The 57,671-nt window shown below is 42.1% G+C and carries 42 protein-coding genes and 1 pseudogene (2 of these 43 cut by a window edge); 33 read left to right on the plus strand and 10 right to left on the minus strand.

What is annotated here, in order from left to right:
- From WA407_RS02925 to WA407_RS02935, 3 genes are all read left to right on the plus strand, one after another.
- On the plus strand, positions 1-195 hold the 3' portion of the coding sequence (locus WA407_RS02925; protein WP_023990615.1) for a hypothetical protein. 189 nt of this gene lie to the left of the window's left edge; only the last 195 of its 384 coding nucleotides appear in the window; its start codon lies off the left edge, out of view; it ends in the stop codon at positions 193-195.
- Between the two features lie 302 nt (positions 196-497).
- The gene (locus WA407_RS02930) at positions 498-4,562 is read left to right on the plus strand and encodes a glycosyl hydrolase (RefSeq protein ID WP_336076739.1); all 4,065 of its coding nucleotides are present in this window, start codon (positions 498-500) and stop codon (positions 4,560-4,562) included.
- A gap of 279 nt (positions 4,563-4,841) precedes the next feature.
- On the plus strand, positions 4,842-5,201 hold the full coding sequence (locus tag WA407_RS02935) for a hypothetical protein (RefSeq protein ID WP_069290510.1): 360 nt from the start codon (positions 4,842-4,844) through the stop codon (positions 5,199-5,201).
- Positions 5,202-5,273: 72 nt separating this feature from the next.
- Here the strand turns inward: WA407_RS02935 and WA407_RS02940 are convergent, their stop codons facing one another.
- Together WA407_RS02940 and WA407_RS02945 are read right to left on the minus strand one after the other, a co-directional pair.
- Complete coding sequence (locus tag WA407_RS02940; protein WP_069290509.1) at positions 5,274-6,410, minus strand: DUF4179 domain-containing protein; 1,137 nt, start codon at positions 6,408-6,410, stop codon at positions 5,274-5,276.
- Positions 6,382-6,957 (minus strand): RNA polymerase sigma factor, encoded by a 576-nt coding sequence (locus tag WA407_RS02945; RefSeq protein ID WP_061829961.1) that lies wholly within the window; start codon positions 6,955-6,957, stop codon positions 6,382-6,384. The genes WA407_RS02940 and WA407_RS02945 overlap by 29 nt, the downstream gene beginning before the upstream one ends.
- Positions 6,958-7,253: 296 nt before the next feature.
- Between WA407_RS02945 and WA407_RS02950 the strand changes: the two genes are divergently transcribed.
- Positions 7,254-8,651 carry a helix-turn-helix domain-containing protein gene (locus tag WA407_RS02950; protein WP_336076740.1) on the plus strand — a complete coding sequence of 466 codons (1,398 nt, stop codon included), beginning with the start codon at positions 7,254-7,256 and terminating at the stop codon, positions 8,649-8,651.
- A 98-nt stretch (positions 8,652-8,749) separates the two neighbouring features.
- On the opposite strand, the gene WA407_RS02955 is transcribed toward WA407_RS02950, so the two are convergent.
- Positions 8,750-9,121: a helix-turn-helix domain-containing protein gene (locus WA407_RS02955; protein ID WP_336076741.1), complete on the minus strand. Its 372-nt coding sequence runs from the start codon at positions 9,119-9,121 to the stop codon at positions 8,750-8,752.
- A 257-nt stretch (positions 9,122-9,378) separates the two neighbouring features.
- On the opposite strand from WA407_RS02955, the gene WA407_RS02960 reads away from it, so the two are divergent.
- Positions 9,379-10,782: a DNA-binding protein gene (locus WA407_RS02960; RefSeq protein WP_254350471.1), complete on the plus strand. Its 1,404-nt coding sequence runs from the start codon at positions 9,379-9,381 to the stop codon at positions 10,780-10,782.
- 292 nt (positions 10,783-11,074) lie between these two features.
- Positions 11,075-11,302: an aspartyl-phosphate phosphatase Spo0E family protein gene (locus WA407_RS02965; protein WP_023990607.1), complete on the plus strand. Its 228-nt coding sequence runs from the start codon at positions 11,075-11,077 to the stop codon at positions 11,300-11,302.
- A gap of 235 nt (positions 11,303-11,537) precedes the next feature.
- On the opposite strand, the gene WA407_RS02970 is transcribed toward WA407_RS02965, so the two are convergent.
- Positions 11,538-12,353, minus strand: a complete 816-nt coding sequence (locus tag WA407_RS02970; RefSeq protein WP_013312222.1) for a flagellar motor protein MotB — start codon at positions 12,351-12,353, stop codon at positions 11,538-11,540.
- A complete protein-coding gene (locus WA407_RS02975; RefSeq protein ID WP_235306457.1) occupies positions 12,337-13,164 on the minus strand; it encodes a flagellar motor protein in 828 nt (275 codons plus the stop codon). The genes WA407_RS02970 and WA407_RS02975 overlap by 17 nt, the downstream gene beginning before the upstream one ends.
- 208 nt (positions 13,165-13,372) lie before the next feature.
- Here WA407_RS02975 and uvrB point away from each other — a divergent pair, with 208 nt between their 5' ends.
- The 3 genes from uvrB (at position 13,373) to WA407_RS02990 (ending at position 20,020) form a co-directional block, all read left to right on the plus strand.
- Complete coding sequence (uvrB, locus tag WA407_RS02980; RefSeq protein WP_061829965.1) at positions 13,373-15,364, plus strand: excinuclease ABC subunit UvrB; 1,992 nt, start codon at positions 13,373-13,375, stop codon at positions 15,362-15,364.
- A gap of 172 nt (positions 15,365-15,536) precedes the next feature.
- Positions 15,537-18,398 (plus strand): excinuclease ABC subunit UvrA, encoded by a 2,862-nt coding sequence (gene uvrA / locus WA407_RS02985; protein ID WP_235306455.1) that lies wholly within the window; start codon positions 15,537-15,539, stop codon positions 18,396-18,398.
- 410 nt (positions 18,399-18,808) lie between these two features.
- Positions 18,809-20,020 (plus strand): hypothetical protein, encoded by a 1,212-nt coding sequence (locus WA407_RS02990; RefSeq protein ID WP_336076742.1) that lies wholly within the window; start codon positions 18,809-18,811, stop codon positions 20,018-20,020.
- A gap of 111 nt (positions 20,021-20,131) precedes the next feature.
- Here the strand turns inward: WA407_RS02990 and WA407_RS02995 are convergent, their stop codons facing one another.
- Entirely contained in the window at positions 20,132-21,757 is a 1,626-nt protein-coding gene (locus WA407_RS02995; protein WP_336076744.1) for a nitrite/sulfite reductase, read from the minus strand.
- A gap of 358 nt (positions 21,758-22,115) precedes the next feature.
- Between WA407_RS02995 and WA407_RS03000 the strand changes: the two genes are divergently transcribed.
- The 4 genes from WA407_RS03000 (at position 22,116) to WA407_RS03015 (ending at position 28,891) form a co-directional block, all read left to right on the plus strand.
- Entirely contained in the window at positions 22,116-23,360 is a 1,245-nt protein-coding gene (locus tag WA407_RS03000; RefSeq protein WP_322172732.1) for a S1C family serine protease, read from the plus strand.
- A gap of 49 nt (positions 23,361-23,409) precedes the next feature.
- The gene (locus WA407_RS03005; protein ID WP_336076745.1) at positions 23,410-25,323 is read left to right on the plus strand and encodes a stalk domain-containing protein; all 1,914 of its coding nucleotides are present in this window, start codon (positions 23,410-23,412) and stop codon (positions 25,321-25,323) included.
- A gap of 193 nt (positions 25,324-25,516) precedes the next feature.
- A complete protein-coding gene (locus WA407_RS03010; RefSeq protein ID WP_061829971.1) occupies positions 25,517-25,957 on the plus strand; it encodes a GNAT family N-acetyltransferase in 441 nt (146 codons plus the stop codon).
- A gap of 423 nt (positions 25,958-26,380) precedes the next feature.
- Entirely contained in the window at positions 26,381-28,891 is a 2,511-nt protein-coding gene (locus WA407_RS03015) for a U32 family peptidase (RefSeq protein ID WP_322163144.1), read from the plus strand.
- A gap of 136 nt (positions 28,892-29,027) precedes the next feature.
- Here WA407_RS03015 and WA407_RS03020 read toward each other — a convergent pair whose 3' ends face one another.
- Positions 29,028-29,465 (minus strand): GtrA family protein, encoded by a 438-nt coding sequence (locus tag WA407_RS03020; RefSeq protein WP_257785374.1) that lies wholly within the window; start codon positions 29,463-29,465, stop codon positions 29,028-29,030.
- Between the two features lie 14 nt (positions 29,466-29,479).
- Entirely contained in the window at positions 29,480-30,511 is a 1,032-nt protein-coding gene (locus tag WA407_RS03025) for a glycosyltransferase family 2 protein (protein WP_235306450.1), read from the minus strand.
- A 188-nt stretch (positions 30,512-30,699) separates the two neighbouring features.
- Here WA407_RS03025 and galU point away from each other — a divergent pair, with 188 nt between their 5' ends.
- Positions 30,700-31,581, plus strand: a complete 882-nt coding sequence (gene galU, locus WA407_RS03030; protein WP_013312210.1) for a UTP--glucose-1-phosphate uridylyltransferase GalU — start codon at positions 30,700-30,702, stop codon at positions 31,579-31,581.
- An 83-nt stretch (positions 31,582-31,664) separates the two neighbouring features.
- On the opposite strand, the gene WA407_RS03035 is transcribed toward galU, so the two are convergent.
- On the minus strand, positions 31,665-34,121 hold the full coding sequence (locus WA407_RS03035) for an O-antigen ligase family protein (protein ID WP_235306449.1): 2,457 nt from the start codon (positions 34,119-34,121) through the stop codon (positions 31,665-31,667).
- A 150-nt stretch (positions 34,122-34,271) separates the two neighbouring features.
- Here WA407_RS03035 and WA407_RS03040 point away from each other — a divergent pair, with 150 nt between their 5' ends.
- From WA407_RS03040 to WA407_RS03075, 8 genes are all read left to right on the plus strand, one after another.
- On the plus strand, positions 34,272-35,060 hold the full coding sequence (locus tag WA407_RS03040) for an ABC transporter permease (RefSeq protein WP_235306448.1): 789 nt from the start codon (positions 34,272-34,274) through the stop codon (positions 35,058-35,060).
- Between the two features lie 10 nt (positions 35,061-35,070).
- Positions 35,071-36,378, plus strand: a complete 1,308-nt coding sequence (locus tag WA407_RS03045; protein WP_028542103.1) for an ABC transporter ATP-binding protein — start codon at positions 35,071-35,073, stop codon at positions 36,376-36,378.
- A 25-nt stretch (positions 36,379-36,403) separates the two neighbouring features.
- The gene (gene asnB / locus WA407_RS03050) at positions 36,404-37,930 is read left to right on the plus strand and encodes an asparagine synthase (glutamine-hydrolyzing) (protein WP_235306447.1); all 1,527 of its coding nucleotides are present in this window, start codon (positions 36,404-36,406) and stop codon (positions 37,928-37,930) included.
- The gene (locus WA407_RS03055; protein ID WP_013312205.1) at positions 37,927-38,340 is read left to right on the plus strand and encodes an adenylyltransferase/cytidyltransferase family protein; all 414 of its coding nucleotides are present in this window, start codon (positions 37,927-37,929) and stop codon (positions 38,338-38,340) included. The genes asnB and WA407_RS03055 overlap by 4 nt, the downstream gene beginning before the upstream one ends.
- Positions 38,341-38,382: 42 nt before the next feature.
- Complete coding sequence (locus tag WA407_RS03060; protein WP_336076769.1) at positions 38,383-42,219, plus strand: glycosyltransferase; 3,837 nt, start codon at positions 38,383-38,385, stop codon at positions 42,217-42,219.
- 70 nt (positions 42,220-42,289) lie between these two features.
- Positions 42,290-43,426, plus strand: coding sequence for a hypothetical protein (locus WA407_RS03065; protein ID WP_235306446.1), 1,137 nt, complete (start codon positions 42,290-42,292; stop codon positions 43,424-43,426).
- A 13-nt stretch (positions 43,427-43,439) separates the two neighbouring features.
- A complete protein-coding gene (locus tag WA407_RS03070; RefSeq protein WP_061831721.1) occupies positions 43,440-44,168 on the plus strand; it encodes a sugar phosphate nucleotidyltransferase in 729 nt (242 codons plus the stop codon).
- 59 nt (positions 44,169-44,227) lie between these two features.
- A complete protein-coding gene (locus WA407_RS03075) occupies positions 44,228-45,331 on the plus strand; it encodes an acyltransferase family protein (protein ID WP_235306445.1) in 1,104 nt (367 codons plus the stop codon).
- Positions 45,332-45,399: 68 nt separating this feature from the next.
- Here the strand turns inward: WA407_RS03075 and WA407_RS03080 are convergent, their stop codons facing one another.
- Positions 45,400-47,274, minus strand: a complete 1,875-nt coding sequence (locus WA407_RS03080; protein WP_336076746.1) for a hypothetical protein — start codon at positions 47,272-47,274, stop codon at positions 45,400-45,402.
- 83 nt (positions 47,275-47,357) lie between these two features.
- Here WA407_RS03080 and rfbC point away from each other — a divergent pair, with 83 nt between their 5' ends.
- The 11 genes and pseudogenes from rfbC to pcrA form a co-directional block, all read left to right on the plus strand.
- Complete coding sequence (gene rfbC, locus WA407_RS03085; RefSeq protein ID WP_336076747.1) at positions 47,358-47,903, plus strand: dTDP-4-dehydrorhamnose 3,5-epimerase; 546 nt, start codon at positions 47,358-47,360, stop codon at positions 47,901-47,903.
- 27 nt (positions 47,904-47,930) lie between these two features.
- Positions 47,931-48,950 carry a dTDP-glucose 4,6-dehydratase gene (rfbB, locus tag WA407_RS03090; protein ID WP_165177570.1) on the plus strand — a complete coding sequence of 340 codons (1,020 nt, stop codon included), beginning with the start codon at positions 47,931-47,933 and terminating at the stop codon, positions 48,948-48,950.
- A 1-nt stretch (position 48,951) separates the two neighbouring features.
- Positions 48,952-49,824 (plus strand): dTDP-4-dehydrorhamnose reductase, encoded by an 873-nt coding sequence (gene rfbD, locus WA407_RS03095; protein ID WP_336076770.1) that lies wholly within the window; start codon positions 48,952-48,954, stop codon positions 49,822-49,824.
- A 242-nt stretch (positions 49,825-50,066) separates the two neighbouring features.
- Positions 50,067-50,270 (plus strand): annotated as a pseudogene (locus WA407_RS03100) (glycosyltransferase); the annotation flags it as partial.
- 15 nt (positions 50,271-50,285) lie between these two features.
- Positions 50,286-50,927, plus strand: coding sequence for a glycosyltransferase family 2 protein (locus WA407_RS03105; RefSeq protein WP_254328322.1), 642 nt, complete (start codon positions 50,286-50,288; stop codon positions 50,925-50,927).
- Positions 50,928-51,127: 200 nt separating this feature from the next.
- On the plus strand, positions 51,128-51,205 hold the full coding sequence (locus tag WA407_RS26700) for a putative holin-like toxin (protein WP_354005523.1): 78 nt from the start codon (positions 51,128-51,130) through the stop codon (positions 51,203-51,205).
- A 371-nt stretch (positions 51,206-51,576) separates the two neighbouring features.
- Positions 51,577-52,485, plus strand: a complete 909-nt coding sequence (locus WA407_RS03110) for a glycosyltransferase family 2 protein (RefSeq protein ID WP_235306440.1) — start codon at positions 51,577-51,579, stop codon at positions 52,483-52,485.
- Positions 52,482-53,882, plus strand: a complete 1,401-nt coding sequence (locus tag WA407_RS03115; RefSeq protein WP_336076748.1) for an undecaprenyl-phosphate glucose phosphotransferase — start codon at positions 52,482-52,484, stop codon at positions 53,880-53,882. Before WA407_RS03110 ends, WA407_RS03115 begins: the two co-directional genes overlap by 4 nt.
- A gap of 106 nt (positions 53,883-53,988) precedes the next feature.
- Positions 53,989-54,861 (plus strand): phosphatidylinositol-specific phospholipase C/glycerophosphodiester phosphodiesterase family protein, encoded by an 873-nt coding sequence (locus WA407_RS03120; protein WP_336076749.1) that lies wholly within the window; start codon positions 53,989-53,991, stop codon positions 54,859-54,861.
- A 126-nt stretch (positions 54,862-54,987) separates the two neighbouring features.
- Positions 54,988-55,698: a heptaprenylglyceryl phosphate synthase gene (locus WA407_RS03125; RefSeq protein WP_336076750.1), complete on the plus strand. Its 711-nt coding sequence runs from the start codon at positions 54,988-54,990 to the stop codon at positions 55,696-55,698.
- A 40-nt stretch (positions 55,699-55,738) separates the two neighbouring features.
- On the plus strand, positions 55,739-57,671 hold the 5' portion of the coding sequence (gene pcrA / locus WA407_RS03130) for a DNA helicase PcrA (protein ID WP_336076751.1). 392 nt of this gene lie beyond the right edge of the window; 1,933 of the gene's 2,325 nt are visible here — the first part of the coding sequence; it begins with the start codon at positions 55,739-55,741; the stop codon falls past the right edge of the window.

Genomic DNA, 57,671 nt, shown 5'->3' on the forward strand with positions numbered 1-57,671 from the left:
GAAGAACTGGATTACTCCAAATTCGAAGGCTTGATGAAGCAAGTGTTAAAAATTCATTTTGACACGGCCGAGCTGCTATACTCCTTTTATCTCCAAAAACTGTGCGCACCTTTGGCAGAATACATTTTATCCACCGGAGAATCAGAGCCTGCACGCATCTATTATAAGCTTATTCAAAAGGATAAAGTGCGCTAGGGAAGACGAGTGTGGATGAGCAAGAGCTATTGGGATACCTCAAGCTATATGGTTATTTAAGAAATTAATACTAGCTAATTAAAACAATAGTTAAAAATGTCAATATACCTTTGTGTTAAGGTAATATTATAAATCCAGTTTCAAAGAAAGAGGGTGTTGTTTTCGGCTGGAACATTTCAAGCACGGATATGACGCTGCAACGGAACGATAAGCTCGTTTGGGGACAGGGAAGGGGCCTTAAAGCCTCAAGGAGGGGCATTCGTATGGGTGCCGCTCTTTTTAAATTGAAGGGAGGAAGCGGCATGAAGGCGAAAAATAGTAGTAGTATTTGGTCCAAACGTTCCAAATGGCTGCCTGTCGTCATGGCATGCACGATTATAGTAGGGGGTGCTCTACCGACTCCAACTGTAGTTCACGGTCAAACGGCAAAGACTGTTACCATTAAAGTCGATACATCCAAGGATCGTAAGCCTATTAGCCCTTATATTTACGGTACGAATCAGGAGTTGTCAGGCGATGAGAATCTGACTGCCAGACGACTTGGTGGCAATCGAATGACCGGATATAACTGGGAAAACAATATGTCCAATGCAGGAAGCGACTGGATGCAGTCCAGCGATAGCTATTTATGCGACAACGCCGGATTGACAAAAGCCGAATGTGAAAAGCCAGGTGCGGTGGCAACCTCGTTTCACGATCAATCGCTGAAGCAGGGCACTTATTCTTTAGTCACACTGCCGATGGCCGGTTATGTGGCCAAGGATGGAAACGGAAGTGTGCAGGAAAGCGAAAAGGCTCCTTCCGCTCGGTGGAATGAGGTCGTAAACGCTAAAAATGCGCCGTTTCAATTGCAGCCTGATCTGAAAGACAATCAGGTTTACGCGGATGAATTCGTCAACTTTTTAGTGAAAAAGTATGGCTCTGCTTCAACAAAAACAGGTGTGAAAGGATACTCGCTCGACAATGAACCCGCTCTCTGGTCGCATACGCATCCGCGCATTCATGGTGAAAAGGTCGGAGCGAAAGAGTTGGTAGAGCGGTCGGTAAGTTTATCCAAAGCCGTTAAGGCGGTTGACGCGAGTGCGGAAATTTTTGGGCCCGTTCTTTACGGTTTTGGCGCCTATAAAGATCTTCAAACTGCACCTGATTGGAACTCTGTAAAAGGCAACTACAGCTGGTTCGTGGACTATTACCTGGATCAAATGCGCCTCAGCTCGCAAGCCGAAGGCAAGAGATTGCTGGATGTCTTCGATGTACACTGGTATCCTGAAGCGATGGGCGGAGGCATACGAATTACAAATGAGGTAGGCAATGACGAAACGAAGAAAGCCAGAATGCAAGCGCCTCGTACTTTGTGGGACCCGACCTACAAGGAAGATAGCTGGATCGCTCAATGGAACAGTGAATTCTTGCCTTTACTGCCTCGATTAAAGCAGTCGGTGGATCAGTATTACCCGGGAACCAAGCTGGCTTTGACTGAGTATAGCTATGGCGGCGAAAATGATATTTCCGGCGGTATCGCTATGACCGATGTGTTGGGCATCTTGGGCAAAAACGATGTTTATATGGCAAACTACTGGAAGTTAAAGGATGGTGCCAACAACTACGTTAGTGCCGCTTACAAGCTTTACCGCAATTATGACGGAAAAAGCTCTACTTTCGGTGATATCAGTGTTCATGCGCAAACGTCGGATATTGTTAATAGCTCGGTGCATGCTTCCGTAACGGATGCATCCTACAAAGAACTGCACCTCGTTGTCATGAATAAAAGCATGGACAGTGCATTCGACGCCCAATTTGATCTTTCCGGTGAGACGACTTACGGTTCCGGTAAAGTATGGGGCTTCGACAAAAATAGCTCGCAAATTAAAGAAGCAGCGCCAATTACGCAAATTTCAGGCAACCGCTTTACCTATACAGTACCGCCTTTGACGGCTTATCACATCGTCTTGACTGCTGGCAATGATACGTCTGTGCCACCTGTGGAAGGTCCTGAAAGCTTTGCGCTGAGGGGTGAGGCTGGCGATGGGAAAGTCGATTTATCCTGGGACGCTTCCAGCGGAGTTGTAAGTTACAGTGTACAGCGGGCAACGTATGAAAACGGTCCTTTTGCTGCTGTAGCATCCAACTTGGTCGAAACGTCTTATACGGATACGAACGTAACGAACGGCACTTCTTATTATTATAAAATAACCGCACAAACAAAGGCGGGAACGAGCGAATCCAATGTTTTGAAAGCGGTTCCGCGAACGCCTGTAGACGGACCGGATCGCTATGAAGCCGAAGATGGCACGCTGAAGGGAACCATTGTGGAATCCAGCGGAACCGGCTTCTCCGGTACTGGTTATGTAACTAATTTCCACAATGCAGGGGATTCCCTGACGATGACGATCCAGGCAGAGGCGGCAGGCTTGTACAATCTTACAATCGGCTACCGTTCGCCTCATGATGACAAACGCACCAACTTCTCTTTAAACGGCAAAGCGTCTGGCGAGCTAGTACTTTGGAAAACGGCTGATTTTAAAGAAACTTCCGGAGGCAAGGTTCTGTTGAATGCAGGGGCAAATACGATCGGTTTTGAAACAGGCTGGGGCTGGTATGATATCGACTACGTCAAGCTGGAGCCAGCTGCTGACCGCCCACCTCATGCGGTAACCAAAACGCTCACCAATCCGAATGCGACAGTAGAAGCAAGAGCATTGATGAACTATCTGGTTGATCAATACGGGAAGAATATGCTTTCCGGTCAAGAGGAAATAACCGAAATTGATTGGCTTCAAGCCAATGTAGGTAAAAAACCGGCTATTGCGGCGCTTGACCTGATCGACTATTCGCCAAGCAGAGCGGAACACGGTCTTAGTTCCACAGAGACGGAAAAGGCGATTGAATGGGATAAGCAAGGGGGAATTGTTACCTTTGTATGGCACTGGAACGCGCCGAAAGGTCTGATCGATACGCAGGGAAAAGAATGGTGGAGAGGCTTCTATGCCGATTCGACTACATTCGATATAGAATATGCGATGAATCATCCAGAGTCCGAAGATTATAAATTGCTTATTCGCGACATCGATGTGATTGCAGGGCAATTGAAGAAGTTGCAGGATGCGAAAGTTCCTGTGCTGTTCCGTCCTTTGCACGAAGCGGAAGGCAAATGGTTCTGGTGGGGAGCTAAAGGTCCTGAGCCTGTTAAAAAATTATATATTTTGATGCACGATCGTTTGACTAATGTGCACAAATTGAACAATCTGATCTGGGTCTGGAACTCTGTTGCTCCCGACTGGTATCCAGGGGATGAGTATGTGGATATTTTGAGCTTCGACTCTTATCCGCAAGCAGGCGACTACAGCCCACAAATTGCAAAATACGAAGACCTTGTTACGTTGGGTAAGGACAAAAAGTTAGTTGCCATGAGCGAAAACGGACCTATCCCGGACCCTGATCTGATGAAGGCGTATCAAGCCCATTGGAGCTGGTTCGCTACATGGTATGGGGATTTCTTGAGAGACGGCAAACAAAACAGTCTTGAGCATCTGAAAAAAGTGTATAATCATCCGAACGTCATTACGCTTGAAAAGCTCCCGACTAACTTAAAAACGTATGGTATTACCGAGCAGCCATCAGTACCGGGCAGCTTCACGCTGAACGCAGCGGGTGAAACGGCGAAAGTAAAGCTGAGCTGGACAGCATCAGCGAATGCAGCAAGCTATGAAGTGAAGCGTTCGACGGCTGAAAATGGCGCTTTCGCCACAGTAGCAAGTGATGTATACGGAAGCAGCTACACCGACAAAGCCGTAACGGCAGACACGATGTACTATTACCAAGTCGTAGCGAAGAACGATGCAGGTCAAACGGTTTCGAACACGGCTAGCGCAGCGCCGAAAGCGGATACTCAGCAGCCGACAACGGGACTGGTGCTCCAGTATCGCACAGCGGATACAAATGTGAACGACAATCACTTGAACCCGCATTTCCAAATTGTAAACAAAGGTACAACCTCCGTACCGATCAACGAGTTGAAAATTCGCTACTACTACACGATCGACGGCGACCGCGCGCAGACATTCAACTGCGACTATGCGACGCTGAGCTGCTCGAAACTGAATGGTAAGCTGGTTAAAATGGATAAAGCTGTAGGAGGCGCTGATTATTATTTGGAAGTCAGCTTCAACTCGGATGCAGGCGTGTTAGCACCTGGAGGAAGCACAGGCGGAATTCAAACCCGTATTCATAAAGCAGACTGGTCGAACTATAACGAAAGTGACGATTACTCGTATAAAGGAACGCAGACTTCATTCGCCGATCATACGAAAGCTACGTTGTATCATAATGGCGTACTTGTTTGGGGAACCGAACCGACAGCTAATTAAAATGATATAAATACTATCGCTGAAATGAGCAGGGGGATTTAGTATCCTACCTGCTCATTTATTTTTACGAGAAAAATCATATATGATTATTCTGTAAAAAATGAAATGATATGTTTATTTTAATCTTTTTTGTAACACATCAAGAATTAGAATGGAATTAGTTAGTAGGGAGGAGATGAAAAAATGAAAAAACTAGTATTTTGGTGATGTCTACTGTCTACAATTGCTTGGAAGTCTAATGTTTAATCAGTAAAAATACTTAAAGAGGAGAAATGACAAATGAAAAGAGCGATCTTAGCACTATCAATTTCTGCGTTAGCTTTATCTTTAGGGGGAGTAGCATCCGCTTCACCAGTAAGTTCAACAATATCTGTTGGAGCTCCTGCCACAGTGAAAGTAACATTTGTGCCTGCTAACGGAGAAAAGGCACCTATTAAACTGCAAGATACAGAAGTACCTCTTGGTATGGGAAGTGACTTCTACATGGAAGGTTCAAACTGGATGCTTTTGTATGGAAGTAACGTTATTAAGCTCACTGGCAATAAAGCTACAGTTATTGGATATGGTACAGCCCAAGTGGCGGCATATAAATCTAATGGTGACAAGTTAGGCGTTTATACATTTATAGTTAAAAGATAAGCTAGTGAAGAAAGAGAAATATACTTTCACTTTCTTCACTGAGGCTGTCGAGATTCCTCTCGACAGCTATTTTTATGAGTTTATTGGTAAGCTGATCTCTAGATCAGGGAAATACTCCTTTATTGGGTTGCCGTCCTTATCCAATTCAAACTGACTTTTATTCCCTTCTTTAAAAATGTATTTATAAACTTTAATAGTAATAACTTTTGGAGGGGATATAAAGGGTTCAAACTGAGAATCAGTCATTAGAACATTACCGTCTGTTGCACTCCAACCTTTGCCCCCGATTTGTTTTATTTCATTTCCCTTATCATCATAAAGTTCATAACTTATTAAAGGTAAAGTAGAGATTTTTAGGGGTTTGGGTAATTCAATACGTGTAGTTATATTAGTTGTAATTGGGGTCAGCTCAATCTTTTCCAATGTATAATGAATTTTCTCATACTGGCGCTTGAGGCCAGGTGTCTGTACTATGTTGTTTTTGGTATTCTTCTCGACAGGGATATGAATTTTGAACGGTTGCTGAACCCCTGCCACGGGCATGGAAAGTGTTAAATCAAACTTATCTGGAAAGGATTTTCCCCCCTGGTTACGTAAATCTGAGAACTGTATAATTACTGAGTTGGAGCTTTTTCCAGGAATCATATAAGGATCAATGGAGTTGCTTGTATTAGCAGGTGCATAAGAGTTTATTTCTTTCCCATTAATAGTAAGTATTATATCGTTGATCAGTGATGATACTGTTTCTTTTGTAAATCTTTTGTCAGTGGTTTGTCGTTCTAAGGCAATGGATACACGTGTTCCGTCAAACATGACCTCTGGTACGCTGAGAGTCAGGCCATCGTGAGTATCGCTAAGATTGGGCTTTGATACTAGCCCTTTTTCGTCTGCTGTTTGTAAACCAAGATCACCAGCAAGCTGGAATATAGAATCAATACCTGGAATTTGTTTTAAGGATGCAGCCATTGTTGGTGAAATAAAACCAGTACTAACTACAAGTGCAAACGCTACTACAAGTGCAGCGGAGGTTCCGAAAAAAGTATTGCGAACCCTTTTTGAACGAGAGTTAGAGCGCTCATAGCGTCTTGTTTTCATATTACCATAGCGTTCCATAGTTCTATCAATTAAATCCACTTGGAATGGGGTATTCCGAATAAGCTTTTGTAAGTGCTCAATTTCTTTATCTTCCGGGTTTAAATGAGTGCTCAATTTGTTTTCCTCCCTTTTCATTGTAGTTGATTAGCTTTTTACGGAGTCGCTCATATCTTTTTCGGATCGTGGATGATTTCAGCCCCATAATTGTAGCAATCTCTTCGTAGTTGTAATCCTCAAGCGAACGTAATAATAAAATTTGACGATCTTTTAATGATAGCTGATCCAGTAACTCGTGAATTAAATTTGTATATTCGTGTATCGGCTGTTGCTTTAGATTCAGTTTGTACTGAATGAAGGATTTGAATGTTCTAGCGTTTCTTTTTAATAAGTCAGTACAGTGGTTTTGAGCGATTTTGTAAAGCCAAGCTGAAAAAGAGACGGTAGGTACAAAATGATGTATATGTTCTAGCCCTCTAATGAATATTTCTTGAGCAGCATCTTCCGCTTCTTCCCGATTTTTAAGTAAATAGTAGCAGTATAAAAAAATCTGTTGTTGATAACGCCGTATGATATGTGTGTATGCTTGTTTGTCGCCTGCTTGGACCTGCTCTATGACAAGATTGATATCTGCGTTTTGATTATTTGTATTTAGCTTTTCCATTAACGTCCCTCCCTTCTGCCTATATAACTGAAAAAGATATGCATTTGTGACATTCAACTAAAAAAACTTGAAGTTTGCTTTTAATGCTTCTCCAGATGTACCTCATTTAACTTTTCAATTATCACGGGATTCATTAAAAAAAGACTTCCTTCTAAGGCATCATAAAATAAAATGACTTTATAGACCATATATTTCACTATTTTAGTTATTTTGTAATGTAATGAAGTTCTTATGGTCGAAATCACATGTTAAGTATGACCTACGATATATCTGTAACTATATTGAGGGGGATTGAAATGGAACATACACCTACGATCCGCTCGACGATAGAGACCGAACTCAAGCAGAGAGGCTATACATTTAGCAGCTTTAGCAAAATATCCGGTATTAACCGTGGTACATTCAGTACCATGCTGAACAGTAACCCACCCAAGCCGATCTCCGTTCGGCAGATGGACTTGATTACTAAGGCATTAGGGTATCCCGAAGGCTGGTTGTATGAGTTATACATAGATGAATGCTTTCACGAGGGGAAAGGGCACTGGAAACGGATCAAACCTTTTTTATTGCGTTGTGTGGAATTGGGGAGGAAGGAGTGTATTCAAAAGGTGTTGTCGAGACTAACGGAGGACTTGTCCTATGTGTCGACGGTATTTGAGTTTGCAGAAGAGTTACATTTTGAAGGCAGAGAAAAGGAAGCGATCCCTTTTTACGAGTGTGTGATAGAAAACGAAAGATATTACCACTCGGAGCGGCTGGCTGTCAGCCAATATAGGCTATTTTCTTGCTCTTTAAACAAAGATCTGGAGAATAATCGTCAACAAGCTATAAAATTTGCTCCATATCGCAAAAATTTGCCTGAATCTCATCAATTGGATGCTTTATTAAAGCTGGCAAATGTGTACTACCAAGTTGATGATTGTGAGACAACTATACGATATACAAGAGAACTTGAGGTAATTGCTACAAATATTTATCAGCAACAGGTTCAGGCTAGATTAAGAAAACGTGAAGTTAAGCCTCTAAATACAGAAAGACATCTAATCGTCTATTATGGTCAAGCCTATTTAACGCAGGGGAATGCCTACGAGAAACAGGGGTTATACAAAAAAGCTATGGAGTTCATCCCCTACTATGCAAATTTAACTGATTTTGAAGGTCTAGATGAGGTTGGTATGTTAGAGGCACGGAAATTTGAAATGTGGGCGGAAGCAAACCGCTTGAATTTAGAAATTCTGATGGGAGATATGACTAATTTACCTGCCTATGTAGAACTTATTAGGAATAATCCTCAGGAAATATTACTTGGGTTACTAACCATATTAGAGTCTGCCAATACTTATAATTATATGATAGACGAAATTTTAATTCTTTTTGGAGAGAGTATTAATGAGTTTAGAGACTTACGTACAAATATTTCTTATTACAAGACGAATTATAATCTAGCAAACTATTCCCGTTTTTTTCTTGAGCTTAGTCGCTACTATTTTAATAAAGCGAACTATTCTGAGGCAATAGACTGTATGCTGAATAGTTTAAAAGCAACTTCACAGTTAAACGATAAGGCTTACTATATCAAGTCTATCACGTTGTTGTTTGAGAAATATAAGGGTCATTCGACACATGAACAACGGACAGAATATGAAAAAGTGATTAAAGCAGTGGAGAACAATATCAAGGAAATGACTTCTTAGAATACAAAAGGGCTATATAATCTACTACTCTAAGTAAATTATATAGTCCTTTCGACATATTACGTGTATGACTACTTGGGAAAAAGTTAATTTTTTAGTTAGTTGCCTGAATCATCGAAGTTATTTTCAGAAAGCTCACGCTCTGAAGAGGTAAACAGTTCTTTTAAAATACGATAAGCTTTATTTTGCCCTGCTTCATTCTGCTGGGAAAGTATACGAATGCATTCCCAAATCCAGGGCTGGCTTTTGAGTTCTTCATATGGATTATAGTCAAAAAATGCAAATACATTCGTGTTCAGCGCCTCTGCTATTTTCTCCAGTGTTTTGATCTGCACATTGACCTCACCGCGCTCCAACTTGCCGATATAGGAACCTGTTGAATCGGATGCTTCTGCTAACTGTTCTTGTGTAATACCACGCAATTTTCGAAATTGACGGATTTTCGTTCCTAATAGTTTCGTTGTTTCCATAGACACCCACACTCCTATAGTATGAGTGTAGACAAAGGTAGATTAAGCGTGGATGTAATTAAATTGCCTTAATTATTCGATATTTAGTTCTTGTAAGAACTATTTTAATAAACATCAAATTCCATAATATAATAAAACAGTGTAGAAAAGGGGTTGACCGTCATCCAATTTATTCATATAATTTCTAGTATATTGTAATTGATTGTCGAGGAGGGTGATTTTTTAAAATCATCTGAATACGCCGGGGGGTGTTTTTATTGGAAAATGCAACCACGATTCGTTCGGAAATTGAGAAAGAACTAAAACTTGGTGGCTACACTTTTAATAGTTTTGGACAAGCTACGGGTCTTAACCGGGGCATATTTAGTGCTATGCTTAACGGGAATCCGCCTAAACCTATCTCCGTAAGACAAATGGACTTGATTACCAAAGCATTTAATTATCCAGAAGGCTGGTTGTATGACCTGTATGTGGATGAATGTTTTTATGATGGAAGACCTCATTGGAAAAGAGTTAAGCCGTTCCTTATACGCTGTGTTGAAGTAGGAAATCTGAGGTGTGTGGAGAAAGTGCTCTCACGCTTAATGGAAGATCTTAACCACATTCCAACAATCTTTGCTTTGGCAGAGGAGTTATACGAAGGGGGGAAGCTGCAAGAGGCAATTCCATTCTATGAATGTGTCATTGAAAATGAAAAATATCAGCATTCTGAGAGATTGGCGATAAGCCATTATAAATTGTTTCGTGCAAAAATTGGAGAGAATACTGAATTAAATCTAAAGGCGGCTATACGATTTGAACCTTTTCGTTTTCGGTTGCCAGAGTGCCATCAATTAGACGGATTGTTGCATCTAACAAATATATATTCTTCACTACATAAATGGCAAGAAACAATTACACACAGCGATGAGCTTTGGGAACAATCTAAAATTATATATGAAGAAGAAAGTAAAAGAAGGGCTCGGAAAAACAGGAATTATGTACCGATAAAGACCGAGCGACATTTAGTAGTATATTATGGGCAAGGATTACTTATGAAAGCTTATGCCTTACAAAAAATTGGCGACTATGAGAATGCAAAAAAAATCGTTGCTGAGTATGCCGATCTAAGTTGGTTTGAGGGTTTAAACACCGTTGGGAAAAGAGAAGTGGAAAAGTTTAAGGTATGGTCTATGGGTAACTCTTATACACTTGATTTACTATTAGGAGATACGTCTGTGCTCCCTCAATATGTAAACTTATTAGAGAACAATAATGATGAGATATTACCAGGTCTTGTGAATATTTTAGAATCGGCTAATAGAAATTTCTTCTCAGTTGACAGTATCTTGGATCGATTTATTCAATATATTGATATTTTTAGAAATACTCAGGATGTAATATTTATGGATGATTATTATAATTTTAATTTCCAACTAGCCATTTATTATAGACGAAATAAGAGATATAAGGATGCAGTAAATGCTAATTTACAATGTATACAGATATCATTCTTTCTTAAAAATGTAGAGAGTTTCGCCCAAAGTATGGTTTTATTCGAAAATAATAGAGCTTTATGTGACGAAGAACAAATTGAGATTTATAAATCTATTATTAAGGAGGTGTGCAAAGATGAGGAAGGTTTTACTTTCACTTTTGCTTTCTCTAATAGTAGTCAGTAATATCGGGGTTCTGTCTTCTTTCCATGATATTATAGTTAGTAATAATTCTCATATTTCAGTTTCTAGTCATGGTAGAGGTGGGTGAAATCCAATAGTGCTGTTTACTTCCAAGTGAGTTTCAAGGGAATTTTCCAAGTAAATAGATGAATCAAAAAACCAGCCTTACTGAGGCTGGTTTTTTGATTCATCCCGTTAAAGGAATGAACTGGGTTTTATTATATTTTTAACCTGTAGGGAAGGTATCAGCTTGTAAACTAATGTAAATACCACACCGAACAGGAGGTTTATTGATGTGAAATGGAAACAATTGGAGGAATGCATCGAAGAAAAGCGGAAGGAACTAAATGATTTGGCGAATGAGGTGGGATTGAAGGATCGACGGGTGTTAATCAAGTCCATGGAGTTGGATCGACTCCTTAATAAATACAGTGACTGGAAATATAGCTATCGCAGACAACAGAGTATACCCCAAAGTTCACAAATACAAGAGAAGCAACACGAGCTTGTCCTATCTTATTAATTATCAAGTATTATGACAAGATAAAACCTAACTTCAACAGGGCTTCTAATACATAGTGGGATATAGAATAAACAAAATAATCTCTATTGCATCTCGTACGCCGCTCTTATACACGTTGTTCGTACAGTTTATTGTTCTGCGTCTACATCAGAGCGGAAGCCATGTATTAATGTAAATAGGCATCAAAAAAACCTCCCGATTCACGTTACTGCGTGACTCAGGAGGTTTTTGGGTTTTACTGTTGAAGCTGGCGTAATACGGTGATTTCGACACGGCGGTTTTTTTGTCGTCCAGCTTCGGTACTATTGTCACCAACCGGTCGGGTATCTGCATAACCCGCATACTGAAATCCTGAGGGTGAAAGTTGCTCTCTGTCGAGAAAGAATCGGAGTACAGACAGTGCCCGTGCGCCGGAAAGCTCCCAGTTGTCCTTATACGTCGATGAGTTCGAGGAGCGCGTGAACGGAATGTTGTCCGTATGGCCCTCAATGCTAATCGGTGTTTTCAAATCTCGAAACAGACTGGCCAACTTGGATAGCGTGTTGGCAGAGCCTTGCTTGAGTGCAGCTCTACCTTGATCGAATAAAAAGCGGTCATTCAGTGTAATGACAATACCACGCGGCTGATCTGACACGAAAATCTGGTTTTCCAGTTTGTTGTCCGTAATATATTCTTGAATGACACCCATTAAATTTTGCAGCTCTTTTTCCTGCGTGCGGAATGCTTGTTCACGTTCGGTGAGCTTTGTCGATCCAGCTTCCTTTTTATCGGCTGCTGGTTGCTTGGTCGTGGGTGGATTCTTGCTGGTGTAACGATCGGCAGTACCTGTAATGCCCGAGCCTTGCTCCAAAATAGAATCTCCCTTGTGGAACGTATCCTGGAGGGATTGAACAACGACATCGTATTTTTTAGCATCCAGACTACTCATGGCATACATCACAACGAAAAATATGAGCAGCAGGGTGATCAGATCGGCATAGGTAATCATCCAGCGGTCACGATGGTCTCCGCCGCCTCCTTGACCCCCACGGCGCTTACCGCGCGCTCTCATGGAAGTCCTCCTTTGGAGAAGCGTCATCTGTGCGTGAGCGACGAGGCGGTTTGTGATCTATATTTTGCTCTGAGCGGATAAAGAACTCCAACTTTTTGCGTACAAGCTTTGGATTCTCTCCGTTTTGGATAGCCAAAATACCTTGCAGCAGCAAATCCATAGTGATAATTTCACTCTCACTGGCAGCTCTTATTTTGGATGCGATGGGCAGGAAGATCAGATTAGCGCTAGCAACGCCATATAGTGTTGCGATAAAAGCAACAGCAATGGACGGACCAAGCGCAGTAGGCTCGGTCAGGCTGCCCAGTACATGGATCAGGCCCATGACAGTACCGATAATCCCCATCGTAGGGGCATAACCGCCTGCGGATTCAAATATTTTGGCGTATCCTTCATGTTTGTGTTCAATGGCATCTAACTCAAGCTCTAAAATCTGTTTGATCTGCTCCTGCTCGGTGCCGTCGATGACCAACTGAAGACCTTCACGCAAAAATGCATTCGGATGCTCTGATGAAGTACGCTCTAGCGCAAGCACACCGGATCGGCGTGAGGTGGTAGCCATGGAAACCAAATCTTCTATATATTGCTTCGTAGGATTGTCCTCACGGCTAAATGCCATCCGTAGGGCGGTGGGGATCGTCTTCAGCTTGGAAGCTGGGTAGCTGATCACAACTGCGGCGAAAGTTCCCCCAAATACAATGAGAGCCGATGTACCTTGAAGCAGCCCTGTAAATTCGCCGCCTTCCCATAAGAAGCCACCGATTAATGCTATGATTCCGGCGATGATGCCCAATACGATGGTGATATCCAAAATTTAATTCACTCCTATTCAAGACTTATCGTTTGCATCCATGGTAAGAAAGAGGTATAATACGGGAACAAACATTCTTATCTAACCATATTTCCCAAGTATCATTGCTCGGGAAATATCGACATAGAGTTACAGGTAAAGACGTTAAAGCTCGACTGGTGTAAAATCATGATGTTTCCATTTTAGACGATAAGGGTGATGCAGGGCAATGAGTGATATCGTTGTTAGCGATAAGACTTTTGAAATTCAGTCGGAATTCCAACCTCAAGGCGATCAGCCTCAGGCCATTTTTGAATTGGTAGAGGGAATTGCAGAAGGAAAGAAGCATCAAACGCTATTGGGTGCTACGGGAACAGGTAAGACGTTTACCATCGCACAGACCATTGCCAAGTTGAATCGGCCTACGCTGGTTATTGCACATAATAAGACTTTGGCTGCTCAACTGGCGAGTGAGTTTAAAGAATTTTTTCCGAATAACTCAGTCGATTATTTTGTCAGCTACTATGATTACTATCAACCGGAAGCATACATCCCGTCTTCCGATACGTATATTGAGAAGGATTCCAGCATTAATGAGGAGATTGATAAACTTCGCCACTCAGCGACAAGCTCTCTGTTTGAGCGTCGTGACGTTATTATTGTAGCGAGTGTCTCCTGCATTTATGGTTTGGGTTCCCCGAAAGAATATTCAAGCCTGCTGCTTTCGCTTAGAGTCGGCATGGAGAAACCCCGCAATCAGATTTTGTCCCGCTTGGTCGATATTCAATATCAGCGGAACGATATCAACTTCGTGCGGGGTACTTTCCGTGTACGGGGGGATGTTGTGGAGATATTCCCGGCTTCCCATGGGGAACACGCTATACGTGTAGAACTGTTCGGGGATGAAATTGAACGAATTACCGAGATTAATGTGCTTACGGGTGAATTGATCGGTGAACGTGATCATATTGCCATTTTCCCGGCATCTCACTTCGTTACTCATGAGGATACGATGAAGGTAGCATTGGTCAACATTGAACGTGAGCTTGAAGAGCGATTAGCGGAGTTGAAGGAGCAAGGGAAGCTGTTAGAGGCGCAACGTTTGGAGCAACGTACCCGCTATGATATCGAGATGATGAAAGAGGTTGGCTTTTGTTCCGGCGTCGAGAATTATTCAGGTCCACTGACATTCCGCGAGCGAGGTGCGACACCATATACACTGATGGATTATTTCCCGGATGATATGCTGATCGTCATTGACGAGTCCCATGTTACGTTGCCGCAGATTCGTGCCATGTATAATGGTGACCAAGCACGTAAGAATGTACTGGTGGAACATGGTTTCCGTTTGCCATCCGCATTGGATAATCGCCCGTTGAAGTTTGAAGAGTTCGAGGACAAGGTAAGTCAGATCATCTATGTATCGGCTACTCCAGGACCCTATGAGATGGAGAAATGCGAAACGATGGTACAGCAGATTATTCGTCCTACCGGGCTTCTTGATCCGATTATTGAGGTGCGTCCGAGCAAGGGGCAGATTGACGATCTCATTAGTGAGATACGGCTTCGCATAGAACGTGAAGAACGGGTACTGGTGACCACACTTACGAAGAAGATGTCTGAAGATTTGACTGACTATTTAAAAGAAGTAGGCATCAAGGTTCGGTATATGCACTCCGAAATTAAGACGTTGGAGCGGATGGCTATTTTGCGGGATCTTCGTCTAGGGACCTTCGACGTGCTAATCGGGATCAACTTGTTGCGGGAAGGCCTCGATTTGCCGGAAGTATCGCTGGTCGCGATTTTGGATGCGGACAAAGAAGGCTTCCTGCGTTCTGAGCGCTCTCTGATTCAGACGATCGGACGGGCAGCACGGAACAGTGACGGTCGTGTTATTATGTACGGCGATAAGATTACCGATTCTATGGATAAAGCGATAAAGGAAACGGAACGTCGTCGTGCGATCCAAATTCAGTATAATGAAGAACATGGGATTACCCCGCAAACCATCCGTAAAAAGATTCGTGATGTTATTGAAGCAACCAAGGTGGCAGAGTCTAAGAATGATTACCTTCCTAATGAGACGGGTAAACTTTCCAAGAAGGAGCGTCAATCACTCATTCAGCGTCTGGAAGCAGAGATGAAAGACGCCGCCAAGAACCTACAGTTCGAGCGGGCAGCCGAGCTGCGTGACGCTTTGCTGGAGTTACGAGCTGATTAAAGATTGAGAATAAGCTAGAAGCAAAACATATGAAAATAAAATGTTTGATTGCTTTGCTTTTAAAAATAGTGAGGGCGGCCTATGTGGTCGTTCTCTTTGCGATATATCACTTCCATGGGATAATCCAATGCGATATAGCATGACGTGAACTACGGCTAAGGAGATGAAACATTTGGCGAATGAAAGCATCATCATCAAAGGCGCACGCGCGCATAATCTCAAAAATATTGACGTGACAATTCCACGGGACAAGTTCGTCGTCCTGACAGGGCTTAGCGGCTCAGGTAAATCGTCACTGGCTTTCGATACGATCTATGCAGAAGGGCAGCGGCGGTATGTGGAATCTTTATCTGCGTATGCCCGTCAATTCCTCGGACAAATGGAGAAACCAGACGTTGATTCGATTGACGGTCTGTCTCCTGCCATTTCCATTGACCAGAAAACAACAAGTCGGAATCCGCGTTCTACTGTCGGAACGGTTACCGAAATCTATGACTACCTGCGGTTGCTGTTTGCTCGGGTGGGTCATCCTCATTGTCCTGAACATGGCATTGAAATTACTTCGCAGACCGTTGAACAGATGGTAGACCGCATTTTGCAATATCCTGAAAAGACAAGACTTCAGATTCTGGCTCCATTGGTCTCCGGCCGCAAAGGTGAACATAAAACACTGTTTACGGATATAGCCAAGCAGGGCTTTGTACGGGTACGTGTGAATGGAGAACTACGTGAATTATCTGAGAAGATTGAGCTGGAAAAGAACAAGAAGCACTCGATTGAAGTGGTCGTAGACCGCATCGTAGTTAAAGAAGATGTGCGTGCGCGTCTGTCTGACTCTATTGAGACGGCACTGAATCTTTCAGGTGGGCAGTTGCTTGTAGACATTATGGGGCAAGAGGAGTTGCGTTTCAGCTCCAACTTTGCATGTCCTATTTGTGGATTCAGCATAGATGAACTGTCTCCAAGAATGTTTTCCTTTAATAGTCCGTTTGGTGCTTGTCCAGATTGTGATGGGTTAGGAGTTAAAATGGTAGTTGATCCTGATCTGCTCATTCCCGATCCTGAAAAAAGTGTGGAAGATGGGGCGTTTCAGGCTTGGAGTGGTGGAACTTCCACTTATTATCCTCAATTTTTACAGTCAGTATGCGAGCACTACGGTATTCCGCAGGACATTCCTGTTAGTCAATTGACGACAGAACAAATGAACCTCATTTTACATGGAACGGGTGAGCAGAAGATCCGTTTCCGCTATGAGAATGATTTTGGTCAACGTAAGGAAGCCTATGTGACCTTTGAGGGAATTATCCCCAATCTGGAGCGTCGTTATCGTGATACGGCTTCTGAAGGTATACGTGAATTTATTGAAGGCTTTATGAGTGCAAAGCCATGTAACACCTGTAAGGGACACCGACTGAAAAAAGAAAGTCTGTCGGTAACCATTCAAGAGCGTAATATAGCTTTTGTGACAGCTTTGTCTATCGGTGAAGCTTCAAACTTTTTCCATACACTGGAGCTGAGTGAGAAGGAGAAGTCGATTGCCAATCTCATTTTAAAAGAAATTAACAGCCGATTGGGATTCCTTGTTAACGTTGGTTTGGAATACCTGACTTTAAGCCGTGCTGCAGGCACGTTGTCAGGCGGTGAAGCACAGCGTATCCGATTGGCGACACAGATCGGGTCCAGTCTGATGGGTGTGCTTTATATTTTGGACGAGCCTAGTATCGGTCTGCATCAGCGAGATAATGACCGTCTAATTAGTGCTTTGGAGCATATGCGGAATCTCGGCAATACGTTGATTGTGGTGGAGCATGACGAAGATACGATGATGGCGGCGGACTATATCATTGATATTGGGCCAGGAGCTGGAATCCATGGTGGGATGATCATGTCGCAGGGGACTCCGCAGGAAGTTATGGAAGACCCGAATTCCTTAACCGGGCAGTATTTGAGCGGACGCAAGTTCATTCCGGTCAATACCGAGCGGCGCAAGCCTGCTGATAAGTGGCTGGAGATTCGCGGAGCCAAGGAGAACAATCTCAAAAATGTGAATGTCAAAATTCCGTTGGGTGTTTTCTCAGCTGTTACTGGTGTATCCGGCTCTGGAAAATCGACGCTGGTCAACGAAATTTTGTACAAAACCTTGGCGCGTGATCTGAACCGAGCGAGAGTACGTCCTGGGCAGCATAAAGAAATTCGCGGGTTAGAACATATCGAAAAGGTTGTTGAGATCGATCAATCGCCAATTGGCCGTACACCGCGTTCCAATCCTGCAACGTATACTGGTGTATTTGATGATATCCGTGATTTATTCTCGCAGACGAACGAGGCCAAAGTACGAGGCTACAAGAAAGGCCGCTTTAGCTTTAACGTTAAGGGAGGCCGTTGTGAAGCTTGTAGAGGCGACGGTATCATCAAGATTGAGATGCATTTTCTGCCGGATGTGTATGTTCCATGCGAAGTGTGCAAAGGCAAGCGTTATAACCGGGAGACCCTGGAGGTTAAATACAAAGGGAAAAGTATTGCCGATGTGCTGGAGATGACGGTTGAGGATGCAACGGAGTTTTTTGAAAATATTCCGAAGATTCATCGCAAGATCCAGACGCTGATGGATGTAGGATTGGGGTATATCAAGCTGGGTCAGCCTGCGACTACCTTGTCTGGCGGTGAAGCACAGCGCGTGAAGCTGGCCTCCGAATTGTATCGTCGTAGCACAGGCAAAACCATTTATATTTTGGACGAGCCGACAACCGGTCTGCATGTTCACGATATTGACCGATTATTGACGGTGCTGCATCGTTTGGTTGATTCAGGAGAGACGGTGCTGGTTATTGAGCATAATCTCGATGTGATTAAAACAGCCGATTATCTGATTGATTTGGGACCGGAAGGCGGAAGCGGCGGTGGAACGATCTTGGCTACCGGGACACCGGAGCAACTCGTTAGAGTCGAAGAATCCTATACAGGTCGATACTTAAAGCCGATCCTTGAACGGGATACCCAGCGTAGTCAATCGCTTCAGACAGTCGATCTATAAATACCATTTAACGTATGATTTAAAAACCCTGCACAGGCAGGAAGGCAGAATACGAACTAGTGTATTGATGCCTTCGTCTTGCAGGGTTTTATTTTTTTTGTAAAAAAAGAAAACTTTTATCAAATTCCTGCGTTAAAGCATGTGACACATAGTTTACCAAGCGCTGGAATAATAAATCTATACGTATATTCATCGACAGAAAGTCTCTGAGTAGTCTCTAAATTTTGGAGTTTTGGATGTTTAGGCTCGGGCTTGAAGAGGTAAATATATAATTTATGATTACTTAGCATCATACGGAGTTCCGTGCCCGCGTGACAACCATTACAAGTTGAAGCGAAACCGTCTGTAGTTTTATCACATCTAAGGTTCATACAACATCTTTGAGGAAGTCATGAAGGGAGCTGGAACGCTTGAAGATTAAGCAAAGTAGAGTTTTACGTACACGTGTATATTCATGGGCAGCAGGAGCTGCTTTGGCGGCATGTTTGATGGGTTATAGTGCTGCACCGTCCTATGCCTCCGAGGTGTCTGAAGCGTTTGCGCCCAAACAAGCCGAAATCGAAACAAGTGCAGCAATTGGCAGTATTAAGGATTTAGAAAACGCTCATGATTACATTCAACCCGCAGCGAATGGTGGGTTTTTAATGCTGAACGTCGAGGACGATACAGAAGCAAGTGTAGTACACGTCACATATGGCAAGCTGGACAGTTCTGTGGAGGCTGTATGGAAACATCAGCAGGACCTGAACGTACAACCCGGAACAAGCAGCAGGGGAGTCCAGCGGGAGACGCCGGATAGGGGCTTGCTGTTTCTGATTGATTATACAAAACCGAACGGAATACGAGAGTTGCAGGCTTCCCGATTGGACGAGGATGGAAACACCTTGTGGTCCAAAACATTACCCACAGATGGCTTGATATCTCATGGGCAGGATTCTCAGGTTGGTTTGGAGACACTGGAGGATGGCAGTTTCCTGGTCTCCTATCTAAACCTTGCGGAGCAGTCCTTCACTGTACTCAAATACACTGAAACTGGCGATCTACAATGGAATCGAACGACGGCCGGAGTGACCTCGGGTTGGCTGGTCGGCAGTCACAATGGATATTATGCGCTTTTGAACAGCTCAGATGGTCCCGTCGGGGTACAAGCAGATGTATATGGTCGCGATATTCGTGACATCCATCTGGACTTAGGATCAGGTAAAGAAATTGCCGCAGTACGTGAGTTGCCGAGCGGTCATATTGCTGTAACAGGGCTTAAAGGAAACAGCAAGCGTACACAGGTGCTTAGTAATGGTCTGCAATTATTTAGTAATACAGAGGACTATGCGGCTGACCGGGTGTATCTGCCTGAGGAGCAGTTGTATGTCCAGTTCAGTGATCAATATGATCCACTGGGTAAAACCACGAAGATGCATGGCATCACCATTACAGGCCTGAAAGGAAACGGTACGAAGGTGTGGGAAACAAGGACTCATTATAAGGAGGATAATTCCTTCGGCATCCGTTACGATACGGGATTGATATACAAGATACCTTCAGGCTACGTGGTGGTGACATCTACAACAGGTGCTCATAAGCCAACAGTACTAGATTTTGCGAAAATATTGATACCGGAGTAATCCGGTGTCTTTTTTTGTGGAATTGAGGGAAACGATATTGCGAGGTTGTATACGATAAGAAACAGCCTGCTTGTATATGTGATACAAGCAGGCTGTTAATAGACTCTATATTTAGGATGCAACGTGGCCGGATTGTAAAATGGCAGACAGCTTTTCCTGGAAAGTCGGAATACCTACACGCTGTACATATGCGTAAAAGCTTTCGCCAGCGCTCCTGTTTTCTTTGTAGAACAGGATGAGCTCTGCTAGTACAGGTCCAACCTGATCCCCGCGTACGCGGCCTTTGAGCGCCTTGTTAAACTGGGCGCCTGCTCCAAGCGCTCCGCCGACAGCGATGTCGAACGCGTCGACCAAGCCCTCCGGTGTCTTAATAAGCGAGCCTTGCAGACCAATGTCCGCAATATGCTTTTGACCGCAGGAATTCGGGCAACCGATAAAATGAATGCGCACCTTTTCATCCAATTGTACGTGCTGATCCAAATACTCGGCAACGTCAACCGCCCGTTTTTTGGTTTCCACAATCGCCAGATTGCAAAACTCATTTCCTGTGCACGATACCGTACGACTCATAAAATGCTTGGGCTGTGGTGTCAGGCGTTGCAGCACGGGGGCTTCCAGTAGTTCATCCACTTGCTCATCCGGCACGCCGCTCAGTAAAATATTTTGTGACATCGTGGTACGAATCTGACCATCGCCATAGCGGTCAGCCAGGTCGGCCAGTTCGTGCAACTCATCAGCACTAAGGCGACCGACAGGCACGTTCAGACCGACATAGTTCAGACCTTTTTGAGCTTGAGGATGCACACCGTCAAAATAGGCGGCTTGCCAGCCAATCGTTTTGTCCTCGCCTCGTCCGGGCATTTCACCGATGTACTCGGTGAGCTTAGCCAGAAATTTGTCTGGGCCCCAATCGGCAACGAGGAATTTCAAGCGGGCATGGTGCCGCTTTTCCCGATAGCCGTAATCACGGAAAATGGTGGTGACAGCAATAGCAACCTTCAGTACTTCCTCAGGACGAACAAACAAATCCAGAGACTGTGCCATATGCGGCTTGGCGGACAAACCTCCACCAACCATCACATGGAAGCCGATCACTTCTTTTCCATCGAGGATCTTGGTGGCCGGAGTGAAGGACAGGTCGTTAATTTCAGCCTGTGCATTGTTGTACGTATTACCGGAGATAGACATTTTGTACTTGCGCGGCAGATTGGAGAAGTCTCGATTTAATAAGAAAAAGCGGTTTACTTCATCTACAATCTCCTGGGTATCCACCAATTCATTGGGATCGATGCCAGCCAGCGGATTACCGACAATGGTACGCGGGCAGTCTCCACAGGCTTCAAAGGAATACAAATTGACTTTTTCCAGTCTTTCGAAAATATCGGGCAAGCTTTCGACCGTCAGCCAGTGAAATTGAATCGCCTGGCGAGTGGTGACATCCACAAGACCGCGTCCATATAGCGCGGATATGTCCGCCAATGCATGTGCCTGTGCTGAAGTCATGATCCCTGTGTTGATGCGGACCCGCATCATGAAATGACCATCCTTGGGCTTTTGCTGATATACCCCAGCCCATTTGAAACGGTCCATATCGTCCGCAGAGATCGAATCATAGCCTTCGTTGGCATAGTTTTCGATAATGGTACGGATAACGTCGAGACCGTCCTTTTCCAGCTTGACTAACTCGAATTTGTTAAGCTTATCGGGATGAGCGTTCCAGATTGGTTCGTAGGCCATTCTTTTAACCTCCTGTGGGTGCTTATTTATACTTTAGTGTTTTGTTAGAGGACTCATGATTTTATTCTTTATTTCCGACAATAAAACTAAGATATAATGTGATGGTATCATAGTTGGTTATGCCCGTAAACGAAGGAATGACCTAAACGGTATAACGATTATTTATCGTTTTTGCTTATTTTTTTGATATAAGGATTTGGAAAATTTATAATATAAATAGCATGAGAGGACAGGGATGTAGCAAACGGCGCCTTTTAGAAAAAGATAGGGCTTAAAGCGATTGTATACGTGTCCCCTCTATGGTAGATTTGGACTAACTGATAGAACAGGGTCATGTAAGAGAGGAAATGGTGATTATATGCGTAAGATGGGGAAAAGGGCAGTTGTTCTGGCTTTGGGCAGCGCTCTATGTGTTTCTGGAACGGCAGGTGCAGCCAGCAGTGGAACTGCGTTAAAGGCCAAAGTCATTAATGGTGGGGTCTATGTTAACGTAAGCGATATGAATAAAGCATTAGGAACCAGCGGCGCATATAACAGCGCAAATGGTACATATACGTTATCGGTCGATCGTGTGCCGCAGGTGGTTAAAAATGTATCTCCTTCTGTGGTCGGTATCATAGGCCGTTCAGCCACGGGAGAGACCGTAGCAGGAGGAGATCGATACAACCTGGCTCACGGCACGGGTGTTATCATTCGTACCGATGGATGGATTGTGACGAATGCACATGTTATCGAAGGATTAGGTGATGCCGTGGTCGTAACCTCGGACGGAAAATCTTACGGAATCACCGACAGCTACAGCGATCCGATCAGTGATTTGGCATTAGTCAAAATCAAGGCAAGCGGCCTCAAACCCGCCACCTTGGCAGCATCAACGAACAGTCTACAGGTAGGTGAGCAGGTAGTGGCTATTGGTACGCCTATATCTTTTTCACTTCGCAATTCGGCAACCTCAGGTGTTGTTAGCGGGCTGAACCGTGGTGTCAACGCTGCTTATCGTTTGATCCAAAGTGATACCGCGATCAATCCTGGTAACAGCGGCGGTCCGCTGGTCAATCTCAAGGGTGAGGTCATTGGGATCAATACGATGAAATTCTCGGCGGTCGGCATTGAAAATATGGGCTTTTCGATTCCGTCGGATACGGTGAAATATGTCATCGGCCAATTTTTCAAATACGGAGAGGTTCGGCGCGCCAGTCTTGGTCTGAGTCTGGAAGAGAGCTGGTCAGCTATCGTTGGATTACCTACCGAGGACCCTCTGAAAGTTACGAAAATTACCTCAGCCAATGCCATTCAGGCCAAAATCAAGGAAGGCGATGAGCTGTATAGCATTAACGGTAAGCGTGTGGCTTCGGCCATTGATGTCAATGAGCTGCTTAAAAACTATCAACCAGGTCAAACGGTGAGTGTACTAATGCAGTCGGACGGTGATATTGTGAAGCGCAAGCTAGTACTGACACAAGATAATGGTGAAATCTATGAGTCCATTCAGTCTGGAGAAGATGGTGAAGATTCGAACGGTTCGGAGGCCGCTGAAGATGGCGGCGTAGCGCTTCCTAAGGAAACATCGGAGCCAGCTCAAGGGGCAACTACTGGAAAGTGAACAATAACGGCTCTTGAATCTATAAAATAAAGCTAAAGGGAGATTTACTGTGAAGCATATTCAAAGAAAAATGATGCGTAAGCTGGGGGTCGGCGCTGTCGCATTGTCCCTTCTGCTTTCCGCTTTGCCAGCAGTTGCAGCAGATCAAGATAAAACCATGCTGGAATTACGGTTGCAAAGCGGCAGCAATACAGCCATCGTGAACGGCCATAATGCCAATATTACGAAGCCATATTCAAAAAGTGGTGCACTGATGGTTCCAGCTGGTATTTTTAAAAAGGCATTTAACAGCAAAATTCGATTGGCTGAAGATAATGTGGTTAAAATCACTAGCGGAACTCATGTTGTATCACTGACCATTGGTAGCCGTACTGCTTGGGTGAGAGGTCACAAGGTGACACTTCCAGCTCCACCGGAAATGTCATCAGGTATTCTCATGGTGCCTCTGCGTCAAGTAGCAGAAGGGCTTGGCGGTAAGTTGGAGAAGAACGGCGCCGGAATCATTATCCGGATGGAAGCACAAGAAGAGGCGGGCACGATAGCTGAAGAGACACCGAATATTGATAATGATGAGGGCAAGACGCAGATCGGGAACAGTTACTATGGCTGGTCTATGAACTATCCAACAGGTCTCGTCATCGGTCAGGGAGGTGGAGATGAGAGTATCTCCACTTTTATGGATGAGAACAGTGCCTACTATATGGAGGTGCACACAGCGTCACAGCCGGTTCCACTGAATTCGGACGATCTGTTGCAACAATTAGTGCAGGCAGCCAAGGAAACGGGAGAAACTGTGATCGATCGAAAATCCTTCCCGAAAGCGAAGGTACCTTATGCTCGTGTCATTACGAAGGATGGGGACGGCGTATTGTGGGAAAATCGTCAGTACTATGACAACGGACGATTGTATGTAGTTTATTTTTCCGATGCTAAAGCAACGAATTATAAAGATTTGGCCCAGTATGCGGGACTGTTAAATTCCTTCAAAACCTCCTTTAATGCGCAGGATAAAAGTATTAAAGACTTGTCCACTGTCGTAGGAGGCACACGCGAGGCCGGAAATCCAGACTACGGTGTGTCACTCAGCATACCCGCAGGCTGGAAAATGGACGATCAACGGATGCAATATGAAAGTAATGATGGATCGAGCTTCCGCGTGAAAGTAACCTCGGCTCCAGCGGATGGAAAGTTGGAGAACTGGGGCCAGCAGCTGCAAAAATGGCTGAGCGATTCCTTTGTGTCCACAGCTTATGAGGCACAGAAGACGTATCCGCTGGAGGTTGCAGGCGTTCAAGGGTTAGTACAGGAGTACCGCTATAATTTTGGCGATGGATGGGTCAAAGAGTACAATGTGCTGATTCAGCAAAATGGATATCGCTATTTGGCTGAATACGCAGTGCCTGAAAAAGTAAGCAAAGGAAATGATCAGTTCAACGCGCTCATCTCCTCGCTTCAAATCGATTTTCAAACCGTAGCAAGTAACTTTGGACAGTTGGAAGAAGACGACTATTTGACGGACAAAACGAAAACGGTCAAAAAGACGTCGAAAGCCTATGAATATACGGTGAATATCCCACGATATTGGACCGCGATTAGCGATCAATTTGAATTGGGCGATGTAGAGTACCAGTTTACCGGAGGTCGTTTTTCCATCAAAATCGACAACGACCAATCATTTGAACTAACGGTATCCCAGCTCAAGGACTTCTATGATAAGCAAGCAAAGAACTACAAAAACCTCAAAGTTGAGGAAGTTAAGGACGTAACGTTTGCTGGTGTTCCCGCAGTGTCCTTTACATTCCATCGTATAGAGGAAGGCATTGGCTACACAGGCCACCAATTGGTTTTGGAGCGTGACGGAAAAACGTATACTGTGACAACAACATTAAATGATGCGAACAACACGGCTGTACAGTCTAACGCACTGGATTCGACGTTAAATTCGTTTAATTTTGTGAAGTAGAAGGTGTAGGTAAAAGATTAGCGAGGTTGTGGGGGAAGCGCTACGCGTGCCATTTGAGCCTACGAGCGTTGACGCTTCTTCGGATTCAAATGGCCCGCTTCACTGGCGCCCGCCAAATACCACCAATCTTATAATGAGTGAAGTAAGCACTAGGGAAGTCTATACGGATTTCCCCGTATAGGAGGAATCCAAAATGATTACGCTAAAAGCAGTCGACAAACATAATTGGGAAGCATGTGCCGAACTTGAACCGACACCTGAGCAAAAAAGATTTATGGTATCTAACCTTTTTTCGATTGCGGAGTGTCAGTTTTTAGATGGATTTTTATCTAAAGCAATTTATAATGATGACGAATTAATTGGTTTTACAATGTATGGTTTAGACCCGGATGACGGAAATTACTGGGTTTACCGATTTATGATTGACGAAAGATTTCAAGGTCAAGGTTATGGCTACAATGCGATGTTGCTGGTTATCGATGAAATAAGGAAAGCCAGTGATAGGACGGATGTTATCATGATTGGGTATAAACCAGACAATGAACTAGCTAGAAAGCTATATAGTAAAACAGGCTTCAGGGAGAAGGGAATATCACCCTGGGGAGAAATGCTTGCGAAGTATAGGTTTGCCTAGTTAATGATAGGATGACTCACCTCCAAAGCACCGCTTGACGGGATTGGAGGTGTTTTTAGTATTATTTTTTAAAGGAATCGCTTGGAAAGTGTAGAAGGTTAGGTCGCAGTCTGGTACACTAGATTAGTTACAAGATAAGAATGATTCTGCCGCAGATGTTTGTGATGCGGATTTTTTGAGTTAGATGTAATTCACGCGAGGAACCGATGGTTCAGTGTGTGGATGATCGGACAAGATGATAGAGACGGATAGGATTTATAATATGATTCTTAGTAGGCTTCCATTCCCCTGACTAAACAGGATCAGCTTTGGAATGAGTCTATGGAACATCCATAAGATTACCAAGTAAGCAGCATAGCTGCCCTGAAAACAACGATTATTCCTCGGGGGATCATTCGTTTTCAGCATATGGGGAGGGCAATAATGAAATCAGCAGTACGAAGAGAAGATGTCGAGCTTCTGGCACCAGCCGGTGACTGGGATTGTATGCGTGCGGCGGTGGCAAACGGGGCTGATGCGATCTTTTTCGGGGTGGAAAAGTTTAATGCACGAGCACGGGCGAATAATTTTCGCATGGAGGAACTGCCTGAAATTATGGCGTTTTTGCATAGCTATGGGGTTAAAGGTTTTTTAACATTCAATATATTGGTATTTGAAAACGAGTTGGAGGACGCTAAGGAGCTGGTCGATGCCTGTATTGATGCTGGAGTCGATGCCTTAATTGTCCAGGATATGGGCCTGGTGAAAATGATCCGCGACATTTCACCGGATTTTCCGATTCATGGTTCTACCCAAATGACGATTACCTCGCCGGAAGCGGTAGAGTTTACAAAACCGTACAATATGGAACGGGTCGTGCTTGGACGCGAAAACAACCTGAAACAGATCCAAAAAATAGGCGATCAGGCGAGACTTCCAATGGAGGTATTCGTACATGGAGCGTTATGCGTATCTTATTCTGGCCAATGCCTGACTTCAGAAATGTGGGGCGGCCGCTCTGCTAACCGTGGTGAGTGTGCACAGGCATGTCGTTTGCCTTACGATCTGATGGTAGATGGAGAGCAGAAACCAATGGCAGATGTGACGTATCTGCTGTCACCTAAGGATCTGGCAGCGATCGACTTGATGCCTGAACTGATCGACGCGGGTGTTGTTTCTTTTAAAATTGAAGGACGACTGAAAACACCTGAATATGTGGCGAATGTGGTCAGCAAGTATCGCAAGGCCATTGATAAGTATTTTGATGGCGATACGTCCAAGACCAGCAAAGAAGATATTCGCGAGCTGCAGCAGAGCTTTTCACGCGGCTTTACGCACGGTTTTCTCGAAGGGACCAATAACAAGAAGCTGGTTGACGGTACATTCCCGAAAAGCCGGGGGGTGTATCTGGGCCGAGTGGAACAAATCCTTCGTGATGGCGTAGTGTGCCGTATTGATGCACCGCTCAAGCGTGGCGATGGTATTGTATTCGATGCGGGAGATCCCACGCAAAAGGAAGAAGGCGGACGCGTATACGATATCCGTCGCAAGGGCGTGAAGATTGAAGGCGAAGCCGGAGAAGGCTGGATCATTGACATCGTAGCGGGACGCAACGATGTGGATCTGCGCCGTGTACACGTGGGCGACCGCATTTGGAAGACCAACGACCCGGCGCTGGACAAACGTCTGCGCCAGTCGTACGACACCGACAAGCCGTACCGGGTCTTCCCGGTACATGTGCGGGTCAGCGGCTCCCCAGGGCAACCGCTGTCGACATGGTGGACCGACGTGCAGAAGGGCACAACGGTCCGCGTGGACTCCGAGCTGGAACTTGAAATTGCCCAGAAGCGTCCGATGACGCATGAACTGCTCGAAGAGCAGTTCGGCCGACTGGGCGGAACGGTGTTCCAGCTGGAAGAGCTGGACGTCCATCTGCATGGGGACGTCATCGTGCCGATGCGCGAGCTGAACGGTATCCGCCGTCAGGCGGTGGAACTGCTCGCGGGCGAGCGCCCCAAACCGCCCGTGTACACGAAGCGGACGGTCGAGGTGTATGACGATGCATCGGCTCCGGCATCGTCTGTGGCACGCGGTCAGGCAGAGCTGACCGCGTTGTGCCGCAGCCTCCCTCAGGTGGAGGCTGCGCTCGAGGCCGGCGTGGAATTCATCTACGCCGACTTCGAGTTCATCAAGCAATTCCCGGCAGCCGTAGAGGCTGTGCACGCTGCAGGCCGCCGAATTGCGCTGGCGACCCCGCGTATTCACATGCCGGGTGAAAATGGCTACCACAACAACATCCTGCGCTTGAAGCCGGATGCTGTGTTGGTACGCAATCCAGGGGCACTGTATTTCTACTTGCGACATCGGTTGGAGAACCCGGACGCACATCACCCGCAATTGATTGGTGACTTCTCGCTGAACATAGCCAACCATAAAGCGGCTGATCTGTTCCTGGATTCCGGCTGCGACCTGGTTACGCCTTCGTACGATCTGAACATTCAGCAAATGGTCGATATGCTCAGACGTACGCGTACCGATAAGCTGGAGATCGTGATCCAGCAGCATATGCCAATGTTCCATACTGAACATTGCGTATACTGTACCTTTATGAGTGAAGGCACCGACTACACTAACTGTGGACGTCCATGTGAGGACCATCGCGCATCCCTGCGTGATCGAATTGGTATGTCTCATCCGGTCCGTGTGGACGAAGGCTGCCGCAACACGGTGTACAACGCGATTGAGCAATCCGGCGCGGAATACCTATCCAACTTCCTGGAGCTGGGCGTGTCCCGTTACCGCGTGGAATTTTTGGAGGAGACACCGGAGCAAGTGCATGAGGTTATTGATCTCTATAACCGTGCCCTGCGCGGAGAAATCAGTGGAACACAAGTATGGAAGACGCTGAAAGCGACGAATCAGTTGGGTGTTACACGTGGGCAGCTGGTGAAGTAAAAGGATGCTATAGGTTATCACAGTTATTTATTTTGATATTTGAACGTAGAAAAAGAAAAAATAGGGTATGTGCTTTGAGAGCACATACCCTATTTTTATCAATAAGTCCATTTGAAATACTATGAATCTCGTATTGTTATACTTTCTGGACTTTCGTTTTTTTGGAAAAAACAATGAATTTTTGCCCGACATAATTAATTAAAGTATAGAATATATTCCCGATTAGGATGGACAGATTGCCTAAAATTGCATTGTTTTTAATACTCAGACTTGAGATCAGGAAGTGGCTGATTAGATAGCTGAGACAATACGATAGCAAATAGCATATCAATATGATAAAGACAAACTTCCAAATGGTCTGTCCATGGCTTGCATTGTTTTTGAAAGTAAATCTTTTGTTTAAGAAATAGCTTACAGTGGCACCTACAGAATTACCAATAAAGGTCGATAACCAGTAGTTAGTCCCTAAAGTATTAAAGAGCAGGAACATGACGGACATGCCGCATATTGTATTTAGGACACCTACGACAAGAAAACGGAAAAAGCTATTCTGAAATAAAGTCAAATTAGTCACCTGTTCGCATCTGTTTATTGGACAGCCACAGCTTCCCTCTCACTATTTTTCACTTTTTTTGTGTTTTCAGTATCTAGGGTGCTCTTGGAATCTAATAGGGTCTCAATAATATATTTGGGTCTTTGTTTTACCTCTTTATATATTTTACCGATATATTCGCCAATGAGCCCCAGTGCTACAAGTTGCAGACCACCTATGAACCAGATGGACAACATTAAAGAAGACCAGCCCCAGACAGTGGTTCCAAGGAGCTTACTAATAATGGTATACACAGCTATTAATAAGCTTATGCCAAACATTGCAAAACCTACCGCTGAGATAAGCCGGATTGGGGTTATACTAAATGAAGTGATTCCATCGAAAGCAAAAGCGAGCATTTTCTTTAAAGGATATTTGGATTCTCCTGCAAAGCGTTCATGTCGATCGTAATAAACTTCAGTAGACTTATAACCTATTAACGGAACTAGACCACGTAAAAAGAGATTTACCTCTTTAAAGTTGCTTAATTCCTGGAGAACTCTTTTGCTCATTAAACGGTAATCCGCATGATTGTATACAATATTGACTCCCATTTTACTCATAACACGATAAAAGCCTTGGGCTGTTGAACGCTTGAAGAATGTGTCGGTGGTTCTACTTTTTCGAACCCCATATACGATGTCATAACCTTCTTTGAACTTTATTATAAATTCTCGGATGGCATTGAGATCATCCTGCAGGTCAGCGTCAACGGATATCACACAATCAGATGTCTCTTTAGCTTCCATTAACCCAGATAATAGGGCGTTTTGATGGCCGGCATTTTTTGCCAACTTTAGACCACTGACAAAAGGATTTTTTAGATTATATGATGCTATGATGTCCCATGTTTTATCACGGCTACCATCATCAACAAACAACATTTTACTATGTTTAGAAATGAGCTGGCTCTCTGCCAACTCCTCAAGAATGACCGTAAGTCTGCTTATAGTTTCAGGCAGTACCTCTTCTTCGTTATAACAGGGAATAACTAACGTTAAAACAGGGTTACTGATTATTGAATCCAAAGAACTCTCTCCTCAAATTTTGGCATATCTGGTACTCAAATTTCTATCCTTTTTAGTTTATAATATGGTTTACTTAAATTATATAACATTGCAATGACTAAGTGCTATAATAAACTATTAGCAATTTACAAACGTTAATCGAATTATTGAATAATTTAGTAAGTTTTGTTGAAAAGGAGTTTTAACCTATGAAAATCCGTAAAGCGATTATTCCTGCTGCGGGATTAGGAACCCGGTTCCTTCCTGCTACGAAAGCCATGCCTAAAGAGATGCTTCCCATTGTAGACAAACCAACAATTCAATATATTATTGAAGAGGCTGTTGCATCTGGTATAGAGGATATCATTATCGTTACTGGTAAAGGCAAAAGGGCGATTGAGGATCATTTTGACTACTCCTTTGAGCTGGAGCATAATTTGACTGCGAAGGAAAAATGGGATCTGCTCAATGAAGTGCGTAAACCATCGGAGATGGCAGATATCCACTATATTCGTCAAAAGGAACCTAAAGGGTTGGGGCATGCCATCTGGTGTGCACGTAAGTTTATCGGTGACGAACCTTTTGCCGTCCTTTTAGGGGATGACATCGTTGAGTCTGAGAATCCGTGCCTCAAACAGATGATAGACGTGTTCGATGAGTATCAGCGTTCTGTTGTAGGTGTAAAACAAGTGGATTGGAACGAGGTACATCGTTACGGCATAGTTGAAGGTCATGCACTTACTTCCAAAATCTCTGAAGCGGAACGATTGGTAGAAAAGCCAAAGAAGGAAGAAGCAACCTCCAACTTGGCGATCATGGGACGTTATATCTTGACGCCTGATATTTTTGATATCCTGGGTCAGCAATCTGCGGGAGTAGGCGGGGAGATTCAGTTGACGGATGCATTGTCCAAACTGGGAGAAAAGAATCCGATCCTGGCCTACGAATTTGACGGGAATCGCCATGATGTTGGCGAGAAATTGGGATTCATTGAAACAACGATCCATTATGCTCTACAGCATAACGAAATCAAGGATGAAGTACTGGCTTATATGAGACAGGTTATTGAAGATATTGATCAACAAAAATAAACACCTCACCAAACCTCTCTTTCTCCAAATAAAAAAGAGACTACCGGATGATATAACATCATCTGATAGTCTCTTTTTCTATACTATTTCTCCGATTTTAACTGAGCAATTTGCTCCCTCTCCTTCGGATCAGCTTTAATCAGCTTATCGTACAATGCTTTGTCATCCTGTCCCTGCTGTTGCAGAGCAGCGATATAGTAGCGGGCGACCTCACGATTCGTAGCATCACTCAAATCGTCCTTCAGACCGTTTTTCAGGATGCTGGCAGCCTCTGCAGGCTTGCCTGACATGAATTCAATTTTGCCAGTGCTGAGCGCAATACCTGGAGTTACCTCAAAAGTACGTGTCAACTGAATTTCAGGTGGAACCGTCTTAATATGAGCTACCCCATCCAGAACCTGCTGGTATGCAGCAAGGCCTGCTTGGAAATATTTCTGCTCCTTGGCGGTGTCCTTCTGTTCACGTGCCTTATCACCAATAGAGTAGGCTTGAGTAATCAACATGTTGTACCAGTCATTGTCCCATTTGAAGTTGGAAATGTTATTTTCCAAAATACTGAAGGCTTGCTCATGCTCACCTTTTGCTTTTAAAAGGTTAACTTTGGAGTTATACATGATTTTATTATACGGTTCTGCCTTCAGGCCCGTATTAAGTACCTCTATTGCAGCATTATAAAATTCCTCTTTTTTCGTTTGATCATACACATTCTTGTACAGTGCAGCCAAACTTATAACCGAATCTGGGTGCGTAGGACGAAGTTCAAGATCCTTATTAATGGCACTTTGGATTTCCTCAAAAGATGTGCTGACCGCCATGATCTGTTTGGCAGATGTGGCAGCATTGGCCGATTGCACGAAGCGGAGACCTGCAAAAAGCACCACAATGCTTAGAATGCCGATGACTGCACTATACATGATTCGGAAACCAGAAGTACTCATGGACAAGCGTCTAAGAGGTTTGCTGTCCATAGCAGCGGTCATACCACCAAGACTCATAAATATCAGTATGCCCATGAACACGTAGCTCAGATTAAAGTCCAGCAAGCTATGAAGTAAGATCGAGAGCGCCAAAATGAGATACAGAAAGTGAGAATCCCGTTCTTCATCATTTTGTCTAATATAGTTACGGATATATTTGTAGAAAATAAATAAGATGAATGACATGAAAATTACAAAACCGAGAATACCAACCTCAACCAGATACTGCATGAAGAAGTTATGGGCCTGACGGCTTGTGTAAGGATAGTCTTGGTATTTCTCATATAAAGTAGCCCAACCGCCGCCGCCGGTGCCAATAACAGGATGATCTTTAATCGATTTGGCAGCATCCTGATAGAATACAAGTCGTTCCAGTACACTATGCTGCCGGAAATTGATATTTTCAAACCGGACCTGGACGTTTTCTGGTAGTACGCTGCGCAGGCCAGTTCCAATAAACAGAAAAGCCAGCAAGCCAATCACGACAACTGATCCGACAGGCAGCCATAGGTTGGATAACTTACGGGAAGTCCAGCCTGTGAGGGCACTTTCCAACTTCGGTGCCAGATAACGTTCAACAAGCCACAGTACAACAGCTACAGCAAGGGAGACCCCAATAAGTAACCCCCAAGCCTTCGCAGCCTCACCACCGTTGTAGGCCTTATTGAGTTGTAATCCCATATTTGTAATTGGCGCCAAGATAGATATTGACGCTACACCAGCAATGGCGCAATGCAAAATCCATATAATTTGGCGTGCAGGTTTAAGGAAAAGCAAGAGCAGCACGAAAACGACTGGCAACATAACCAGACCGCCCCGTGACAAGGTCAGGAATAACGAGACCAGAATAGGCACCAACATGAAGCCGTGAATAGCCTTGCCATACCATAGTTTTGATTTCATCAGACAGAAAACGGCAGCGAATAGGAAAGCCATTAGAAAAGCGGCATATGTATTCGCATATTGAAACACGGATGTCAGCCGGAGACCATTTGTATCTGTCATAACTGCATTGGTATAACGATATTGATACACATATTGGGTAAACCAGCCTACCATCTTGCCGGCAATTACCCACTGTCCGAACCAGTTAATAAAGCCAAAGCCGACAATGACATAAGCAACAGTCATAATCAGGTTGTGAATAATCTTATTGCCTAAGCGATCTTGTAGTAGATAGATTGAGATGATAAACAGGGCGGCATATATGCACTGTACCACCACCATATTCATGGCCAAGTAATGCGAAGCTGCTGAAGTCAGTGAAAGCACATAAGACAGGGGAAGCAGTAGTACTAATACAGCCAGCCAATCCCTTTGCTCTTCCAGCTTGAATTTTTTATAATAGGTTACAATTCCTAAAATCAATAGAATCGTGCTGATGATCAAAGCCCAATACAAAGGCTTCTCAAAGTCGAGCATTTGACCATTAAAAAGCGCAGCCTGGAAGGGGGCCCAAGCTAAAAACAGAATCATGCCAACAATTAACACCCAAAACATAGCCGGCCTTTTATCGTCACGGGTCGACGTTTTGGCCTGTTTCCCGTATACTGGATTCGACAAGGTTTACAATCTCCTTTTCTTGTAGATACGTCAACATTTTAGCATATCGTAGCTGTTAGAGCCATATCGCAACAAAGACCATACCAAATTTTTACAATGTTTGATTGTAAGAGACTTACCAAACCATGTTTAAGGTCGTGACACACTCGTATGAATTTAACTGAAAACTTATCAAAAAATTTAAAGTTACTCTGGGAATTGTCTAAAAAAGATATTAAATCTAGATACCTTGGTTCGTTTATGGGGGTACTCTGGGCTTTTATACATCCTATGGTATCTATACTTGTTTATTGGGTCGTATTTCAGGTTGGTTTTAAAAATGTACCTATTGGAGATACTCCCTTTATACTTTGGTTATTAACAGGAATGGTGCCTTGGTTATTCTTTTCTGAAAGCTTAGCAACTGCAACCAATAGTATTATAGAAAACAATTATTTGGTAAAGAAGATTGTTTTCCGAGTTGGTTTGCTGCCGATGGTGAAAATTTTGTCAGCTCTGTTTGTACATGTATTTTTTATCATTGTTCTTTTCATTATGTTTAAAATCTACAATGTTGAATTTACGATTTATAACATTCAAATCCTTTATTATTTATTAGCCACGATTTTTCTTTCCTTGTCCATTTCTTACATAACAGCGACATTAGTTGTTTTTGTAAAGGATGTTGGTCAAGTTGTTGCGGTATTTATTCAGCTATTCTTTTGGCTTACGCCGATCTTTTGGAATTTAAATATTGTTGAAGATAAGTATCAGTTTTTCTTTAAACTAAATCCTGTTTTTTATATCGTCGAAGGATATCGGGATACTTTTATTGATCACAAATGGTTCTGGGAGCATCCATCAATGACGATCTACTTTTGGGCTATTGTGATTATCGCAGGTACTATAGGAATCAAAATTTTCAAGAAAATGAAATCTCATTTTGCAGATGTATTGTGAGGAGAAAATGATGAATCAAACAGAATCAGTTGCTGTGGAAGTTAATAATGTCACTAAAATATATAAAATATATGATAATCCCAATGAGCGATTAAAAGAGGCCGTTCATCCCTTTAAAAAAAAGTATCATTCTGAATTTAAGGCCATCAGTGACCTGTCCTTTTCCATAAATAAAGGACAAGCGATTGGTATTATTGGTAAAAATGGTTCTGGAAAATCGACTCTTTTAAAGATGATCACAGGCGTGATTACTCCCACCAACGGAAGCATTAAAGTGAATGGGAAAGTTGCTGCTCTTTTGGAATTGGGCGCGGGTTTTAATCCGGATTTAACAGGAATGGAAAACATATATTTGAATGGAACCCTTATGGGGTATAGCAAAATAGAGATGGATGGTAAACTTGAATCTATTGTATCCTTTGCGGATATCGGGGACTTCATTAATCAACCAGTCAAAATGTACTCCAGTGGTATGTTTGCCCGTTTAGCCTTTGCAGTAGCTATCAATGTTGATCCGGATATTTTGATTGTAGATGAGGCCTTGTCTGTTGGAGATATTTATTTTCAGGCAAAATGTATTACCAAAATGAAAGAGCTCTCCAAAAAAAGTACGGTTTTATTTGTCTCTCATTCCATGGATACCATTAAAAGTTTTTGTGATACAGCGTTGCTGATTGATAAAGGACACATGGTCGAAATTGGTCCAGTGAAACGTGTAGCACAAATTTATGAAAATATTGTTAACCAGGAAATTGCAGATATGAAACGTGTTCAATCTTTGGATGTATTTGTTAATTCCGAAACAGATAAGAAGAGTTCGCTGTTGCTATTAGAAGAGGATCCTGCTTTTGCAAAACGTGCCAATGAGTTTCGTTCTGGAACGGGAGATGCGCGCTTTATAAGAGCGGACTTGTTAGTCAATGGAGAAGTTGTGAACCAGGTCCCTTTTGGCGAAATGGTTACTTTGCGTTTATTGGCACAATATTATAAAGATATAGATTCTGAGGGAACTATTGGCTACATGGTTAGAAACCATACTGGTGTCGATGTGTTTGGCATGAATATCTATAATAAAGCAAAATTAGTTCCGAAAATGCAAGCGGGAGGCATTCTGGAGGTTAACTTTAATTTCCGTAATCTGTTATCTGAAAGTGGTAAATACACCATTTCTATTGGTTTGAAGCCTAAGCCTTTTGAGCCTCTTTATCTGGATAGCGTAAGTATAGCAGCTGTATTTGAGGTTCCTAAGCCCGAGAATAATTACGTACCAGGATTAATATTTGTAGATAACACAATAGATTTGCAAGTCATTAATTAAGGCTGGTGATAAAATGTGTGGGATTTTGTTTTCTAATGTAGCCATAAATAAAGAAGTATTTCTTAATTCTTTAAATATAATGAAACACCGGGGGCCTACGGCCCCACTTTGTGTATATCAGAGTGAAAACTTTATGCTGGGGCATAACAGATTAAGTATCTTAGATTTGGATCGGAGAAGTGATCAGCCCTTTTTCTCTGATGACGGAAGATATGTGATTATATTTAACGGAGAGATCTATAATTATAAAGAATTAGCCTCCAGCTATTCAATTCAAATGAGAACAAACTCAGATACTGAACTTTTATTGAAGCTTTATATTCAATATGGTCCCCAAATGTTGAATTGGCTTAATGGAATGTTCAGTTTTATTGTTTTAGACATCCAGCAGAAATCATTTTTTGTAGCACGAGATCGTATGGGAGTAAAGCCGCTTTATTACAACAGATATGGGGAAGAGTTCATTTTCAGTTCTGAAATTGCTCCATTGCTCCCATTAGTCCACCACATTTCTATAGATCAAGAAGCCGTAAGACAATATAAAAAGATGAGATGCTTTTTTAATGATCGTACTATCTATAATGAAATAAAAGAGTTTCCACCAGGATATTATTACGAGAATGGCGAATTTATTAAATATTGGGAAATTGATTACTCTGAAAAAGAACCTCCTTCCGATGAGGAACTTGAATTTCTAATTCGCTCTGCAGTAGAGTACCGTAAGATCGCAGATGTTGAAATTGGAAGTTACCTAAGCGGGGGATTGGACAGTACGATTATTACCGCACTTGCCAAAGTAGAGCATACTTGGACTGTTGGTTTTGAAGATTATAATGAGTTTCAGTGGTCTGAAATCGCAGCAACAAGATACAATACCATTCATCATCCGATATTGTTTGAACCTGATCACTTTTTATCATTAGCTCGAGAGCTTATAACTGTAAAAAAAGAGCCTCTGTCTGTGCCCAATGAAGTGTTACTGTATCATATGACTCAGCAAGCATCTGCTAAAAATACAGTCATATTAAGTGGAGAAGGCGCTGATGAGCTTTTCTTTGGGTATGACCGCATTTTCAGATGGGCTAGTAGCACTACAGACTTCGATATCCGAGCCTTTAGTGAACTCTACACCTACGGATCTGAAGATGATATAGAGATTGTAGAAGACGCTTTGGCACCTTTCATGAAGTTAAAGTCGCCTCAAAAAATCGTAGCTGCATTCTTTCAGCAAGCCCATTTGAGAGGGTTACTTAAAAGACTGGATAGTGCCTCAATGTTAAATTCCGTGGAAGCAAGATCTCCTTTCTTGGACTATAGATTAATTGAAAGGCTTGCAGGTGTAAATTCTCTGTACAAAATGAAGGATGGGGTTGTTAAGGCTCCTCTCAAGAGAATTTTTAAAGATATTGTCCCTGCAGAGATTGTAAACAGAAAAAAGGTGGGTTTTCCTGTTCAACTTGAAAAAGTCCTATCTTCTGAGAAAATTGAAGGGAAGACGACATTCGACAAATGGTTTAACTTCAATTTAACTACGTTAGGAGAAATCTTATGATTATCGGCTATACTTCCGGGGTCTTCGATTTATTTCATATTGGGCATTTGAATTTGTTGAGAAATGCTAAATCACTCTGTGATAAACTCATTGTTGGTGTGACGACAGATGAGTTAGTTTCCTATAAGTACAAAAAAGCAGTAATTCCTTTTGAGGAAAGAATTGAGATTGTCAGAAACATCAGCTTTGTTGATACTGTAATTCCTCAGGACTCCATGGATAAATTTGAGGTTTGGCAAAAATTAAAATATGACGTAATGTTCGTTGGTGATGATTGGTTTCAAAATGAACGTTGGGACCAGTATGAGTTGCAGTTTAAGGAAGTTGGAGTGAAAATTATATATTTTCCCTATACGAAGAGTACATCATCGACTTTACTGAATGAGACATTACTGAAATTAAGAAAATAAGTATAAGATTTTTGCCTGAAAGGAAGAGGTTTTGCAGTGAATATGAACAGATCTATAGCTTTTGTCATTCACAATCTAGTTTTATATGAAACGATTAAGCCTTTAATTGAGGAGTGTGAAAGAAAGCAGATCGTTTGTGATATTTATGTCCCTCACATTGAAGAAGAAGATTGGGGAGACATGTCCTTAGATACCTATCATTATTTGAAGAACAATGGTATAAAAGTGACTCTAACAAGCTCTGTACCTGACAAGGCATATAAAATAGCCTTCTATCCTTATCTCCCTTATTATTTGGAAGTTAAGTCCGATTATAAGTTTAGATATCAGTATGGAATGGCTAAGCCAAACTGGAATTTAGACACATGGAGTCGAAATTTCGATTTTATCTTTTGTAATGGGCTGTATGATTCCTCGGTTCTGGCAGCGTACACTCAGACTGAAATCGTAGGAATGATTAAATACGCCAAATTTCAAAGGAAGAAGCGCGAAACGGATAAATATAATTTGCTTTATTTGCCTACGTATGGGAATGAGTCGTCTATTGAGCTTGTTATGAACCATATTGAAGAAATATCAGATACCTTTAATATGAAGGTGAAATTGCATCATGGCACTTCTTTTTTGGAGCATGATCGGGTTAGTCTAGTTAAGTCTCATATTCCTGATGTGCTTGATCATAAGGCTTCTCTTGTTCATTTAATAGAGGAAGCTGATGTGATATTGTCTGACGGCTCTGGGGCTATATTTGATGCGCTGTTTACGGACACTCCAATTGTAATATTCCAACATCCCCAAACAGAATCTTTCGAGGGGATTTTACCTTTGGAAGAACAAATAGTTCAGCAAAATATTGTTCCTTTTGTGAGCGATAACGGCAATATTAAACAAACCTTACTTAATGCAATCTTAGATGAACAACTAATACAACAAAGAAGGAAATTTACTTTAGAGATGTTTCCGGTTAAAGGAAGAGAGACGATAGATAAGTGTATGGATGTAATTAGCAGATTTCTAAAAGATGACGTGGACCATGCTTATAGAGCAGGGCATACACGCCTGAATAATGAATTTAATGAATTACAAGCTCATAATCATGCTCAAAGCCAAGAAATAGAGCAGCAAAAACAACACATTGTTGAGCATATGGATCAGATTAACACATTGATTCAAACGCGAGATCATCAGGAAAATGTAATAAGTAGCATGTCAGCAGATTTTAAATCCCTGTCTGAAAAGAAAGACGAATTAGAACAGAAATATGTTCAACTTACACAGGATTATAATAACGAAAAAAACAACTTGGATATATTAAATCATCAATATAGACAACTATTTGGTCAATATAATGAACTGAACACCCAGTTCAGTGAGTTGGAAGAATATAATGGAAGACTGTCTACAGAGATTCACAATATTTATAACTCTAAAAGGTGGAAAATGGCGAATAAACTTAAACATATCTTACACAAGTCCAAAATGATATATGTTCTTAAGGGATATAGAGTATGGAAAAGTTATGGCACCACTATCTTACTGAAAAAGATAAAATCTAAAGTGTCGAATAAGCTTAAAAGAACGAACGCGGGGGATCAGCCGATTGATCTACGTAAAGATGAAGGGAATTACAATCAGTTATTAACCTGGTATGAGTATAAATTTTACAATTATAAAGTATCTAAAGATAACTCATTTTCTCTGGAGCTTGATAAGTTCGAGATTAAATTTGAGAAGGATCTTATATCGGTCGTCCTTCCTGTATATAACGGTGAGGATTATGTATCAAAAGCTATTGATAGTATTCTGCAGCAATCTTACAAGTATTTTGAACTCATTATTATTAACGATGGTTCAAAAGACTCAACGGCAGAAATTATTGATGAGTACGCTAAAGCAGATCATCGTATCAGAGTAGTTCATCAGGAAAATCGTAAAATACCAAGAACATTATCCAGAGGTTTTAAACTAGCCAAGGGTGAATATCATACGTGGACAAGTGCAGATAATATCCTCCCTGAAAATTTCCTGGAGAAGATGGTAGCTGATCTTAAAAGAGATGAAAATATTGGTATGGTATATGCGAACATGAGGTTAATCGACTCTGCTGGTCAAGTGATTTCCAACCATGGCTGGTATGAAGAACCACAGTTCAGTGGCAATGTTATGCTGCCTAAGTCTGCATTGGAGTTAAACGTATATCCTAACAATACGATTGGTGCAGCTTTTATGTATAGGGCCAAGGTAACCCAGTTATTGGGTGACTATTCTAGTTATAAGCATACCCTTGAGGATTATGATTACTGGATGAGAGTGAACTCTCTATTTGAGCTCAAACATGTGACGTTCGATGAGCCTATATATGATTATCGCTGGCACGATAAGTCACTGACCGCTTTAGATCAAGAACTAGGCATCACCTCTAACAGATATAAACTCATGGTACTTGATGATTTTAGAAGAGATTTTTATCTGACCCCATTAGTATGGATCATTGAGGGAGATGCTACTGAAGTTGGTGAGTTTAAGAAGTATGTTCTTGCTAAAGGACATACTGTGGTTGGAAGAGATGAAGTGAATACGATTATTGGTCTTAATTTGGCAACGCCTATTTGCTATTTATATATAAAAACAGGCGAAGTCCATGATTTTGAATTTATTGATTCTAATGCTTTATCGTCTATGTATGCACTGCTTATAGATAAATCAGAGCATACAACAGATACATTTGTAGCTAACTATCCGTGGGATCTGAAAATAAAGGATACAATGAATGGTGAAACAGATAGCAATTATGACTTTTTTGCACAGGATACGGAAGTTCTGTTCTCTCTTATAAATACGAAGGTTAAGAACGATCACTTGTACCGTATTGAGGCGGTCATTGAAAGTGAACCCGTTTATAATAAGAGATTATCAGTTATTATTTGTACTTACCAGCGGAGTGAAAAGCTATCGAATGCGATTAAATCTGTCATAGAACAGTCGTTGGATAAAGCAGACTATGAAATTATCGTTGTAAATAATGATTATTTGAATGATGAGATTCATCATTTGGTTCGTGAGTTCAGAGCAACCTGTAATATTGACGAATCCTTCCTCCGATATATGGAGGCTCCATTAAAAGGTCTTTCCTTTGCGCGTAATGTTGGTTTATTTGGGGCAGAAGGAGAGGTCATACTCTATATTGATGATGACGCTATTGCAAACTCTAACTTGCTTGAGGAAACCATCAGAGGGTTCTCAGATCGTCCCGATATCGGGGTCATGGGTGGGAATATCATACTCAATTTACACGAGGAACGGCCTGAAGTGGTTAAACCAGGTACTGAAGCATACTGGAGTCAGCTTATCGTGGAAGGCGAAGAAATTATCGATTCTAATTTTCAGTGGGAGTTCCCTTATGGAGCCAATTTTGCAGTTAGACATGCTGCGCTAATGCGAATTGGGGGCTTTAGAAGCGCCTATGGGCGTAAAGGAAACAATTACGCTGGAGGAGAAGAAATTGTTGTATCTTTTGCTATGAGAGAAATCGGCTATAAGGTTGGTCTTAATCCTAAAATGAAAGTCATTCATGATGTGGACACCTCCCGATATACTGTTGAGCATGTTAGAAAGACAATGCGAAACAGTATTTTAACTAATTACCAATTGCAAAAGGATCTGTATGCGCCGATGGAATCGGATATTGAGGCAGATAAGAATCACCTCGAAATTGTTAAAGCTGAATTAGATCATTTGCAGAAGATTCCGACTAAAAATCGAGACGTTGAAATTGATATTCTGTATAAACAATACACAGTTGAAGCGTATGAAGAATTAATACAAATGAAGGAAAACGATATAAATTCCCGAAAACAGTTGGCAAGAGCATATAGATAATTAATAAAACTTTAAAGGCGCCTCTTTTATAAAAAAATAAGGGGCGCCTTTATTAGTATGGAGCGGTTAAATGAAAATTTTATATTTCTCTCCAATCTATTGGAATGATTTAAAACAACGTCCGCAACATATGGCCGAAGAGTTTGCTAAAATGCCGGGGGTTCACATCACCTTTGTAGAACCATCCATTAGCATACTTAATAGTATTGTAAGGCAGAACTCAGATTATAAGAGAAGAAATCAAACCATAAATGATAGTCTTCAAATATTCAGGCCTTCGGGCAGTCTGAGATTGCCTAGAAGCTTTGAAAGCCTAGACATATTCCATATGAATCAATGGTTTGAAAAAAGGCAGTTGGAAGATTTAGTTTCCAGTGCAGATATCATTTGGTTAGGAAGTCCAGTCTTTTATCCTCTTATTAAATCAAATAATAATAAGAAGATTGTGTTTGATCGAATGGACGACTATGTATTTCTAACTAACAATGCATTAATGAAGAAATTACTCGAAAAGTGGGAAATTGAATTACTTGCCAAGGCGGATCTGGTTATTTCTACAAGTAATCATTTGCATAAGCATTCTCAAACATTATGTAGACAATCTTATTTAGTGAAAAATGCTGTGGATACAGCTATACTAAACATAAATGTAGATAGCTTGGTTGCTGATGAATTGAGACGTTTAAAGCAAGAGGGCTACTATATTTTTGGCTATGTGGGAGCGATTGACCACTGGTTTGATGTAGAAGCGGTTAAGGCTATTACTGATTTTGATGAGAAATTTGTTGTATGTTTGGTTGGGAGAAATAACCTGAACTATAATTTTGAACAGCATAATAGGATTAAATATTATGAGACTGTTCCTAAATCAGAAATTGGTGCGATTATTAATGCTTTTGATATTTCTTTATACCCCTTTTTGAGGAATTCGGATAGAATTGATACGATCAATCCAGTAAAAGTTTATGAGTATTTGAGTTTTAATAAAGTGATATTAGCGGTGGATAGCGAAGAAACAAGGCTCTTAAATCAGGAAGGGATTTATCTATATCATAGTTTAGAGGAAATAAGAAAATATCTAATGGATATAGATACCCTACAACGCCCTTTTTATGATCAAGAGCAACTGGAAAACTTCGTAGTCCATAATAATTGGGAAGCTCGTGCAAAAACCATTATGGAGCTACTTATAAAAGAGCTTCAATAGGAGGAACTTAGATATGAAAGGGATTATATTAGCTGGAGGGACTGGATCTAGATTATACCCCCTTACTAAAGTTACAAACAAACATTTGTTACCGATTGGTAAATATCCGATGATATATTACTCTATTGATAAACTCAAAAAGGCGAATATAAATGATATTTTAATCGTTACTGGAAAAGAACATATGGGAGATGTGGTCAATCTCTTAGGAAGTGGTGTCGACCTTGGAGTTACTCTGACTTACAAAGTGCAAGATGAAGCCGGGGGGATTGCACAGGCTTTGCTTTTAGCTGAGCATTTTGTTGGCAATGACAAGATGGTTGTTATTTTGGGGGACAACGTTTTTAAAGATGATATCTCATCGTTTGTTGAAAAATTCAAACTTCAAGAATCAGGAGCGAAATTATTACTTCATAAAGTGCCTGATGCTAATCGCTATGGAGTACCAGAACTACAAGGCGATAACATTGTAAATATTGAAGAAAAGCCAGAGGTTCCTAAGAGTGATTATGCAGTTACGGGCATTTATATGTTCAATCACTCTGTATTCAATATCATCAAGACCTTGACTCCTTCAGCAAGAGGAGAATATGAAATAACAGATGTTAATAACGCTTATATTCAACGAAACCAACTTACATTTGATATTTTAGAGAACTGGTGGACTGATGCGGGAACACATAGTTCTTTGATGCTTGCTAACAAATTAGTAAGTGAAATGGGTTATGAGCTGTTTTCTTAGTATTATCATAGAACTAAAGATACCTTATGCTAAATAATTAAGAAAGCGAGTCTATTTAAATGCAAATTGTAAAAGCTCTTCCAACTAGAATAAAGTGGGTGGATGTACTAAAGGGATTGGCGATTATTTTTTTAGTATTCTCACATTTGGTGCCCCATGGTTTTAAAGGTAATGAAATGATGGATAAGAGCTTTATTATAGGCTATTTTTATTCCTTCCATATGCCTCTTTTCTTTTTTGCTTCTGGGTTTACTTCTAATTTTCAGAATTATAAGTTTAGTAGTTTTTTGTGGTCTAAAATCAAAACAATCCTTTTACCATATACGACTCTGTATATATGCTCACTACTGTATTTTGGTTGGATGCATTGGATGGGGATTGTCGGAACGCTCGATCCAATGGTTGTTATTGAAACTTTTTTATATGCAGATGGAGATCACTTAGGTATTCTAAACATGTCTCTTTGGTTCCTACCTTGTCTATTCTTAGCCCAGATCATTTCGTACTTGGTCTTGAAAATTTCGTCCAAAAGAAGTTATATGTATATATTTTGGATATTGCTAACCATACTTGGTGCATTCTTAAGCAAGCTTGACACACATGCACTTCCCTGGTCATTTGGCACGTCAATTAATGCAGCCTCTTTAATTATTTGTGGTTATATATTCAAATTGCATGAACAATATTTTATTGAAAAAATTAGAATTAACAAACCATATGTTGCTTACGCAGCGGGCTTTCTGGGTCTTTTATTATTTTTAATGAATGATAAACCAGGCATGTCAGGAAATTACTATGGACATAATTATGTATTATTTTATCTGTCGGTATTGGCTAGTTTAATATTTTATATATACTTATCCAAAAAAATTGAGTCATCTAGTTTACTGTCCTATTTTGGTAAAAACTCTTTAATTATATTTGGTCTGCATGGATTAATACTTAGCTTCTGGGAGAATATAAATTTTTACGAGAAGTTTTCTGTTACAACAAATATGTATTTAGATGGAATTTCATTTGTTGTTATTTCTACCTTGCTTGTCTTCTTAAGTTGTATTCTTTTTATTGAACTATTTAATAGATTCTTACCTTTCCTGATTGGCAAAAAATTTAGTTCTGGTAGTTCTAATAAAACAGCAACAATTCCCAGTAAGATTGTTTAACGATTAACTTAAAAAGCCCTCGAATAAAAATCGAGGGCTTTTTTGTATGCATCGACATCTGTATTGAATTAGAAAAGATCTGGATTATCAGGGTATATTTTTTTGAATTGTGAACGTATTAGTTCAACTTTTTCCTTCGTGATGGATGATGTCTTTTTTAAGACTATGGCTTTAACGTTATTATCCAGAGCATAGCTCTTTAAAGGTTTATAATTATTTTTAAGAGATCCGTTCATAACCTCTTCTGCGAGTATACCTACAACTTTTTGACCACTTTCACCTAAATGGTATTGTGTAGGTAATGCGATCACGACATAATCGGACTCAAAAAACGACACTGGAAAACCATCTCTTAAATCAACGTGATGGGTCAGATTCATAAATGGAAGAGCGTTGCTATTGTCAGGCATTTCAATCTGTCTGAGTATGTCATCATTAAGAATTCCAGAGCTAGACAGAACATATACCTTATGCTGCTCTGATGAGATTTCCTTAAGATAAGTCGTTAATTGTTTTAAAACAGGTATATCTGTTCTTACTCTAGGTGTTTGTTTAAAGTCACTGAATAAAGAAGAAAAATAGGTAACAGGACGTGCATTTACATTAGTGAATGTTACCAAGAAATTACAAGCGACTAAATAAACTAGAATAACTAAGAAAACATTTTTTGCATATTTTATCTTGGACAAATAGTTTAGAATAAGAATAACGCCACAAATAAATAAAATTAATACGTTCACGGTAAGAAGATAATAATGCTGAGAAGCTAAGCTTTGAATTCTTGTAAAAAGAAAGTACGTAATAAACAAGTTTATAACTAGAAAGATTGATATATACCTAGTTTTACCAATAAATAACAAGCCTATGCAACCAACAAGAGCTATCAGAAAAATGAAGGCACCATAATGATAAAATAAATTGTGTAAGTTACTTAAGACGTCACCAAAATAATAAGCTGAGTAGGCGTTTTTAAAGTTATTGGTAAGGGCTCTTTGAATAAATTCATTGAAGAATATAATAAGAAATAATGCACTTGAAGATCCTATAATGAAAAAATTTAAAATAACCTGCAAGAGCTGCTTGAAGCGAAACTCTTTTTCTAGAATCCATTTGAACAAAAAAGCGATACTGATCGAGCCAAAAAGAGATACGATCCAAAACCCATACCATCTTCTTGTAAATGTTAGTAATACTAGGCAAGCAGCTAAGAGTAAAACTGCTTTTAAATTTAAGCGTTCAAAGTCATTATTAAATAAGATAACAAGCGACAAGCAAATAAAAATAAGTCCTATAGAATCCAGATATCCACCTAACATAGGAGCTATCATAATTGGAAAGGTAAATGTAAGTACAAAGATCATGAAAATGTTCAATTTTGTGTTTAACTGGATTTGATCAGCAATCTTGATACATAATAAGAAAAGTATCAAACAAGAAGGATACAAGAAGCAGGTATAGATTGCCAAGACATAGCTCATGTAGCTTGTACCTAAGAACTTTAATGGTAAAGAGAGAAAGATTGTTGGGAAAACGGAATAATCATCTCTTAAAATGCTTGCATAGATTTGTTTAGAAGCTGCTATAAAATCTGTACTTAAAAGGTTATTAAATTGTATGGATGTATTCCAATAGGCTGAAAAGTCCCAATAATAAATGAAATGTTCCCTTTGAAGGAAGGCGTAAATGAATATTATTCCAACTAGATAACCGCCAAAAGCTAGGTATTGCACCATTATTTCTTTCTTGGCATATGTTAAGATACCACTAATGTGTAAAATGTATGTAGCACCTATGACAAACGACTGTGCAATATTTAGACCGAATAATATGGAAATATAGTAAGAATCGACTTTAAACAATATTAGAATCGGGATAAGTAGCCACGTCAAAACCAAATAGGACCAAACAAAATTTTTATTAACTCTCGATAAATTCAAAAGCATATTCCCTCCCAATATAGTGTGCTTATTAATTTTATAGTAATCATAAATGAAAGTATATACTCAAGATGTTGGAGGTTTCGTGAATGATAATAAAGGAAGTACTTTCAGGTGCAAAAATCACTGAACCCGTGGTTCATGGTGATCACCGTGGTTTTTTTATGGAAAGTTACAATGAACAGATCATGAAAGAAAACGGAATAGACCATGCTTTTATTCAAGATAACCACTCCTTGTCTGCAGAAGCCGGTGTGATTCGTGGTTTGCATTATCAGCTTAATCCTAAAGCACAGACCAAACTCATTCGTGTGCTTTCTGGAGCTATCTACGATGTGATTTTGGATATTCGTAAAAGTTCTCCAACATTCGGTCAATGGGTCGGGGTAATCTTAAGTGAACATAATAGACGTCAGCTACTGGTGCCCAAGGGTTTTGCTCATGGGTTCTGTACGCTTGTTCCTAACACTCAAGTGCTGTATAAGGTAGACGAGTATTATTCACCTGAAAATGATCGTGGAATTCTGTGGAATGATCCAGCACTAGGGATTGATTGGCCAACTTCTCATGCTATTCTTTCAGAGAAGGATCAGAAGCATCCGGCACTGGCCGACGCTGACATTAATTTTGATTAGAGGAATAATAAGATCTAGGAGGTCAGTATGAAACTTCTTGTCACCGGCGGGGCCGGATTTATAGGCAGTAACTTTGTATTGTATATGTTAAAACAGCATCCAGATTATGAAATTGTAAATATAGATGCTCTTACCTATGCAGGTAACCTGGAAAATTTGAAATCCATTGAAAATAACCCCAAGCATAGCTTCATCAAAGCAGATATTACCGACGCACAAGCGATTGACCAACTGATGCAGCAGGGGATTGATGTGGTGGTTAATTTTGCAGCGGAGTCACATGTGGATCGGAGTATTCTGGAACCGGAAGTGTTTGTGAAAACAAACGTATTGGGTACGCAAGTGCTACTGGACGCAGCCAAGAAATATAACGTGACCAAGTTTGTACAGGTATCAACAGATGAGGTGTATGGTTCTTTGGGAGAAACAGGATTGTTTACGGAGGAAACTCCGTTGCAGCCTAATAGTCCTTATTCTGCATCCAAAGCAGGCGGCGATCTGTTAGTTCGCGCATATCATGAAACCTTCGGTTTACCAGTGAATATCACGCGGTGTTCTAACAACTATGGTCCATACCAGTTTCCTGAAAAATTGATCCCGTTAATGATCTCACGTGCATTGAGCGACCAACAGCTACCTGTATACGGGGATGGCTTGAACATTCGCGACTGGTTGTATGTAGAGGATCATTGCAGTGCAATTGATCTGGTCATTCATCAGGGTAAACTGGGTGAAGTATACAATATCGGGGGAAATAACGAGCGGACAAATGTGCATATCGTCAAAACAGTGTTGGAGGAGCTGGGCAAGCCAGAATCTCTGATTTCGTATGTGCAGGATCGTCCAGGTCATGACCGCCGTTATGGCATTGATCCTACGAAGACCATGAATGAGCTGGGCTGGAAGCCAAAGCACTCTTTTGAAACCGGCATTAAAGAAACGATTCGTTGGTACTTGGACAACGAAGAATGGTGGACTCGTATTCAATCCGGCGAATACCAACAATACTATGCAAAGCAGTACGGTTCCCGCTTGGGGGATGCGTAAAATGAAGGTATTGGTTACTGGAGCTTCCGGTCAACTTGGTAAAGATGTAGTAAAGGTTTTTCAGGAGCAAGGACATGATGTCCTGGGTTACGATCGCGAACAATTAGATATCACGGATTTGCAGCAGACGGTGAAGATTGTAGGACAATATCAACCTAATGCCGTAATCCACTGTGCAGCGTATACGGCTGTGGATGCAGCAGAGACTGATGTAGACGGGGCTTATCAAGTCAACGCGGCAGGTACACGTAATATGACAATGGCTGCGGAAAAGGTTGGAGCCAAGCTGGTTTATATCAGCACAGATTATGTGTTTGATGGAACGGCAAAACAGCCATATCATGAGTACGATAATACCAATCCGCAGAGTATCTACGGAAAGTCCAAACGGGCGGGAGAGGTATTGACCCAAACACTTTCCTCTAGGTATTTTATTGTTCGTACATCTTGGGTATATGGATTGCATGGGAACAATTTTGTCAAAACGATGCTGAAGCTTGGACAGGAGAAGCCGCTCCTCCAGGTAGTGAATGATCAGAAGGGTTCACCTACCTATACGGTGGATCTGGCACGCTTTTTGGCGGAATTGATTCAAACGGAGAAGTACGGCATATACCATGCTTCCAATAGCGGCTCCTGTACCTGGTATGAATTTACGCAAGCTATTTTACAGGATGCGGCGGAAATATTAGATGCCAAGATCACAGCGAAATTGGAACCATGCAGCACAGAGCAATTCCCCAGACCAGCAGCGCGGCCACGTAACTCTGTTATGGAGCATATCGCGATCCGAACCAATGGATTGAATGATTTGCGCGACTGGCGTGAGGGATTGCGTGATTTTTTGCAGGAGTGTCTTAGTACATCCGAGTAAATAAAACCTTATTATAAATATCAACAATCTCCCATCAGTTCATGAGTGGGAGATTTTATTATATTAAGGCCTATGTTGATTAAGGACAATGAGCATTATAATGTATAAGCAGATGAAACATATTGTCCCTCTATTGCACATTTTAAAAGAAGGAGGTCATTACTCTGAACAGACCTAACGTACAAATTTTATTATCTACATATAATGGAGCAGCTTACTTAGATGAGCAAATAGAAAGTCTCATCAATCAAAAAGACGTAGAAATTCAGATTCTAATTCGTGATGATGGCTCGACAGATGATACGGTTGCCAAGTTGAGCGCGCTGAAGCAACGTTATCCTCAACAGATTTTTTTATGCCTTGAGAGCAATGTAGGGGTTATTAAAAGCTTTTTTGATCTGATTCAAAGATCGTCTGATACATTCGACTATTACGCTTTTTGTGATCAGGATGATGTGTGGATGCCGAATAAACTTGCTCAGGCTGTGGCACATCTCAGGGAGCAGGATGGGAGCCGACCGCTGATGTACTGTTCTGCTACTCAAATGGTCTCTCAAACATTGGAACCACTCAAAGTATGGCCAGCTGACATCCTACGACCTGTATCCTTCTATAATGCTCTCATTGAGAATGTATGTGTAGGCTGTACCATGGTGATCAATAAAGAAACACTCAAGCTCGTGAAAAAGAGAATCCCAACTTCTTTGGATAATATTATCATGCATGACTGGTGGATTTATTTATGCACTTCCTCTTTTGGTGAGGTTGTTTTTGACCCCGATCCGTACATTTGGTATCGGCAGCATCAAAACAATGTGCTGGGAGGTTCTACGGATGGCTGGGTTAGCAAGTGGAGGAAAAGACTAAGTAGATTTGCAAAAGGAAAAAATCGCTATATTTTAAGCAAACAAGCCCAGCAATTTATTCAGCTTTATGGACAAGACATGTCTCCTCAAATGTATAAAGATATGGATCAATTCCTGGACAGCTACCAAAAGGGTGTGTTTTCTCGTATGAAATATATTTGGCAGTCTCCATTTTACAGGCAGTCACGGTTGGACAACTGGATTTATAAGTTGGTTTTTGTATTGAGGAAGTTATAGAGGTATGGAAAGAAAAAATATTGAAACTTTTTTCCATATATAAGCGTCAAATAGTCAAAGGTGCAAATGAATACTAGATAAAATACCATCGAATGCGTGTTCCTTTATGGAAAAATATAGTATAATTGAAACGTGCAACCGATAGAGCTGCAAAGGGCGGTCGGCTAACTCTCCCGAGGAGGGGGGTGAAGCCTGTGACAGTGTTTGAGGCGCTCAGTTTAATGCTGACGTTCGGGGCGTTAATCGTCACACTGTTAGAGTTTAACAAACGAAAATAGACCGCCCCCGCAAGGAAGGGTCTATTTTCGGCCTGATTGTTCCAAAACCGTCCGCTCTTGGAGCGTTGGTTGCGCAGGGGCTGGCTGGCACCAGCCCTTTTTCCATGTATATCTTACCACGATGAATTTTAGACCTCAACCGAGGATTTTACAAAAATCTAATAAACGACTTCCGATGAACAATATATAGATCGAAATGGTTTCGTTTGTCTATATTTGCACTTTGGAGCGACTGGAATCGAATTTTGTGAAATTCTACTAACTATGTAAGGTTACAAGTTATGTGCTTTTTTGCGCCCCGTGGTCTGCGCGGTATGCTATAATAGGCGATAGTAGAATAGATTACTGAATTTGTCAGGAGCGTTTTAAATATGGATGTAAGCATACTGGTCGTCAACTATAATACGTGTCGATTGACGCTGGATTGTTTGCAATCGGTGTATGCGTCAAAGTCGCAGTACCGATATGAAGTGATTGTGATTGATAATCACTCTAGTGACGGATCTGTTGAGGCTATTCGTGCTGCATACCCGGAGATTACGTTGATAGCCAATAAGAATAATACAGGTTTTGCCAAGGCGAACAACCAGGGGATGGAAGTAGCCAGCGGGCGTTATGTATTGTTATTGAACTCCGATACGTTGGTGCAACCGGACACGCTGGATACAATGATTCAGTTTATGGATACGCATCCGGAGATGGGAGCATCGGGCTGTAAGGTCATCTTGCCGGATGGATCATTAGACAAGGCTTGTAAGCGAGGATTTCCAACGCCGTCAGCTTCTTTTTACTATGCTTTCGGCTGGTCGAAGCGTTACCCGGATAGCCCGAAGTACAATCAATATCAGCTTGGGCATCTAAGCCCGGACGATGAGTATCCTGTAGATGTACTGGTAGGTGCTTTTATGCTGGTGCGCCGGGAGACAATTGACCAGGTTGGGGGCTTGGACGAAACCTTTTTTATGTATGGTGAGGATATTGATTGGTGTTACCGGATTAAGCAAGCCGGGTGGGGCATTTACTACTACCCGCGCACATATATTATTCATATCAAAGGGGGCAGCGCTCGCCGTCGTCCTTTGAAAATTATTTATGAGTTTCATAGAGCTATGTGGGTATTTCATCGTAAGCATTATAAACAGCAATACAGTTGGATCACCAATATGGCTGTATATGCGGGAATTACCGTAAAATTTGGAATGGCCTTTCTAAAAAATAAGTTGTCCGCACCGGTCAAGCCGGACAGCGGGGAACAATCTCGTACTGAGGTGAAAGCATGATACGCAGAAATCAGCGTTTTTTAACCCAATTATATATTGTGGCGGATTTCGCGGTCATTCAATTGTCCTTTCTGATCGCTTGGTTTTTCAAATTTGAAAGTGAATGGATCACCTATAATGAACCGCTTCCTATTCAAGTATATGGAGGCTGGAGCTTAATCTACGGCCTGATTGCCGTAGTGCTGGGGATGTTATTCTCGCTCTATTCGCCCAAACGCAAAAAACGATTTGCAGATGACGTATTCCGCGTCACCCAAATTCATATTGTTGGCCTGTTCGTGCTGTTGAGTGTGATGTTCTTCGTGAAGCAAATCGACATTTCGCGGTCCTATCTGGCGATCTATATGGTTGGGAATGTGCTGCTTATTTTGTTTTACCGGTTCTTTTTGAAGCAAGTTCTTAAAGCTCTCCGTCAAAAAGGGTACAACAAGCAGTTCATGCTTATTCTCGGGGCGGGTACTCTAGGCCAACGATTTTATCATAATCTTGGACAGTATCCTGATCTAGGATACGAGGTCGTGGGTTTTCTGGATGATAAGCGGCATTGGAGTGAAGAGGAAGCGGCGCATTTCCGCCCGATTCTTGGAGGCTTAGATCAATTGGAGGCTACGCTGTCGCGTCTGATGATTGACGAGGTCATTCTGGCGCTTCCGCTGGATGCCCATGATAAGTACCCCAAGATTATAAACATGTGTGAAAAGGCTGGAGTGCGCACGCTTATAATCCCTGACTTTTTTGATTATTTGCCGGCTCGTCCGTACTTTGATAACTTTGCAGGTATGCCGATGATTAATGTACGGGATATTCCACTGGATGTGGCGGGGAATCGATTGTTTAAGCGTCTATTCGATATTTTATTCTCTTTATTCGCGATTCTTCTGACGTCTCCGATCATGCTGGCAGTGGCGATTGGTGTAATGATCACATCCAGAGGGCCCATCATTTTTAAGCAAGAGCGGGTGGGCTTGAATCGTCGCACCTTCCGAATGTACAAATTTCGTTCGATGAAGGTGCTGCCTCCTGGAACTGAAGATACGGGCTGGACGACTGCTAATGACCCAAGACGCACACGTTTTGGTACTTTTATTCGTAAAACGAGTCTCGACGAGCTGCCTCAATTTTTCAACGTTCTGCTGGGTGATATGAGTGTCGTTGGTCCACGCCCAGAACGACCCTATTATGTGGATCAGTTCCGTGAGGAAATTCCAAAATACATGGTGAAGCATCATGTTCGTCCTGGAATCACAGGCTGGGCACAGAGCAACGGCTTGCGTGGAGATACATCTATTGAGGAACGGATTAAGCATGACATCTTCTATATTGAGAACTGGTCGCTCTTATTTGATATTAAAATTATTTTCCGCACGATTCGCAACGGTTTCAAGAACGCGTATTAATACAGAAGCACCCTTCGGTTTAGCCGGAGGGTGCTTTTGCGTCTGGCAGTTGTTTTGAGCATGCGTATGTGGGGTATTGACCTGTACGAAAAGGATGTGACCTCCTATGAAACGATTGATTGTTTCGGTTATTCTTTTAATGTTAATCGGCACATTTTTACTGGCATACAAAGGAAAATCCACAGAAGAACATACTGACTTTACCACGCACCGTGTGATTTCGCATGCCATGGGAGCCGTTGATGGTTTGGCCTATACTAATGCGCGTGAAGCGTTTGTGGAAAATTATAAAAAAGGCAGCCGCGTATTCGAGGTCGACCTGATGTTTACATCGGATGGACAATTGGTGGCGCGCCATGAATGGACAGAATCTTTTACAGAGCAAATGCAACAGGAAAATGCAGTTGCTACGGAACAGGGCGGAAAACCTTGGAGCTATCATCAATTTAAGAACACTCCCATACACGGTTCCTATACCCCAGTAGATTGGAAGGATGTATTGGATTTATTGGAAACATACTCGGATGCTTATATTGTGACCGATACGAAAGAACAGAACCCTGTCCAAATCAAACAGTTGTTTGCGCAACTGACCCGTCAGGCACAGGAGAAAAACCCCGAGCTTTTGTCCCGTATTGTTCCTCAAATTTATAATGAAGAAATGTTGCGAACGTTACGGAGTATTTATCCCTATCCATCCGTTATTTATACGCTCTATGCCATAGAAGATAAGGACGACCAGATCATTCGATTTGTACAACAAAATGATATAACGGCAGTAACTTTACCAGAGAATCGGGTGAGTGGTGCTTTAGTGGAAAGTTTGCGTGAGGCAGGGGCAGTGTGCTACGTAAATACCATTAATGAGTTGAAGGATGCGGCTGAGTATGAACAGATGGGTGTACGAGGTTTCTATACAGATAGTTTAACGGAAAAAGAACTTAGTGAACGCAGTTGGTTGTATGCGTTACGACCATGAGTTGTCTGAACGGGGTGTTCCCATTTGATACGAACATTGACACCTTTTAAGCACTATCATAGACTTAGCATAGAACGCTTTTGGATATTGGAATTCGGCTCGCCTGGATCATGACAAAAGCAATGAATGCTGGAGGAATGTGTGTTGGCAGATTCAATTCAATCATGGAGGCATGTGTTTAAGCTTGATCCTGACAAGGAACTGGATGATGGTGCGCTTGACGCCGTGTGTATGTCTGGTACGGATGCGATTATGGTAGGAGGTTCCTCAGGTATTACCTATGAAAATACGGTGGATTTGCTGTCGCGAGTTCGGCGTTATGAGGTGCCGTGTGTGCTTGAGGTGTCCGATCTGGAGGCTGTTGTGCCGGGGTTTGATCTATATATGATTCCCATGGTACTAAATACTACTGACAGTAATTGGATTCTAGGGCAGCACCAACGTGCGATTGAGCAGTTTGGTTATTTGATCCCTTGGGATTTGCTTGTGACGGAAGGATATATTGTTTTGAACGGTGGTTCCACAGTTGCTAAGCTTACCGGAGCAGATACTTCGCTGGGTGCTACATCAGCCGCCTCATATGCACAGATTGCTGACAAGCTCATGCATCTACCGATTGTATATGTGGAATATAGCGGTGCTTTTGGAGATATGGAGCTGGTGCAGAAAATACATCGCAGTACGGAGCGCTCTCGTGTCCTATACGGGGGAGGTATCGTGGATAAATCTACCGCGTTACAAGCGGCTGCCGTTTGTGACACCATTGTAGTAGGAAACATCATTTATCGTGACTTGGCGAAAGCGCTGGAGACGGTAGCTGTGAAATTGGAAGTATAGAACGTGAATTTATGGAAGCTCAGGAAAGGAGCATGCACGCATGCAATCAATAGATATACACGAGGCGGTAGCTCGTCTTAATCCGCCTCAGCGTCAGGCTGTGGAGGCGGTAGATGGTCCGCTGCTGATTATGGCTGGCGCAGGCAGTGGTAAAACACGGGTGCTTACGCACCGAATAGCCTACCTCATCGCGACCCGCAAGACGGCTCCATGGGGCATTTTGGCGATTACCTTTACGAACAAGGCCGCGCGTGAGATGCAGGATCGCGTATCCAAGCTGATTGGCCCACAGGGAAGAGATGTGTGGGTATCCACCTTCCACTCGATGTGTGTGCGTATTTTACGTCGGGATATCGAGCGGATTGGATTTACCTCGAATTTCAGCATTTTGGATTCTACGGATCAATTGTCTGTCATTCGGAGCTGCATGAAGGATCTGAATATAGACACCAAAAAGTTTGAACCCAAAGCGGTTCAGTCTATGATGAGTACGGCTAAAAATGAACTGGTCACTCCCGAAATGTATGAACGCAAGATTGGCGACTATTTTGAGGGGATTGTGGCGAAGGTATATACCAAGTACCAACAACGACTCAAAAATAACAACTCTCTTGATTTTGATGATTTGATCATGGCAACGATTCAGCTCTTTAAAGAAGTACCTGAGGTACTGGATTTCTATCAGAAAAAATTTCAATACATTCATGTTGATGAATATCAGGATACGAACCGTGCGCAGTACATGCTGTGCAAAATGCTGGCCGACAAGCATCACCGGATTTGCGTAGTAGGTGACAGTGACCAATCCATCTATCGGTGGCGGGGTGCGGATATTAGCAACATTTTGAATTTTGAAGAGGACTACCCGGAAGCGCGCACCATTTTGCTGGAGCAGAACTACCGGTCCACCTCAAATATTCTCAATGCTGCCAACGAAGTTATTGGTCAAAATACAGGCCGCAAGCCGAAAAAACTATGGACTGACAAAGAAGGCGGAGCCAAGATTAAAGTTTATCGTGCTGACTCTGAGCATGATGAGGGCTACTTTATCGCCTCCGAAATTCATAAGAATATTAATGCGGGCAAAACCTATAGCCATCATGCCATTTTGTACCGTACGAATGCTCAGTCTCGGGTTGTCGAGGAAATTTTGATTAAATCGGATATTCCTTACCAGATCGTGGGCGGTATCAAGTTCTATGATCGGAAGGAAATTAAGGATTTGCTGGCGTATCTTCGCCTGCTCTCCAATCCTGACGACGACATCAGCTTGATCCGAATCATTAATGTGCCAAAACGAAGCATCGGAGACACAACCGTCGGCAAATTGCAGGCAGCTGCAGCAGAACGTGGAGTTTCAATTTTCCGTGTCCTTCAAGTTGTAGACGATTTGGGCTTTGCAGGACGTACGCGCAATGCGTTGGTTGAGTTTTACGATATGATCGAAGGTTTAAGTCGGATGGTAGACTACCTGTCGGTTACTGAGTTAACAGAAAAAATGCTGGAAACCACCCAATATCGCTTGGAGCTGCAAAACGAGAATACACTCGAGTCACGTTCACGTTTGGAGAATATTGATGAGTTCCTGTCGGTAACCATGGAATTTGAAAAAGGAGCGGAAGACAAGTCACTCGTCTCCTTCCTGACCGACCTTGCGCTAATTGCCGATATTGATTCTATGAATGACGAGGAAGAAGAGCAAAGCGATGCGGTTGTATTGATGACCATGCATAGCGCCAAAGGATTGGAGTTTCCCATCGTATTTATTGTCGGTATGGAGGAGGGAGTATTCCCTCATAGTCGTGCCTTTCTGGATAACGAAGAGCTGGAGGAAGAGCGCAGATTGGCGTATGTCGGGATTACCCGTGCAGAGGAGCAACTGTTCCTTACATGCGCACAAATGCGCACTCTGTTTGGCCGCACCACAGCTAACCCGCCTTCCCGCTTTCTCGAAGAGATTCCGGACGAGTTAA

Origin of the sequence: Paenibacillus sp. 203 (assembly GCF_037027525.1) — a bacterium.
Lineage (GTDB): Bacteria > Bacillota > Bacilli > Paenibacillales > Paenibacillaceae > Paenibacillus > Paenibacillus polymyxa_B.

Coding starts and splice junctions, on each gene's coding strand:
- WA407_RS02930 (WP_336076739.1), top strand. CDS start 498: ATGAAGGCGAAAAATAGTAGTAGTATTTGGTCCAAACGTTCCAAATGG.
- WA407_RS02935 (WP_069290510.1), top strand. CDS start 4,842: ATGAAAAGAGCGATCTTAGCACTATCAATTTCTGCGTTAGCTTTATCT.
- WA407_RS02945 (WP_061829961.1), bottom strand. CDS start 6,957: ATGGAAAAGCTAAATACAAATAATCAAAACGCAGATATCAATCTTGTC.
- WA407_RS02950 (WP_336076740.1), top strand. CDS start 7,254: ATGGAACATACACCTACGATCCGCTCGACGATAGAGACCGAACTCAAG.
- WA407_RS02955 (WP_336076741.1), bottom strand. CDS start 9,121: ATGGAAACAACGAAACTATTAGGAACGAAAATCCGTCAATTTCGAAAA.
- WA407_RS02970 (WP_013312222.1), bottom strand. CDS start 12,353: ATGAGAGCGCGCGGTAAGCGCCGTGGGGGTCAAGGAGGCGGCGGAGAC.
- uvrB (WP_061829965.1), top strand. CDS start 13,373: ATGAGTGATATCGTTGTTAGCGATAAGACTTTTGAAATTCAGTCGGAA.
- WA407_RS02995 (WP_336076744.1), bottom strand. CDS start 21,757: ATGGCCTACGAACCAATCTGGAACGCTCATCCCGATAAGCTTAACAAA.
- WA407_RS03000 (WP_322172732.1), top strand. CDS start 22,116: ATGCGTAAGATGGGGAAAAGGGCAGTTGTTCTGGCTTTGGGCAGCGCT.
- WA407_RS03010 (WP_061829971.1), top strand. CDS start 25,517: ATGATTACGCTAAAAGCAGTCGACAAACATAATTGGGAAGCATGTGCC.
- WA407_RS03015 (WP_322163144.1), top strand. CDS start 26,381: ATGAAATCAGCAGTACGAAGAGAAGATGTCGAGCTTCTGGCACCAGCC.
- galU (WP_013312210.1), top strand. CDS start 30,700: ATGAAAATCCGTAAAGCGATTATTCCTGCTGCGGGATTAGGAACCCGG.
- WA407_RS03040 (WP_235306448.1), top strand. CDS start 34,272: ATGAATTTAACTGAAAACTTATCAAAAAATTTAAAGTTACTCTGGGAA.
- WA407_RS03045 (WP_028542103.1), top strand. CDS start 35,071: ATGAATCAAACAGAATCAGTTGCTGTGGAAGTTAATAATGTCACTAAA.
- WA407_RS03055 (WP_013312205.1), top strand. CDS start 37,927: ATGATTATCGGCTATACTTCCGGGGTCTTCGATTTATTTCATATTGGG.
- WA407_RS03060 (WP_336076769.1), top strand. CDS start 38,383: ATGAACAGATCTATAGCTTTTGTCATTCACAATCTAGTTTTATATGAA.
- WA407_RS03065 (WP_235306446.1), top strand. CDS start 42,290: ATGAAAATTTTATATTTCTCTCCAATCTATTGGAATGATTTAAAACAA.
- WA407_RS03070 (WP_061831721.1), top strand. CDS start 43,440: ATGAAAGGGATTATATTAGCTGGAGGGACTGGATCTAGATTATACCCC.
- WA407_RS03075 (WP_235306445.1), top strand. CDS start 44,228: ATGCAAATTGTAAAAGCTCTTCCAACTAGAATAAAGTGGGTGGATGTA.
- WA407_RS03080 (WP_336076746.1), bottom strand. CDS start 47,274: ATGCTTTTGAATTTATCGAGAGTTAATAAAAATTTTGTTTGGTCCTAT.
- rfbC (WP_336076747.1), top strand. CDS start 47,358: ATGATAATAAAGGAAGTACTTTCAGGTGCAAAAATCACTGAACCCGTG.
- rfbB (WP_165177570.1), top strand. CDS start 47,931: ATGAAACTTCTTGTCACCGGCGGGGCCGGATTTATAGGCAGTAACTTT.
- rfbD (WP_336076770.1), top strand. CDS start 48,952: ATGAAGGTATTGGTTACTGGAGCTTCCGGTCAACTTGGTAAAGATGTA.
- WA407_RS03105 (WP_254328322.1), top strand. CDS start 50,286: ATGCCGAATAAACTTGCTCAGGCTGTGGCACATCTCAGGGAGCAGGAT.
- WA407_RS03110 (WP_235306440.1), top strand. CDS start 51,577: ATGGATGTAAGCATACTGGTCGTCAACTATAATACGTGTCGATTGACG.
- WA407_RS03115 (WP_336076748.1), top strand. CDS start 52,482: ATGATACGCAGAAATCAGCGTTTTTTAACCCAATTATATATTGTGGCG.
- WA407_RS03120 (WP_336076749.1), top strand. CDS start 53,989: ATGAAACGATTGATTGTTTCGGTTATTCTTTTAATGTTAATCGGCACA.
- WA407_RS03125 (WP_336076750.1), top strand. CDS start 54,988: ATGCTGGAGGAATGTGTGTTGGCAGATTCAATTCAATCATGGAGGCAT.